The organism is Kitasatospora sp. NPDC058162, assembly GCF_042884005.1.
In the GTDB taxonomy this organism is placed as follows: domain Bacteria; phylum Actinomycetota; class Actinomycetes; order Streptomycetales; family Streptomycetaceae; genus Kitasatospora.
Map to the genome: position 1 here is coordinate 1 of NZ_JBHVUS010000031.1, position 56,685 is coordinate 56,685.

Annotated in this window: 52 protein-coding genes and 1 tRNA gene (1 of these 53 only partly in view); 19 read left to right on the forward strand and 34 right to left on the reverse strand. The window is 73.5% G+C overall.

The genetic code is table 11. The features are described 5' to 3' along the window. Positions 1-36: 36 nt before the first annotated feature. The 20 genes from ACFVXG_RS35480 to ACFVXG_RS35575 form a co-directional block, all read right to left on the reverse strand. Positions 37-110 (reverse strand) — tRNA-Met (locus tag ACFVXG_RS35480). Between the two features lie 73 nt (positions 111-183). Further along, positions 184-1,251, reverse strand: a complete 1,068-nt coding sequence (locus ACFVXG_RS35485) for a hypothetical protein (RefSeq protein WP_387933676.1) — start codon at positions 1,249-1,251, stop codon at positions 184-186. A 112-nt stretch (positions 1,252-1,363) separates the two neighbouring features. Continuing rightward, a complete protein-coding gene (locus tag ACFVXG_RS35490) occupies positions 1,364-1,552 on the reverse strand; it encodes a hypothetical protein (RefSeq protein WP_387933678.1) in 189 nt (62 codons plus the stop codon). A 71-nt stretch (positions 1,553-1,623) separates the two neighbouring features. Then, entirely contained in the window at positions 1,624-2,712 is a 1,089-nt protein-coding gene (gene hypE / locus ACFVXG_RS35495) for a hydrogenase expression/formation protein HypE (protein WP_387933826.1), read from the reverse strand. A 7-nt stretch (positions 2,713-2,719) separates the two neighbouring features. Continuing rightward, positions 2,720-3,862 (reverse strand): hydrogenase formation protein HypD, encoded by a 1,143-nt coding sequence (gene hypD, locus ACFVXG_RS35500; RefSeq protein ID WP_387933679.1) that lies wholly within the window; start codon positions 3,860-3,862, stop codon positions 2,720-2,722. Then, positions 3,859-4,194 carry a HypC/HybG/HupF family hydrogenase formation chaperone gene (locus ACFVXG_RS35505; RefSeq protein ID WP_387933681.1) on the reverse strand — a complete coding sequence of 112 codons (336 nt, stop codon included), beginning with the start codon at positions 4,192-4,194 and terminating at the stop codon, positions 3,859-3,861. Before ACFVXG_RS35505 ends, hypD begins: the two co-directional genes overlap by 4 nt. A 6-nt stretch (positions 4,195-4,200) precedes the next feature. Continuing rightward, on the reverse strand, positions 4,201-6,507 hold the full coding sequence (hypF, locus tag ACFVXG_RS35510; protein WP_387933683.1) for a carbamoyltransferase HypF: 2,307 nt from the start codon (positions 6,505-6,507) through the stop codon (positions 4,201-4,203). Continuing rightward, positions 6,504-7,259 carry a hydrogenase nickel incorporation protein HypB gene (hypB, locus tag ACFVXG_RS35515; RefSeq protein WP_387933685.1) on the reverse strand — a complete coding sequence of 252 codons (756 nt, stop codon included), beginning with the start codon at positions 7,257-7,259 and terminating at the stop codon, positions 6,504-6,506. Before hypB ends, hypF begins: the two co-directional genes overlap by 4 nt. A gap of 5 nt (positions 7,260-7,264) precedes the next feature. Continuing rightward, positions 7,265-7,645 carry a hydrogenase maturation nickel metallochaperone HypA gene (locus ACFVXG_RS35520; protein WP_387933686.1) on the reverse strand — a complete coding sequence of 127 codons (381 nt, stop codon included), beginning with the start codon at positions 7,643-7,645 and terminating at the stop codon, positions 7,265-7,267. A gap of 116 nt (positions 7,646-7,761) precedes the next feature. Then, positions 7,762-7,866 carry a DUF6893 family small protein gene (locus ACFVXG_RS35525; protein ID WP_387933688.1) on the reverse strand — a complete coding sequence of 35 codons (105 nt, stop codon included), beginning with the start codon at positions 7,864-7,866 and terminating at the stop codon, positions 7,762-7,764. Further along, positions 7,860-8,462 (reverse strand): hydrogenase maturation protease, encoded by a 603-nt coding sequence (locus ACFVXG_RS35530; RefSeq protein WP_387933689.1) that lies wholly within the window; start codon positions 8,460-8,462, stop codon positions 7,860-7,862. Before ACFVXG_RS35530 ends, ACFVXG_RS35525 begins: the two co-directional genes overlap by 7 nt. Continuing rightward, positions 8,459-9,844, reverse strand: a complete 1,386-nt coding sequence (locus ACFVXG_RS35535) for a hypothetical protein (protein ID WP_387933690.1) — start codon at positions 9,842-9,844, stop codon at positions 8,459-8,461. Before ACFVXG_RS35535 ends, ACFVXG_RS35530 begins: the two co-directional genes overlap by 4 nt. Beyond that, on the reverse strand, positions 9,841-10,485 hold the full coding sequence (locus ACFVXG_RS35540; protein WP_387933692.1) for a DUF6084 family protein: 645 nt from the start codon (positions 10,483-10,485) through the stop codon (positions 9,841-9,843). The genes ACFVXG_RS35535 and ACFVXG_RS35540 overlap by 4 nt, the downstream gene beginning before the upstream one ends. Then, entirely contained in the window at positions 10,482-11,129 is a 648-nt protein-coding gene (locus ACFVXG_RS35545; protein WP_387933693.1) for a DUF5947 family protein, read from the reverse strand. The genes ACFVXG_RS35540 and ACFVXG_RS35545 overlap by 4 nt, the downstream gene beginning before the upstream one ends. Then, entirely contained in the window at positions 11,126-11,593 is a 468-nt protein-coding gene (locus ACFVXG_RS35550; RefSeq protein WP_387933695.1) for a thioredoxin, read from the reverse strand. Before ACFVXG_RS35550 ends, ACFVXG_RS35545 begins: the two co-directional genes overlap by 4 nt. Continuing rightward, the gene (locus tag ACFVXG_RS35555) at positions 11,590-13,377 is read right to left on the reverse strand and encodes a nickel-dependent hydrogenase large subunit (protein WP_387933696.1); all 1,788 of its coding nucleotides are present in this window, start codon (positions 13,375-13,377) and stop codon (positions 11,590-11,592) included. Before ACFVXG_RS35555 ends, ACFVXG_RS35550 begins: the two co-directional genes overlap by 4 nt. A gap of 96 nt (positions 13,378-13,473) precedes the next feature. Further along, complete coding sequence (locus tag ACFVXG_RS35560; protein ID WP_387933698.1) at positions 13,474-14,541, reverse strand: hydrogenase expression protein HypE; 1,068 nt, start codon at positions 14,539-14,541, stop codon at positions 13,474-13,476. A gap of 133 nt (positions 14,542-14,674) precedes the next feature. Continuing rightward, positions 14,675-16,366: an enoyl-CoA hydratase-related protein gene (locus tag ACFVXG_RS35565; protein WP_387933699.1), complete on the reverse strand. Its 1,692-nt coding sequence runs from the start codon at positions 16,364-16,366 to the stop codon at positions 14,675-14,677. A gap of 93 nt (positions 16,367-16,459) precedes the next feature. Continuing rightward, positions 16,460-16,906, reverse strand: coding sequence for a hypothetical protein (locus ACFVXG_RS35570; protein WP_387933701.1), 447 nt, complete (start codon positions 16,904-16,906; stop codon positions 16,460-16,462). 6 nt (positions 16,907-16,912) lie between these two features. Next, positions 16,913-17,389 (reverse strand): cupredoxin domain-containing protein, encoded by a 477-nt coding sequence (locus ACFVXG_RS35575; protein WP_387933702.1) that lies wholly within the window; start codon positions 17,387-17,389, stop codon positions 16,913-16,915. A gap of 281 nt (positions 17,390-17,670) precedes the next feature. On the opposite strand from ACFVXG_RS35575, the gene ACFVXG_RS35580 reads away from it, so the two are divergent. The 3 genes from ACFVXG_RS35580 to ACFVXG_RS35590 all read left to right on the forward strand — a co-directional run bounded on the left by ACFVXG_RS35580 (position 17,671) and on the right by ACFVXG_RS35590 (position 19,523). After that, complete coding sequence (locus ACFVXG_RS35580) at positions 17,671-18,093, forward strand: SsgA family sporulation/cell division regulator (RefSeq protein WP_387933704.1); 423 nt, start codon at positions 17,671-17,673, stop codon at positions 18,091-18,093. Between the two features lie 88 nt (positions 18,094-18,181). Further along, positions 18,182-18,556, forward strand: a complete 375-nt coding sequence (locus ACFVXG_RS35585) for a cupin domain-containing protein (protein WP_387933705.1) — start codon at positions 18,182-18,184, stop codon at positions 18,554-18,556. A 190-nt stretch (positions 18,557-18,746) separates the two neighbouring features. Further along, positions 18,747-19,523 carry a maleylpyruvate isomerase family mycothiol-dependent enzyme gene (locus ACFVXG_RS35590; protein WP_387933707.1) on the forward strand — a complete coding sequence of 259 codons (777 nt, stop codon included), beginning with the start codon at positions 18,747-18,749 and terminating at the stop codon, positions 19,521-19,523. Positions 19,524-19,634: 111 nt separating this feature from the next. Here ACFVXG_RS35590 and ACFVXG_RS35595 read toward each other — a convergent pair whose 3' ends face one another. Further along, positions 19,635-20,831 carry a TIGR03364 family FAD-dependent oxidoreductase gene (locus ACFVXG_RS35595; RefSeq protein WP_387933709.1) on the reverse strand — a complete coding sequence of 399 codons (1,197 nt, stop codon included), beginning with the start codon at positions 20,829-20,831 and terminating at the stop codon, positions 19,635-19,637. A 162-nt stretch (positions 20,832-20,993) separates the two neighbouring features. Here ACFVXG_RS35595 and ACFVXG_RS35600 point away from each other — a divergent pair, with 162 nt between their 5' ends. The 3 genes from ACFVXG_RS35600 to ACFVXG_RS35610 all read left to right on the forward strand — a co-directional run bounded on the left by ACFVXG_RS35600 (position 20,994) and on the right by ACFVXG_RS35610 (position 25,175). After that, complete coding sequence (locus tag ACFVXG_RS35600) at positions 20,994-21,755, forward strand: GntR family transcriptional regulator (protein WP_387933711.1); 762 nt, start codon at positions 20,994-20,996, stop codon at positions 21,753-21,755. Positions 21,756-21,760: 5 nt separating this feature from the next. Continuing rightward, complete coding sequence (locus tag ACFVXG_RS35605; RefSeq protein ID WP_387933713.1) at positions 21,761-22,450, forward strand: phosphonatase-like hydrolase; 690 nt, start codon at positions 21,761-21,763, stop codon at positions 22,448-22,450. A 247-nt stretch (positions 22,451-22,697) separates the two neighbouring features. After that, entirely contained in the window at positions 22,698-25,175 is a 2,478-nt protein-coding gene (locus ACFVXG_RS35610) for a phosphocholine-specific phospholipase C (RefSeq protein ID WP_387933715.1), read from the forward strand. Between the two features lie 68 nt (positions 25,176-25,243). On the opposite strand, the gene ACFVXG_RS35615 is transcribed toward ACFVXG_RS35610, so the two are convergent. Next, positions 25,244-26,140 carry a helix-turn-helix transcriptional regulator gene (locus ACFVXG_RS35615; RefSeq protein WP_387933717.1) on the reverse strand — a complete coding sequence of 299 codons (897 nt, stop codon included), beginning with the start codon at positions 26,138-26,140 and terminating at the stop codon, positions 25,244-25,246. Positions 26,141-26,313: 173 nt separating this feature from the next. Here ACFVXG_RS35615 and ACFVXG_RS35620 point away from each other — a divergent pair, with 173 nt between their 5' ends. After that, positions 26,314-27,093, forward strand: a complete 780-nt coding sequence (locus tag ACFVXG_RS35620) for an NAD(P)H-dependent oxidoreductase (protein ID WP_387933719.1) — start codon at positions 26,314-26,316, stop codon at positions 27,091-27,093. Positions 27,094-27,151: 58 nt separating this feature from the next. Here ACFVXG_RS35620 and ACFVXG_RS35625 read toward each other — a convergent pair whose 3' ends face one another. The 6 genes from ACFVXG_RS35625 to ACFVXG_RS35650 form a co-directional block, all read right to left on the reverse strand. Beyond that, positions 27,152-27,745 (reverse strand): hypothetical protein, encoded by a 594-nt coding sequence (locus tag ACFVXG_RS35625; protein WP_387933721.1) that lies wholly within the window; start codon positions 27,743-27,745, stop codon positions 27,152-27,154. Next, positions 27,742-29,127 carry a DUF58 domain-containing protein gene (locus tag ACFVXG_RS35630; protein WP_387933723.1) on the reverse strand — a complete coding sequence of 462 codons (1,386 nt, stop codon included), beginning with the start codon at positions 29,125-29,127 and terminating at the stop codon, positions 27,742-27,744. The genes ACFVXG_RS35625 and ACFVXG_RS35630 overlap by 4 nt, the downstream gene beginning before the upstream one ends. Beyond that, positions 29,124-30,119, reverse strand: a complete 996-nt coding sequence (locus ACFVXG_RS35635; protein ID WP_387933725.1) for an AAA family ATPase — start codon at positions 30,117-30,119, stop codon at positions 29,124-29,126. Before ACFVXG_RS35635 ends, ACFVXG_RS35630 begins: the two co-directional genes overlap by 4 nt. 95 nt (positions 30,120-30,214) lie before the next feature. Further along, positions 30,215-30,751, reverse strand: coding sequence for a hypothetical protein (locus tag ACFVXG_RS35640; protein ID WP_387933727.1), 537 nt, complete (start codon positions 30,749-30,751; stop codon positions 30,215-30,217). Then, the gene (locus ACFVXG_RS35645; protein WP_387933728.1) at positions 30,748-31,728 is read right to left on the reverse strand and encodes a DUF4129 domain-containing protein; all 981 of its coding nucleotides are present in this window, start codon (positions 31,726-31,728) and stop codon (positions 30,748-30,750) included. Before ACFVXG_RS35645 ends, ACFVXG_RS35640 begins: the two co-directional genes overlap by 4 nt. Before the next feature lie 142 nt (positions 31,729-31,870). Beyond that, positions 31,871-32,824, reverse strand: a complete 954-nt coding sequence (locus ACFVXG_RS35650) for an alpha/beta hydrolase (protein ID WP_387933730.1) — start codon at positions 32,822-32,824, stop codon at positions 31,871-31,873. Between the two features lie 272 nt (positions 32,825-33,096). On the opposite strand from ACFVXG_RS35650, the gene ACFVXG_RS35655 reads away from it, so the two are divergent. The 8 genes from ACFVXG_RS35655 to ACFVXG_RS35690 all read left to right on the forward strand — a co-directional run bounded on the left by ACFVXG_RS35655 (position 33,097) and on the right by ACFVXG_RS35690 (position 45,013). Next, entirely contained in the window at positions 33,097-34,749 is a 1,653-nt protein-coding gene (locus ACFVXG_RS35655) for an IS200/IS605 family accessory protein TnpB-related protein (protein WP_387933731.1), read from the forward strand. A gap of 24 nt (positions 34,750-34,773) precedes the next feature. Beyond that, positions 34,774-35,403: an RNA 2',3'-cyclic phosphodiesterase gene (thpR, locus tag ACFVXG_RS35660; protein ID WP_387933733.1), complete on the forward strand. Its 630-nt coding sequence runs from the start codon at positions 34,774-34,776 to the stop codon at positions 35,401-35,403. Positions 35,404-35,466: 63 nt separating this feature from the next. Then, on the forward strand, positions 35,467-35,886 hold the full coding sequence (locus tag ACFVXG_RS35665) for a hypothetical protein (RefSeq protein ID WP_387933734.1): 420 nt from the start codon (positions 35,467-35,469) through the stop codon (positions 35,884-35,886). A 200-nt stretch (positions 35,887-36,086) separates the two neighbouring features. Then, positions 36,087-39,674, forward strand: a complete 3,588-nt coding sequence (gene dnaE, locus ACFVXG_RS35670) for a DNA polymerase III subunit alpha (RefSeq protein ID WP_387933736.1) — start codon at positions 36,087-36,089, stop codon at positions 39,672-39,674. Between the two features lie 259 nt (positions 39,675-39,933). Beyond that, on the forward strand, positions 39,934-40,719 hold the full coding sequence (locus ACFVXG_RS35675) for a class I SAM-dependent methyltransferase (protein WP_387933738.1): 786 nt from the start codon (positions 39,934-39,936) through the stop codon (positions 40,717-40,719). Positions 40,720-40,932: 213 nt separating this feature from the next. Further along, positions 40,933-42,462, forward strand: coding sequence for a Y4yA family PLP-dependent enzyme (locus ACFVXG_RS35680; protein WP_387933740.1), 1,530 nt, complete (start codon positions 40,933-40,935; stop codon positions 42,460-42,462). Continuing rightward, a complete protein-coding gene (locus tag ACFVXG_RS35685; RefSeq protein WP_387933741.1) occupies positions 42,459-43,802 on the forward strand; it encodes a pyridoxal-phosphate dependent enzyme in 1,344 nt (447 codons plus the stop codon). The genes ACFVXG_RS35680 and ACFVXG_RS35685 overlap by 4 nt, the downstream gene beginning before the upstream one ends. Before the next feature lie 11 nt (positions 43,803-43,813). Further along, a complete protein-coding gene (locus ACFVXG_RS35690) occupies positions 43,814-45,013 on the forward strand; it encodes an aminotransferase class V-fold PLP-dependent enzyme (protein ID WP_387933743.1) in 1,200 nt (399 codons plus the stop codon). Between the two features lie 47 nt (positions 45,014-45,060). On the opposite strand, the gene ACFVXG_RS35695 is transcribed toward ACFVXG_RS35690, so the two are convergent. Continuing rightward, positions 45,061-46,119 carry a hypothetical protein gene (locus ACFVXG_RS35695; RefSeq protein WP_387933745.1) on the reverse strand — a complete coding sequence of 353 codons (1,059 nt, stop codon included), beginning with the start codon at positions 46,117-46,119 and terminating at the stop codon, positions 45,061-45,063. A gap of 167 nt (positions 46,120-46,286) precedes the next feature. On the opposite strand from ACFVXG_RS35695, the gene ACFVXG_RS35700 reads away from it, so the two are divergent. The 3 genes from ACFVXG_RS35700 to ACFVXG_RS35710 all read left to right on the forward strand — a co-directional run bounded on the left by ACFVXG_RS35700 (position 46,287) and on the right by ACFVXG_RS35710 (position 47,950). Next, on the forward strand, positions 46,287-46,754 hold the full coding sequence (locus ACFVXG_RS35700; RefSeq protein ID WP_387933746.1) for a rhodanese-like domain-containing protein: 468 nt from the start codon (positions 46,287-46,289) through the stop codon (positions 46,752-46,754). Beyond that, complete coding sequence (locus ACFVXG_RS35705) at positions 46,748-47,263, forward strand: GNAT family N-acetyltransferase (protein ID WP_387933748.1); 516 nt, start codon at positions 46,748-46,750, stop codon at positions 47,261-47,263. The genes ACFVXG_RS35700 and ACFVXG_RS35705 overlap by 7 nt, the downstream gene beginning before the upstream one ends. Before the next feature lie 198 nt (positions 47,264-47,461). After that, on the forward strand, positions 47,462-47,950 hold the full coding sequence (locus ACFVXG_RS35710) for a hypothetical protein (RefSeq protein ID WP_387933750.1): 489 nt from the start codon (positions 47,462-47,464) through the stop codon (positions 47,948-47,950). 38 nt (positions 47,951-47,988) lie between these two features. On the opposite strand, the gene ACFVXG_RS35715 is transcribed toward ACFVXG_RS35710, so the two are convergent. The 3 genes from ACFVXG_RS35715 to ACFVXG_RS35725 form a co-directional block, all read right to left on the reverse strand. After that, positions 47,989-50,478, reverse strand: a complete 2,490-nt coding sequence (locus tag ACFVXG_RS35715) for a helicase-associated domain-containing protein (RefSeq protein ID WP_387933752.1) — start codon at positions 50,476-50,478, stop codon at positions 47,989-47,991. 65 nt (positions 50,479-50,543) lie between these two features. Next, entirely contained in the window at positions 50,544-50,744 is a 201-nt protein-coding gene (locus ACFVXG_RS35720) for a hypothetical protein (protein WP_387933754.1), read from the reverse strand. Positions 50,745-50,938: 194 nt separating this feature from the next. Further along, complete coding sequence (locus ACFVXG_RS35725) at positions 50,939-51,550, reverse strand: TetR/AcrR family transcriptional regulator (protein ID WP_387933756.1); 612 nt, start codon at positions 51,548-51,550, stop codon at positions 50,939-50,941. A 100-nt stretch (positions 51,551-51,650) separates the two neighbouring features. Between ACFVXG_RS35725 and ACFVXG_RS35730 the strand changes: the two genes are divergently transcribed. Beyond that, the gene (locus ACFVXG_RS35730; protein WP_387933827.1) at positions 51,651-52,544 is read left to right on the forward strand and encodes an NADP-dependent oxidoreductase; all 894 of its coding nucleotides are present in this window, start codon (positions 51,651-51,653) and stop codon (positions 52,542-52,544) included. Positions 52,545-52,668: 124 nt separating this feature from the next. On the opposite strand, the gene ACFVXG_RS35735 is transcribed toward ACFVXG_RS35730, so the two are convergent. After that, positions 52,669-55,419 carry an alkaline phosphatase family protein gene (locus ACFVXG_RS35735; protein ID WP_387933757.1) on the reverse strand — a complete coding sequence of 917 codons (2,751 nt, stop codon included), beginning with the start codon at positions 55,417-55,419 and terminating at the stop codon, positions 52,669-52,671. Between the two features lie 75 nt (positions 55,420-55,494). Beyond that, a protein-coding gene (locus tag ACFVXG_RS35740) for an ABC transporter permease (protein ID WP_387933759.1) crosses the window boundary here: on the reverse strand, positions 55,495-56,685 show its 3' portion. Its footprint extends 183 nt past the window's final position; 1,191 of the gene's 1,374 nt are visible here — the last part of the coding sequence; the start codon falls outside the window, past its right edge — the gene reads right to left on this strand; its stop codon occupies positions 55,495-55,497.

Sequence of the window (56,685 nt, forward strand, 5' to 3'; positions counted from 1 at the left end):
CGGCGCACCAAGTGCGCCGACCCCGGCTCCTGCTAGTAGCGGGGACAGGATTTGAACCTGCGACCTCTGGGTTATGAGCCCAGCGAGCTACCGAGCTGCTCCACCCCGCGTCGGTGAGATCACCATACGTGACAACCCGACCGAACGCGAAATCGATATCCCCGCAGGCCCCCGCGACCGGCGCTACGGCGTCCTGGCGGCGAGGGCTCCAGAGATGATCCTGAGCACCGGGGGGTACGTCACCGTGCCGGCCAAGCGGTCGAGCTCGTCGTGGGCGTCCTGGTCCCCGAGCTGGACGAGGGCGCGCGCAGCCCCGGCGGCCGTCTTGTGCGATCGCGGGCCGACGCGGGGGATGCGCACCAAGGACGCCTCCACCAGGTGCCCCAGCGCGGCGGCTGATTCCGGATGGGCGGGCGTCAGGGCCAGCAAGGCGGCGAGGCCGTGCAGCGCACGGAAGTTGAAGGGGTCGGCCTCGAACTCCGCGGTGCCCGGGCCGTGGTGGGACTTCACCGGCAGGCTGCGGGGCTCCCCGGTCAGCACGAGCCACCCGTTGATCGCCGACCGGACCCGCTCGGGCCCGAGTCGGGCGAGCATCCCCCGCCCAGCACGCTGCCATCCGACACCGGGGCGGGAGTGGGAGAGGGCCAGCGCGTGGCCGATCAACGCGTGCCAGGCCGGTCCGGTGACCGCCAGGTCCGCGAGCGCGCGATCGGCCCACGGTTCACCGGGGTTGAGCGGTGGCTCGGCGATCCCCGCGGCCACGTCGAGGATGTCACCCGGGCTTTCGGCGGCCAGCGCCGTCCGACGGACGGTCGCGATGACCGCGTCCGGCAGGGTCCGGCCCGCCGCCAGCTCCACCTCGGCCAGACAGCCCAGTCGCCAGCCCTCCCAGAGGGTCATCACCTCCGCCGCCAGGGCCAGCAGCGGCTTACGCCAAGCGGCCAGCTGCTCACAGGTCAGCCCGTCGGCCAGCCGCACGACCAGCGCGGCGAGCCCCCGGCATTCGCTCGGCGCGTGGACGGCCGTCTCCTCCAGCCCGTCCGTCATCCTGCACAGCAGCAGCACCCGGGTGGACACGGGCATCCGCCCCAGCACCTCGATCACCCGGCAGCCGGCGTCGAGGCTCCAATCGCCACCGAGGTCGACGTTCACGCGGTACAGGAGCCTGACCAGTTCCTCGATCACCCCGGCCTCGGCCGCCCGCCGCACCCCGGCCACCCGGGCGTCCCACTCGCTCCCCTGCGGCTCCAACTGCCCCTCCTCGACCCCCGGCCCGTCCCGATGCGGACGACCATAGACCAGGCCACCGACATACGAGCGCGCCCCGCCGCTACAGGGATCCGGCGGGGCGCGCTCGTCGGGCCTAGAGCACGCCGGGTTCGGGCTTCTCGAGCCAACCGGACGCGGTCACCATGTGCCCGGGCTTCACGGAGGACGCGTTGGCGTCACCGTGCCATCCGGACGCCGTTCCGTCGTCCGCGATCGCCACACCGGCGCCGACACCGACCAACACGGCCGCTGCCAGAGCGACTACCGCACGCTTGATCATCATGGTCCTCCCAGGACTCGAAGTGGTCAGTGCCCACAGCTGATCAGCCACCGGTAGACAGGCGATCAACACTGTCAGCAGATCCGCGGCAGCTGCTCGCCCAGCGGGAGGTCCACGACCCGGGTGCCGCCGAAGCCGGTGCGGGCGACGACCATGCCGGGGTGGTCCTCGACGCATTCGCCGATCACCACCGCCTCCGCGCCGAGCGGGTGGGCCCGCATGGCGGCGAGCACGGCGTCCGCCTCGGGGCGCGGGACGAAGGCGACCAGCTTGCCCTCGTTGGCGATGTACATCGGGTCCAGGCCCAGCACGGCGCAGGCGTTGGCCACCGGGTCCGGGACGGGCACGGCGCGTTCGCTCACCACCACGCCCACCCCGGCCGCCGCCGCGATCTCGTTGAGCGCCGCCGCCAGCCCGCCCCGGGTGGGGTCACGCAGCACGTGCAGGTCGGGGGTGACGGCGAGCATCGCCTCGACCAGGCCGCCGAGCGCCGCGCAGTCGCTGCGCACCTCGACCCCGAACTCCAGCCCCTCCCGGACGCTCATGATCGCCACCCCGTGCAGCCCGATCGGCCCGCTGACGATCACCACGTCGCCCGGGCGGGCCCGCTGCGGCCGGATGTCGACCCCGGCCGGGACGAGCCCGATGCCGGCGGTGTTCAGGTAGACGCCGTCGCCGTGCCCGGCCTCGACCACCTTGGTGTCGCCGGTGACCACCTCCACCCCGGCGGTGCGGGCGGCGGCGCCGAGGGCCCGGGCCACCCGGTCCACCACGGCCAGCTCCACGCCCTCCTCCAGGATGAAGCCGCAGGACAGGTAGGCCGCCCGGGCCCCGCTCATGGCCAGGTCGTTGACGGTGCCGTTGACGGCGAGGTCGCCGATGCAGCCGCCGGGGAAGAACAGCGGCCGCACCACGTAGGAGTCGGTGGAGAAGGCGAGCCGGGCGCCGCCCAGGTCGAGGACGGCGGAGTCGCCGAGGCCGGCCAGGGCCCGGCTGCCGTACGCGGGCGCGAAGATGTTCTCCACCAGTTCGGCGGACATCGCCCCGCCGCCGCCGTGCCCCATCACCACCCGGGGGTGGTCGCGCAGCGGCAGCGGGCAGCTCCAGCCCGCGAAATCCGGAGCGCCGGCCGGGTCGACCAAGTCGGCCTGTTCGGTGAGCAGTTCGGTGTCAGCCAACGGGGCTCGCCTCCTGGACGGGGCTCGGGGTGCTCGGCCCGATCGGCGTGCTCAGCCGCCGGTAGAGGTAGTACGCGGCGCAGGCGCCCTCGCTGGAGACCATGGTGGCGCCGAGCGGGGTGCGCGGGGTGCAGACGGTGCCGAAGGCCTCGCACTGGTGGGGCTTGAGCAGCCCCTGGAGCACCTCGCCGGCCCGGCACTGGGCGGGTTCGCTGGTCCGGATGCCCCCGACGTCGAAGCGGTGCTCGGCGTCGTGGTCGCGGTAGCGCGGGGCGAGCCGCCAGCCGCTCTGCGGGATGACGCCGATGCCGCGCCAGGCCCGGTCGGTGACCTCGAAGACGTCCTCCAGCATGGCGCGGGCCGCCGGGTTGCCCTCGGGGCGGACGGCCCGCGGGTAGGCGTTGTCGACGCTGTGCTCGCCGCGCTCCAACTGCCGTACGGTGCGCCGGATTCCCTCCAGGATGTCGAGCGGTTCGAAGCCGGTGACGACGATCGGGACGCGGTGGCGCTCGGCGAGCGCCGGGTACTCGGCGGTGCCCATCACGCTGCACACGTGCCCGGCGGCCAGGAAGGCCTGGACCCGGCAGTCCGGCGAGTCCATGATCGCCTCGATCGCCGGGGGCACCCGGACGTGCGAGACCAGCATGCTGAAGTTGCGCAGGCCCTGCTTGCGGGCCAGGTGGACGGCCATGGCGTTGGGCGGGGCGGTGGTCTCGAAGCCGATGCCGAAGAAGACGACCTCCCGGTCCGGGTTCTCCCGGGCGATCTTCAGCGCGTCCAGCGGCGAGTACACGACGCGGACGTCGCCGCCCTCGCCCCGGACCCGGAACAGGTCGCGGTCGGTGCCGGGCACCCGCAGCATGTCCCCGAAGGAGCAGAAGATCACCCCGGGCCGGGCGGCGATCGCCAGCGCCCGGTCGATCACCTCCAGCGGGGTGACACACACCGGGCAGCCCGGCCCGTGGATCAACTCGACCTCGTCCGGCAGGAGTTGGTCGATAGCGTGCCGGATGATGCTGTGCGTCTGGCCGCCGCACACCTCCATCAGCGCCCACGGCCGGGTGACCGTCGCCCTGATGTCGGCGAGCAGGCCCTCGGCCAGCTCGGGGTTGCGGAACTCCTCCAGGTACTTCACCGCCCCGCCTCCTCAGTCGCCACCGACGCCGACGCCGACGCCGACGCCGCCACAGAATCCGCCACGGACTCCCCCGCCGTCTCCCAGGGGTCGCCGAACTCCTCCTGCAGCAGCCCGAGTTCCTCGAACAGCTCCAGCGTCCTGCGCGCCGACTCCTCGTCCAGCCGCTGGAGCGCGAACCCCACGTGGACGATCGCGTACTCCCCCACGGCCAGGTCGGGCAGGTACTCCAGGCAGACGTCCTTGACCACCCCGCCGAAGTCCATCACCGCCATCCTGGTCCCGTCGCGTTCCTCGATCTCCGTCACCCTGCCGGGCACAGCCAGGCACATCCGCTCTCACTCCTCCCGGGCGGCCGACGACCGGCCGGCCACCATCAGCTGGCCGAGCGCCAGCCCTCCGTCGTTGGGCGGCACCCGGCGGTGCCGCAGCACGGTGAAGCCGTCCTCCCCGAGGCCGCGGCAACAGGCCGAGGAGAGCAGCGCGTTGGCGAAGACGCCGCCGCTGAGCGCCACCGTCGAGATCCCGTACTCCGCCCGGACGGCCGCGCAGACCCGCCGGACGGCCTCGGCCACCGCACTGTGGAAGCGCGCCGCGATCAGCCCGGTCGGCGCTCCCGCGGCAAGGTCCGCCAGCACTGCGGCGAGCACCGGCCCGGGTTCGAGGACCCAGCCGTCCGCCCGCTCCACCAGCCCGAAGGCGTAGCCCGTCGCCGGGCCGAACTCCACTGCGGCCGCCTCCAGTTCGATCGCCGCCTGGGCCTCGTACCCGGCCCGGTGGCAGACCCCGGCGAGCGAGGACACCGCGTCGAACAGCCGGCCCATGCTGGAGGTCGGCACGCAGTTCAGCCCGCGCTCCAACTGCCGCTCCAGCAGCCGGAGTTCCTCTTCCGGGCAGACCCGGACCGGTGGCAGCCCGGCCGCCCAGGGCAGCCCGGCGGCGCGCAGGTGGGCGAGCGCCGTCCGGTACGGGCGCTCGACGGCGGCGTCACCGCCGGGCAGCGGCACGTAGCCGAGGTGGGCGAGGCGGCGGAACCCGTCGTAGTCGGCCAGCAGCACCTCGCCGCCCCAGATCGCGCCGTCCTCGCCGTAGCCGGTGCCGTCGAAGGCGACGCCAAGCACCGGCCGACTGCCGTCCAGGCCGTGCTCGGCCAGCACGGCGGCGATGTGGGCGTGGTGGTGCTGCACCCGGTGCACCGGGCGGCCGGCGGCGGTGCGTTCGGCGTGCTGCAGCGAGCGGTAGCCGGGGTGCCGGTCGGCGACCAGCAGTTCGGGCCGCACCCCGCTGACCGTGCCGAGCTGTTCCACCGCGCGGTCGAAGGCGCGCAGGGTGGCCAGGTCGTCCATGTCGCCGATGTGGCCGGACAGCCAGGCGTAGCCGTCGCGGGCGAGCGCGAAGGTGTTCTTGAGGTCCCCGCCGACCGCCAGCACCGGCCGGACGGGCACCGGCAGCGGGAGCGGCAGCGGGGCGTACCCGCGCGAACGGCGCAGCGGGAGCTGCTCGCCGTCCACCACCCGCACCACCGAGTCCTCGCAGGGGACGTGGATCGGCCGGTCGTGGGTGAGCCAGCCGTCCACCAGCGGGGCGAGCGCGGCGAGCGCGTGCCGGTCGTCGGTGACGATCGGCTCGCCGGAGAGGTTGGCGCTGGTCATCACCAGCAGGTCGGGCCCGGGGGCGGCGAGCAGCAGGTGGTGCAGCGGGGTGTACGGGAGCATCACCCCGAGGTCGGGGCTGCCCGGGGCGACCGCCGGGAGCTGCGCCGCGAAGCCCCCGGGGCGGCGCAGCAGGACGATCGGCCGGACGGCGCCGGTGAGCAGTTCCCGTTCGACGGGCCCGAGCGGCACCAGCGCCTCGACGGTGGCGAGGTCGCGGGCCATCACGGCGAAGGGCTTGTCGCCGCGCCGCTTGCGCCGGCGCAGCAGGGCGACGGCCTCGGCGTCGCGCGCGTCGCAGGCGAGGTGGTAGCCGCCGATGCCCTTGACGGCGAGGACCGCCCCGTCGGCGAGCAGCCGCCGGGCCTCCACCAAGGCGTACTCGCCGCCGAGTTCGGCGCACCCGGGCACGGTCAGGGCGAGCCGCGGTCCGCAGGCGTGGCAGGCGACGGGCTGGGCGTGGAAGCGGCGGTCGGCGGGGTCGGTGTACTCCCGGGCGCAGTCGGCGCACATCGGGAAGCCGGCCATGGTGGTGTTGGCGCGGTCGTAGGGCAGGCCGGTGACGATGGTGTGCCGGGGGCCGCAGTTGGTGCAGCTGATGAACGGGTGCCGGTGGCGCCGGTCGGCGGGGTCGGTGAGTTCGGCCAGGCAGTCGGCGCAGACGGCGACGTCGGGCGGGATCAGGGTGGCGCGGGGCCCGTCGGTGCGGGAGGGGGTGATGGTGAAGCCGGTGGCGCCGGTGGCGGCGAGCGGTGCGTGCTCCACCGAGGCGACCTGGGCGAGCGGCGGCGCGTCGGCGGCGACCCGTCGGCAGAAGGCCTCCAGGGCGGCCGGGCTGCCCTCGACCTCCGCCAGCACGCCTTCCCCGGTGTTGGTGACGCTGCCCGCCAGCCCGAGTTCCCCGGCCAGCGCGAAGACGAAGGGCCGGAAGCCGACGCCCTGCACCAGGCCCCGGACGGCGACCCGCCGCCGTTCGCGGTCGAGCGCCGTCACGGCGTCCCCGGCACCGCGTGCGAGTGGCCTCCGTGCAAGTGCCCCCCGTGCGCATGCCCGGCCGCCATCACCGGCCGGTGCGGCGCCGCGCCCGCCAGCACGGCCAGCGCCCGCTCCAGCAGCGCCCCGACGCCGTCCCCGGTCCGGGCCGAGGTGGGCACCACCTCCACACCGGGGTTGACTCGCTGGACGTTGGCCAGGAACGCCGCCTCGTCGAACTCGGCCGCCGCGGCGAGGTCGGCCTTGGTCACCAGCACCAGGTTGGCCAGCCCGAACGCGGTCGGGTACTTGAGCGGCTTGTCCTCCCCCTCGGTGACGGAGGCGAGCACGACCCGCAGCGATTCGCCGAGGTCGTAGGAGGCCGGGCAGACCAGGTTGCCGACGTTCTCCACGAACAGCAGCCGGCAGTCCTGCGCCAGCCAGCCGTCCAGGTGCCCGGCGAGCATCCGCGCCTCCAGGTGGCAGAGCCCGTCGGTGAGCACCTGCTTCACGGGCGCGCCCGAACGGGCCAGCCGCAGCGCGTCGTTCTCGGTGGCGAGGTCGGCGGTGAGCGCCGCGACGGCGATCCCGCGCCGCCGAGCCAGGCCCAACTCGGCCTCCAGCAGGGCGGTTTTGCCGCTGCCGGGGCTGGAGAGCAGGTTGACGGCGACCGTCCCGCGGGCGGTCAGCGCGGCCCGCAGTTCGCGGGCGCTGTCGTCGTTGCGGGCGAGCACCGCCTGGCGCAGGTCGACCGTGTGGCCCGTCTGGCACATCGGTTTCAGCCTTTCTGTTCGACCGGGACGCCGGGGCCGGCGGCCCACTCGACGTCGAGGATCTGGAGCTCTCGCCCGGCGAGCAGCTCGACGCCCACGCCCGAGCGGCAGTCCGGGCAGCCGAGGTCCGGCGGCATGCCGACGGCCCATTCGACGGCGCAGGGCGCGCAGCGGGCCCGCGCCGCGACGGGCTCGGTGTCCAGCACCGCGCCCTCCACCAGCGTTCCGGCGCAGGCGAGTTCGAAGCAGAAGTCGAGGGCCTCGGGCACCACGCCCGCCAACTCGCCGACCTGCAGCCGCACCCGGGCCACCCCGGGGGCCCGGTGTTCGCGCGCGGCCGTGTCCACCTGCTCGACGACGGCGGCGGCGATCGACATCTCGTGCATGGGTCCCTTCCCGGGGCGGGCGGCAACGGGCCCCATTACAGGGGGCGGTGGCGGCCACGGCCCGAAGCCGCGCCGCCACCTGGTCCGGGGCTGCACCGTTCGCAGCAATCCGCGGGTCACATCCGGGAGATCTTCAGGTACCGCTTGAGGTCCGGCAGGCTCTGCCAGACCAGTGCACCGATCCCCGCCAGCAGGGCCGCACAGAACAGCTTCCTCAGCATGGTGTTGTCCTCCTCTCGGACTCCGCACTCAACGCATCAGCACTCGACACACCCGCACTCGACACACCCGCACTCGACGCACCCGGGCTCGACACCTCAGCACTCGACGCACCCGACCGCACGGCCTCCTCGACGGCCCCCAGGACCATCCGGACGGCCCCGTCCACGGCGGCGGCCACGGGCTCGCTCAGCCCGATGCCCTCCTCCAGCGACGCCGGTTCGCACCCGACCACCAGCACCCGGCCGGGCGGCTCGCCCCCGGTGCCGGCGGCGAGCGTGGCGAGCAGCCCGAGCACGGCGTCCGGGCCCATCCGGTGGCCGTCCAGGGCGGGCACCTCCAGCGGCTCGGCGGCCGCCTCGATGAGGTAGAGGGTGCCGGGCGGGCCGCCCCGGCAGGTGGCGTCCACCAGCACGGCGGTGCGGTAGCCGTCGAGCAGCCGGTAGGCGAGGTCCACCCCGCGCACCCCGACGTCGACCACCTCGACGCCGTCCGGCAGCGCGACGCCGCTCAGCCGCCGGACGGTCTCCACGCCGAAGCCGTCGTCGCCCAGGAAGATGTTGCCGACCCCGGCGACCAGCACCGGCGCGCCGGTCACGACTCCTCCAGCGGGGTGACCTCGTCGGGCTGGAAGTAGCGGAAGCGCCCTTGGGCCCGCCACAGGTCGGCGCCCGGGTCGTCCTCAACCGTGACGGCGAGGTGCACCGATCCGTCGACGTCGTGCAGCACCGCCTCGACGACGGCGGTCCGCCCGTCCAGGAAGAGGTCCTGGGCGTCGGTGCGCCGCCGTCCGGGCCGCAGCAGCACCCGGCTGCCCGCGCCGACCTGCCGGCCGTCGACCAGCACCTTGTCCCGCTCCGGGTCGACATCCGGGTCGCCGCCCGGATCCCACCAGGGCTGTTCGGAGTCCGTCCCGGCACCGGTGATCTCCCGCAGCCCACGGACGGCGCCGTGCAGGCGCTCCAGCACCTCGGGCGGCATCGACTCGGCGAGGTCGATCACCGCCCCGGCCCGGTCGTCGGTGCCCCGGGCCTCGCGCTTCTCGTCCTCGGTCAGGGCCGCGGTGCGCAGCGCCAGGATCTCGTCGATCTCGGTGGCGTCGTAGAGGGTGCCGAGGCTCTCCGGGGCGATCCGCGGGTGGTCCTCCAGGATGATCGGCGAGGACAGCATCACCTGGTACCCGCCGTCCGGTCCGGCCAGCACCGGCCAGGTGCGGTCGTTGCGGCACCGCTCGACGGCCGGGCGGGCCCACTCGGGCGGGTCGGTGACCGAGACGAACCGGCCGTGCTCCAGTCCGAGCAGCAGGTGGGCGGAGACCAGGGAGCGCGCCAGCGCCTCCTCGCGCCCGGCCTTGCGGCGCGGCGTCCAGTCGGAGACGTTCTCCACCTCGGCGGTCAGCCGCTGCGCCCGGTACGGGCCGGGCAGTTCCTCGATCCGCAACCGGACCAGCCCGTCCACCTGTTCGCGCCGCCGCACCAGCCGGCCGACGGCGCCGCCCTGCTCGTCGTGCACCAGCTCGGTGCCGCCGACGCCGGGCAGCCGGAACTCCCGCTGCACCCCGACTCCGGTCAACTCCTCGACGGGCACGAGCAGTTCGATCCGTTCCTCGACGCCCTCGTCCCATTCGACGAGCACCCGGTCGGCCAGCTCCAGGCGTTCCACCGACTCGAACCCGCCGCCGGCGGTGGCCTGTTCGACGGTGCGCCGCTGGACCCGCAGGAAGCGCAGCTCGACCGCGAGCCGGTCCTCCCGGCGCGCCTCCATGACGCACTCGGTGCGCTGGTGGGAGTGCTCGCCGCCCTGCCGGGTGTACTCGGGCGGCACCAGTACACCGAACTGCCAGCGCAGCCGGTTCTTGGCGGCCGAGGCGCGGTACGGGTAGAGCACGTAGCCCTCCAGCAGCACCGCGTCGGCGATCTGCCGGGCGGCCGCGAAGCCGCGCTCGATCCCCTCGGGGAGCTCGACCGTGAGCCCGGTCACCGGACCCCCTCCCCGACCGCCGCAGTCGCCAGCAGGTCGCGCACCGTGGCCTCCCAGGAGGGCAGCGCCCGCCGGGAGCGGTGGGCCAGCAGCTGGTCCATCACGTCCTCCGGCAGGCGCAGCCAGCCGCAGCCGGGGAAGTGCTGGTCGACCGCCTCCCGCCAGACCCGCACCGGCATCCGCACCCGGGCCTCCTTGTCCCAGGGCACCGGAGTGACCTGGAAGCCGCCGGGGCCGGCGAAGGCGGTGCCGGAGAAGAGCAGCAGCAGCGGCACCTCACCGCCGTCCAGGGCCCGGAAGTACCGGGCGCAGGCCACTTCCAGGTCGTAGCTGCACGGCACCACCAGGTCGGCCTCGGTCTCGCCGGTGAAGCCGGGCACCAGCAGCGGCACGCTGGCGAACTGGATCGGGTTGAGCGTGGTCGCCCAGCGCTCCCGACCGCCGAAGAGGTCGCCCAGCCGCTCGCCCTCGGCCTCGCCGTACGGCCGGCGGGCGGGTTCGATCCGCAGCTGGCACTGGAGGGCGAGGGCGTGCACCCGGGTGTCGGCGGGCGCGGTGATCCGCAGCCGGAACACCAGGGTGGGCCCGGCCGCGTACGGGTCGGAGCGCACCCCGGTGCAGGCGAAGGCGAGCGACGTCACGCCGTCACCGCCGCGGGCAGCGGGCGGGCCCGGTGGGCCAACTGCTCGAAGAAGGCGTCGAGTTCGGCGCGGGCCTCGGCGCCGCCGTCGAAGCCGTGCCAGCACCGCCGGAGCCGGCCGACCAGCTCGTAGCAGACGTCGATCGGCACCAGGTAGCAGGCGACGCGGCCTTCGGCGCGGCGCAGCAGCAGGGCCTCCACGTCCGGTTCCAGGGCGGCGGCCAGCCGGCTGGTGCCGAGGGCGCGCTGCCAGGCCTCCTCGTCCACCTCGCTCTCGGTGGCGCCGGCCGGGCCGGGGTAGAAGGCGAGCAGCCGGTCCAGTACGGCGTTGCGGAACAGGAACACGGTGCCGACCGGGACGCCGAGCACCGACCAGACCCGCTCGTCCAGTTCGCCGTCCGGGTCGACCAGGCAGCGGTCCGGCACGGTGCGGTAGCGGCCGCCGGCCGCGCCGTGCTGCTGGAACAGCAGGCCGCAGGCGGTGCAGGTGCAGGCCAGGGCGCGTTCCTCGACGTCCACCAGGTGGCGGTGGCCGGGCGGCAGGTCGTGGCCGCAGAGGCCGCACTGCTCGGGCCGCGGGGGCGCCGGCTCGCGCAGCCTGCGCAGCAGGGCGGTCCCGTCGCGGGAGACCCTCCGGGTGTTCATCGCGCCTCCGCGGGCTGGGGCGGGCGGGTGCCGATCTGGAGCAGCTGCGGGGCCCGCTCCAGCTCCAGGGCCGTCACCTCGGGCGCGTGGCAGGCCAGGGCGGCCTCCACCTCCGGTTCGCCGCAGCCGCAGCCGGAGGCGGTCCGGCGCAGCCGCAGGGTGCCGCTCTCCGGGGCGAAGCCGAGCACCTCGAGCCGCTCGGGCAGGTTGGCGAGGGCCCGGTCGATCCGGGCGGTGACGTCCTCGGGGTGGAGGTCGTGCAGGAGCAGCAGTCCGGCCACCGCCGGGTCGTCCAGCATCCGTTCCAGGGCGGGCGGTGGCAGCGCGGGGACCAGCCGGGCCAGGCCCTCGCCGTAGAACTCCATGAGCTCGCGGACGAGTTGCTCGCCGGCCTGCTCGGCGCCGCTGCCGGCCAGGGCGTCCAGGGCCTGCTGGATCCGCTGACCGGTCTGCTCGGCCGTCATGCGGTGAGCCCGCTCAGGCCGGTGGGCACGTGCATGGTCTTCAGGGTGCGGCCGTTGCCGACGTACATGTGCACGCCGCAGGGCAGACAGGGGTCGAAGCTGCGCACGGCGCGCATGATGTCGATGCCCTTGAAGTTCTCCGGGGAGTTCTCCTCGAAGATCGGCGTGTTCTGCACCGCGTCCTCGTACGGGCCGGGGGTGCCGTAGCTGTCGCGCACGCTGGCGTTCCACGGGGTGGGCGGGTACGGGTGGTAGTTGGCGATCTTGCCGTCGCGGATCACCATGTGGTGCGAGAGCACGCCGCGCACGGCCTCGGTGAAGCCGCAGCCGATCGACTCGTCCGGCACCTCGAAGCGCTCCCAGGTCTGGCTGCGCCCGGCGCGGACCTCGTCGAGGGCCTTCTCGGCGAAGTGCAGGGCGGCGGCGGCCGCGTAGGCCTGGAAGTAGGTGCGGGCCCGGTTGCGCTCGATGGCGTTGCTCCACTGCGGGATCTTCCACTCGAAGGTGACCTCGGGCTTGGTCATCGAGCGGGGCAGGTTGATCTGCACGCTGTGGCCGGTGGCCTTGATGTAGCCGATGTCGACCAGGCCGGACAGCGCGGTGGACCACAGCCGGGCGATCGGGCCGCCGCCGGTGTCGAGGGCGAGGTGGTCCTTGCCGTCGAACCAGCGCGGGGACATCACCCAGCTGTACTTGTCGTCGAAGTTGCGCTTCTGCGGCTGCGGGATGGTGTGCTGGTTCCACGGGTGCCGGGGGTCGACCGGGTTGCCCAGCGGGTCGTGGGTGACGAACATTTCCTTGCCCTGCCAGTCCTCGTAGTAGGAGCTGCCGAGCAGGATCCGGATGCCGAGGTTGATCTCGGTCAGGTCGTTGGTGACGAGCTTGCCGTCCACCACGACGCCGGGGGTGACGAACATCCGCCGGCCCCAGTCCGTCATGTTCCGGTACGTGAAGTCGCAGTGGTCCGGGTCGTTGAGGCTGCCCCAGCAGCCGAGCAGGACGCGGCGCCGGCCGACCTCCTCGTAGCCGGGCAGCGCCTGGTAGAAGAAGTCGAAGAGGTCGTCGTGCAGCGGCACGACCTTCTTCATGAACTCGACGTAGCGCATCAGCCGGGTCAGGTAGTCGGTGAACAGCTGCACGGTGGCCACGGTGCCGACGCCGCCCGGGTAGAGCGTGGAGGGGTGCACGTGGCGGCCCTCCATCAGGCAGAACATCTCCCGGGTGTAGCGGCTGACCTGGAGCGCCTCGCGGTAGAACTCGCCCTCGATCGGGTTGAGCGAGCGCATGATGTCGGCGATGGTCTTGTAGCCGTGGTCGCCGGCGTGCGGGGCCTCGGTGCGTTCGGCCAGCTCCAGGACGCCGGGGTTGGTCTCGCGGACCATCTTCTCGCAGTAGTCGACCCCGACCAGGTTCTCCTGGAAGATGTTGTGGTCGAACATGTACTCGGCCGCCTCGCCGAGGTTGATGATCCACTCCCCCAGGTGCGGGGGCTTCACGCCGTACGCCATGTTCTGGGCGTAGACCGAGCAGGTGGCGTGGTTGTCGCCGCAGATCCCGCAGATCCGACTGGTGATGAAATGGGCGTCGCGCGGGTCCTTGCCGCGCATGAAGACGCTGTAGCCGCGGAAGACCGACGAGGTGCTGTAGCACTCCGCGACCCGCTTCTGCTTGAAGTCGATCTTCGTGTGGATGCCCAGGCTGCCCACGATCCGGGTGATCGGGTCCCACGACATCTCGGTCAGGCCGCTGCCGTCGCCGGCCGCCCTGGTCATCGGTGTTGCCATCGTCTCTGGGTGTCCTTGTCTACGGGGTCTACGGTTCCACGGGCCGGGCGGAGGCCGACGGGGCCGCACACCGGGCTGGTGTGCGGCCCTCCCCTGTCACCAGGGCGGGCGGTAACCCGTGGTCAGGTGGCGTCCGGTGTGGCGCCACTTCGGTTCCTTGTCGACGGTCTTCAGGGTGATCGCGCGCAGTCGGCGGATCAGCGAGCCGTACGCGCTGCTGGCACCGGTGGAGACGCGGGAGCCGGGCGGCGGGTCCATGAAGGGCATGAACTTGTCGGGGAAGCCCGGCATGGTGCAGGCGATGCAGATGCCGCCCACGTTCGGGCAGCCGCCGACGCCGTTGATCCAGCCGCGCTTGGTGACGTTGCACTTGACGACCGGACCCCAGCAGCCGAGCCGCACCAGGCACTCGGGGGTGCCGTAGTCGGTGGCGAACTGGCCCTGCTCGTAGTACCCGCCGCGGTCGCAGCCCTCGTGCACGGTGGCGCCGAACAGCCAGGCGGGCCGCAGCTTGTCGTCCAGCGGGATCATCGGCGCCGAGCCGGCCAGCTGGTAGAGCAGGTAGGTGAGCGTCTCGGCGAAGTTGTCGGGCTGGATCGGGCAGCCCGGCACGCAGACGATCGGCAGCCCGGCCTTGGACTTCCAGTCCCAGCCGAGGTAGTCCGGCACGCCCATCGCGCCGGTCGGGTTGCCGGCCATCGCGTGGATGCCGCCGTAGGTGGCGCAGGTGCCGATCGCCACCACGGCGGTCGCCTTGGAGGCGAGCCGGTCCAGCCACTCACTGGTGGTGATGGGCTGGCCGGTGGCGGGGTCGTCGCCGAACCCGCACCAGTAACCCTCCTTCTTGATCTTCTCGTTGGGGATCGACCCCTCGACGACCAGCACGAAGGGTTCGAGCTCGCCGCGGTCGGCCTTGAAGAACCACTCGACGAAGTTGTCGGCGCCCTGGACCGGGCCGCACTCGAAGTCGATCAACGGCCAGTGCACCGCGATCTTCGGCAGGCCGGGCAGCGCGCCGGTGACGATCTCCTCGATGCTCGGCTGCATCGCGGCGGTCAGCGAGACGGAGTCCCCGTCGCAGCTGAGGCCGGCGTTGATCCAGAGAATGTGCACCACGTCGGTGTCGGTTGTTGCAGCTGTAGTCGCAGCTGTTGCAGCACCCATGAGGATGCCTCCTCGGGGATGGGAGCCGGACGGAAATGGCTCGGACCCAGTCATAGCAACGGTTCGGCCGGTCCGCCGGTCCACGGACCCGGCGGGGCCGCCGACGCGCGCAAGCCGGGCGCGGCCGTTCGGGTCACAGCCCGGCGCGGAGCCCGGTGGGCACCGGCTGCTTGCGCACGAACGCGGAACGCAGCGCGTGGTACGGCGATTCGGGTGTGAAGAACTGCCGGTGCATCACCGCGAGCTCCTCCTCCCGGTAGGCGTCCAGCGGCTTGGTCCGCTCGTCGGCCTCGCGGGCGGCCTTCTTCGCGGCGATCCGGCGCTGGACGGTCGGCGAGGCGCCGAGCAGCCCCGCCAGCCGGGCCGTGTGCGCGCCGAACTCCTCGGGCCCGGCGTCCAGCACCCGGTCGACCAGGCCGAGCCGCTCGGCGGCCGCCGCGGACACCGGGAGGGCCTGGCGGGTCAGCCGCTCGGCCTGCGCCGCGCCCACCCGGCGCGGCAGGGTGTACGTCCAGTACTCCGAGCCGTACAGCCCGATCAGCCGGTAGTGCGGGTTGAGCACCGAGCCGGCCCGGCACCACACCTCGTCGGCGGCCAGCGCCAGCATCACCCCGCCGGCCGCGGCGTTCCCGCCGACGGCGGCGACCACCAGCCGGTCGGTGGTGGTGAGCACCTCGCCGACCAGGTCGTCCATCGCGGTGATGTTCGCCCAGGAGGCGGCGGCCGGGTCCGGCGCGGCCTCGATCACGTTGAGGTGGATGCCGTTGGAGAAGAAGTCCCGGCCGCCGCCGAGCACCAGCACCGAGGTCGGGCGGCCGAGCGCGAAACGGTACGCGGCGAGCAGCCGGCGGCAGTGCTCGGCGGACATCGCCCCGCCCGGGAAGGAGAACCGCAGGAAGCCCACCGGGCCGTCCTCGCGGTAGTGCAGGTCCGACCAGCCGGGGTGCCCGCCGTCGTCCGGCATCAGCGGCGCCGGCCGCTCCGGCAGGGTCGGCAGCAGGGCGCCGAGCGCGGTCACCGCCGGGAGCTTGACGGTCGCGGGCCCGCCCGGCGCGCGGCGGCGGCTCAGTTCGGGGATCCACACCGCGCCGTCCGAGGTGGCCCGGCAGACGGCGCCGGCCCGGGTGGCGAGCAGCTCGCCCGGGCGGCCGCGCAGCCGCGGCTCGTGGTGGCCGCCGTGCAGGTACCACTCGGCGCCGCACAGCACGTCCAGCACCCCGGGGCGGGAGTCCGCGGCGCGGAGCCTGCGCAGCACCTCCTCGGTGGGGTCGGCCGCCCAGTCGATCCGGCGGCCCTCCTGGCGCAGCGCCGGCCGGGTGCGCACGGTCCCGTGCCAGCCGGGGCCGTGCTGCGGCTGCGGCGGGTACGTCCCGGAGGCGACCCGCTCCACGGCGAGCAGGGCGGCCGTCACGGCCGCGTCGGAGACCTCGTTGCGGTAGAGGTCGCTCTTGCCGCGCCCGGGCAGCCGGCAGGGCGCCCAGGCCCAGACCGGTCCGGCGTCCATCTCCGCCTCTGCCTGGAGCACCGTGACGCCCCATTCGGTGCGGCCCTCCTGGACCGCCCGGTCCAGCGAGGACGGGCCGCGGTCACCCGGCGGGCCGGGGTGGACCACCAGGCAGGTGAGCCGGGACCAGAGGGCGCGCGGGATCGCGCTGCGCAGCATCGGCGCGAGCACCAGGTCCGGCCGCAGCCGGTCCACCGCTGCCAGCAACTCCTCGTCGTCACCGGCCAGTTGGACGTCCACCTGGTGGCGCCGGTCGCGCAGTTCGGCGTGCAGCCGCTGGCTGAGGCTGTTGAACGCGCTGGCGAGGAGCAGGATCCGCATGTCCGCCTCCGACGGTGAGGGCCCGGGGAACCCGGCGATCATCGCCTCCGGTCCGCCCGGGCCCCGGCCCGTCGCCCCCGCCGCGCCGCCCGTTCACCCGGGCGGCGGGGTCCGGCGCCGAAGGCCGAGCAGCAGCAGGACGGTGAGCGCCGCCGTGGCGACGCCCTCGGCCCAGGCGGCCAGCGTCTTCTCGGTGAACCAGATCGGCTCGTACATGTTCGGCAGCGGCCCGAGGGCGCCCACGTCGACGTAGCGGTAGAGCAGCAGGGCGCCGAGGCCGGAGGCGGCGACCAGCCAGGCGAAGAGGACGGCGGACCGGCGGCGCCCGAGCAGCAGCAGGAGCGCGGCCAGGCTCGCGGCGGCGGCTTCGGCGCGGAACAGCGTCCCCTGGCTGATGCTGTCGCCGATCGGGTCGTACTGGTCGGCGAGCCGGGCGTGGACGGCCGCGTCGATGGCGAGCCCGGCGACGGCCAGCAGCCGCAGGAGCAGGTGGAGGGGCCGTCGCTCGAGGCGGGGGCGGGCGTGCGCGCGGGGGGCCACGGCGGGTCAGCCGACGGTCAGGGTGCCGTGCATGAACGGGTGGATGGTGCAGATGTACGGATGGTCGCCGGTCTGCTGCGGCGTGGTGAAGGTCGCGCTGGCGCCGGGCTGGATCGGCCCGGTGTCGAAGGACTTGTCGGAGGCGGTGAGGGTGTGGGCGACGGTGTCCTGGTTCATCACGGTGACCTGCTGGCCGGGGCCCACCGTCAGGGTCGCGGGCGAGAAGGCGAAGTTCTTGATCGTGACCTGGAGGGCGCCGGTGCTGCTCTGCGCGGGGCTCGCCACGGGGGTGGTGCTCTGCGCGGGACTGGTCTGCGCGGGGCTCGCCGCGGCGGCGCTGCTCTGCGCGGGGCTGGTCGCGACGTTCGACGGCGTGCTGGTCGAGGACGAGCTGGTCGACGGCGTGCCGGAGCTGGAGCAGGCCGCGAGGGCCGCGGAGAGCAGCAGCGCGGCGGCTGCCTGGAGGGGCCGGGGGCTGGTCACGGACGGGCTCCGTTCGGGAGGGGGGCGGCGGCGGGAGCACCGCGCTTCCCAGCCTGCTTCGGCACGGGCCCCCTGCGGCCAGGCAGAGGACGCCGGACAGCCCGCCGTTTCATCCGTGGGAGTGAATGCGAAGGCACTGGGCTGACGACCGACGGCCGGGCGATGCGGGGGAATCGTGGAGATTCCTCCCCCGCCCGCTGCCCCTCGGCGCACCGGGTAGTCGCCCCCGGGTACGCCGGGCCGCCCGGTCCGGCGCGTCGCGATCGCAGGAGGCCGAACCGATGCAACTGTCCACGGTCCGCCCGGTGCCCGTCACCTTCCCCGACGGCCCGCAGCCGGACGTCCCGGTCGACGCCGAACTCCGCTTCGACGCGAGCCTCCCGTACGCGGCCTGCCTGGCGTTCCCGCTGACCCCGTGCGGGTGCACCGGCGACGCCGCCCGGGTGTGCTGGTACTTCAGCCGCGAGCTGCTCGACGAGGGGCGGCTCGGCCCGGTCGGCAGCGGGGACGTCCAGATCCGCCCGGGGCCCGGGGGCGAGGTCCTGATCACCCTGCGGGGGCCGGTCGGCCGGGCCGTGCTCAGCACCCCGGAGCACCTCGTCACGGCCTTCCTCGCGGACACCTTCGCGCTGGTGCCCGCCGGTTCGGAGTCCGACCACCTGGACGTCGACGCGGCCCTCGCCCGGTTGCTCCCCGCCGACTGAGCCGGGCCCGGGTGATCCTCCGTAGAATCCACGGGCCGATCCACTCCCCCCGTTCCCCCGCCCACCCGCTCACTCGCAGGAGGCCGCGTTGACGCCCCACCCCGGACCAGGTGTGCTCACCCATCTGGACTCCCTGCTGCACCTGACCCCCGCCGACCGGAGCGGGGCGCTGTGGCGGCTGCAGGAGGAGGGCCGCCAGCTGGACGCCAACATCGTCCGGTTGCCGGCGAACGCGGAGGTCGCGGCGCACGTGGAGCCGGACCTCGACGTCCTGGTCCAAGTGCTCGGCGGCAGCGGCCACTTGGAGACGGACAACGGCCGACAGGCGCTCTCCCCGGGCTGCACGGCCTGGCTGCCGCACGGCGCGCGGCGGGCGGTCTCGGCGGGCGAGGACGGCCTGGTCTACCTCACCGTCCACCGCCGCCGCCCGGGCCTGAGCGTCCGCTCCGCACCGGTCGGGTAGCCGGGCCCGCCCACCGACTCGGTACGTCGGCAGCGGGCCCGGCGGCACCCCCAGAGTTACTTGACAGGCTCAACCTTTCAGGCTTAGCGTCATCGCGATTGTTTCAGCTGGTGAAAAATTGACAGCGGAAGCCATCTGGCGCAGTCCGACCCGGGGCGCCGCGACACCCGTAGCACTGGAGACAGCCCTCATGACCCCGCAGGACCACCGCGCCGCGGTCGCCGCCGAGACCGCCCGCTTCGTCGCCGCCGTCCAGCACGCCGACCCCGCCCTCCCGGTGCCCGGCTGCCCGGGCTGGACGCTCGCCGACCTCGTCCGGCACGCCGGCAGTGTGCAGCGCTGGTTCACCGTGCTGCTCCGCCAGCGGATCCAGGAGCCGCCGCGCAGCCGGGACGTCGACCTGCGGCTGCCCGAGCAGGCCGAGCAGTACCCCGCCTGGCTGGCCGAGGCCGCCGGGGAGGCCGCCGCGGTGTTCGCCGAGGGCGACCTCGACGAGCCGATGTGGGCCTGGGGCGCCGACCAACACGCCCGGTTCTGGGTGCGCCGGATGCTCTTCGAGACCCTCGTCCACCGGGTCGACGCCGAGACCGCGCTCGGCCTGAAGCCGGAGATCGACCCGGCCCTCGCGGCCGACGGCGTGGCCGAGTTCCTGACCAACCTGCCCTTCGCCGCTTTCTTCGCCCCTGGCACGGCCCAGCTGCGCGCCGAGGACCGGACCATCCGCTTCACCAGCACCGACGGCGAGGGCGACTGGCTGATCCGGCTGCGCCCCGACGGCTTCGGCCTGGACGCCTCCGAGGCCGACGGCTCCGGCGACTCGGGGGCGACCGCCGACGCCACCGTCCGGGCGGGCGCCGCCGAGCTGCTGCTGCTCCTGTACGGGCGCCTCGACCGCACCGCGGCCGGCATCGAGCTCGCCGGGGACGAGGAGCTGCTCGCGCACTGGTTCGCCCACTCGGCGTTCTGAGCCGCACCCGGCACTTGTCCGGACAAGCCACCGGCCGGGCCCGTACGGGTCCGGCCGGTTCTGTCGTTCCACCTCGCTGACCGGCTGGAACACCTGTCCTGACAAGTGGGTTCAGCTCGTCGCGGCGAGGGTCCCGTCGAAGGTGGCGGCCGCGAGGCCGAAGGAGAGGGTCATCCCGACGCCCGAGGTGACCGAGATCGCGCGCACGCCGGGGGCGAGGTCGCGCACCAGCAGCGGACCGCGCGGGCTGCTGGCGTAGACGCCCTGCCAGCGCTCCAGGATCCGCAGGCCCGGCACGCCCAGCACCCGGGCGACGGCGTCGATCAGCAGCTCGTAGGTGCGCTCGTCGACGAACGGCGGGGTGGTGGCGTCGTAGTGGTGCGAGTCGCCGACCAGCAGGGTGCCGTCCGGCAGCCGGGTGAACATCACATTGGCGCCGATCCCCAGCAGGTCCGCGCTGTGGCCGAGCACCTCCGCGCGCAGCGGGGCGGCGGACGGCTGGGTGGTGAAGGCCTCGTAGCGGAGCATCGAGGTGGCGGTCAGCACGGCGGCGTTGGTGCGGAAGCCGGCCGGGGCCTCGGCCCGGGCCATGCTCAGCCGGCAGCGCTGGACCTCGTGGTCCTCGGCGATGTCGGGGAACAGGTAGTCGACGTCGTGGCCGACGCAGACCAGGATCCGGTCGCCGTGCACCGGGCCGCGGGTGGTGTGCACGGTGCCGGACTCGACGCCGGTGACGGCGGTGCCCCACAGCACCCGACCCCGCGGGTGCTCGGCGACCCAGCGGGCCAGCGACGGCGCGGCCTCGCGCGGGTTGACCCGCAGGTCGGCCGGCAGCAGCGCGCCGCCGGCCACGTCCTCGGCCGCGCCGCTCGCCCGGCCGAGCGCCTCGGCCGTCTGCACCGCGGTGCGCAACCGGACGGCGTCGCCGCCGCGTTCGGCGCTCAGCTCCTCCAGGACGGCCGCCTCGGTCGCCGACCGGGCCACCACCAGGGCGCCGGCCTCCTCGGCCCAGAAGCCGGCCGCCTCGGCGGCGCGCAGCCAGCCGGACCGGGAGCGTCGGGCGAGGCCGAGCAGCTCGCCGTCCTGGGCGGTGATGCAGCAGTGGCCGAAGTTGCGGATCGAGGCGCCGACCGGCTGCCGGTCACGGTCGACGACCGTGACGGACAGTCCGTTGCTGAGCGCCTCGAAGGCGTGGGCCAGGCCGACGATGCCGGCGCCGACGATCACCACGTCGCTGCGGCCGGACGTACCGGCGGTGCGGGCGGGGGACGCGGCGGGGGTGGTTGCGGGTGCGGTGCTGCTGCTCATGGGCCCAGCTAAGGGGCTTCCGGGCACTGGAGTCAAGAGATGTATGTACAAGTAACCGCCTGTTCACCCACGCGACGATCATCGGGGACGAACAGATGAACAAGTGAAGCCGCAGGTGGGCCAGCCTTGAGAAGTTCCGGACCCTGGTGTCATAGTCAACTTGTGAAGACAAGTGAGGACCTCCCTCTCCACCAACGGCTCGGCGCCGAATTCCTGCGCCGCATCGAGTCCGGCGAGTGGCCCGAGGGCCAGCCGGTGCCCAGTGAGTCGCAGCTCTGCGCCGAGTTCGGCACCTCCCGCGGCCCGGTCCGCCAGGCCCTGGCCATGCTGCGCAGCGCGGGCAGCCTGGTCGGCGGGCGCGGCAAGCCGCCCGTCGCCCACCGCACCACGCCCTCCCAGCCCTTCGGCACGTTCCTGTCCTTCACCCAGTGGGCCCGCAGCATCGGCCGCGAGCCCGGGCAGAGCACCGTCGAGGTGGCCCGCCGCCGGGCGTCCCCGGAGGCTGCGGCCAGACTCGGCCTCGCCGAGGGCGAACCGGTCGTCGAACTGGTCCGGCTGCGGCTGCTGGACGGCGTCCCGGCCATGCTCGAACGCTCCACCTTCGTCCACGAGGTCGGCCGCATCCTGTTCGACTTCGACCCGGACTCCGGCTCCGTCTACCAGGAGCTGCTGCGCCGCGAGGTCGACCTGCACCACGCCCGGCACACCATCGACGCCGTCGCCGCCGGGCCGCGCGACGCCGAACTCCTCCTGGTCGCCGCCGGGGACCCGCTGCTGCGGGTGCGCCGGCTCACCACGTCCAGCCTGGGCGTGCCGCTGGAGGACGCCGACGACCGCTACCTGCCGGCCATGGCCACCTTCACCATCGAGAACACCGTCGAAGGCCGAACCGTGATCGGCCGCTACCGCACCGAAGAGGACTGACCCCGATGATCGAGCTCGCCGCCCTGGACATGGCCGGTACCACCATCAACGAGTCCGGCGCCGTCTACCGCGCGCTGCGCACCGCCGTCGAGCGCAACGGGGTGGCCGTCGCCGAGGCGGACCTCCAGACCTGGATGGGCACCGACAAGCGCGAGGCCATCGCCGCCCTGGTCCGCCTCGGCGGCGGCACCCCCACCCCGGAGCTGGTCGAGGAGAGCTACGCGGCCTTCGCCGAGTACCTGCGCGAGGCCTACCGCACCACCCCGCCGCAGGCGCTCCCGGGCGTCGAGGAGGCCCTGGCCGAGCTGCGCCGCCGCGGCATCAAGGTCGCGCTCACCACCGGGTTCAGCGACGACGTCGCCCACCCGCTGCTGGAGTCGCTCGGCTGGTCCGCCGGTGAGGGCGGCAACCTGGACGCCGTCGTCACCTCGGACGAGGTCCCGCGCGGGCGCCCGGCGCCGTACATGATCCACCGGGCGATGGAGAAGACCGGCGTGATCGACACCCGCCGGGTGCTGACCGCCGGGGACACCGTGGTGGACGTGGAGGCCGGCCGCAACGCCGGGGCCGGCGTGGTCATCGGGGTGCTGACCGGCGAGCTCGGCCGCGCCGACTTCGACGGGCACCCGCACACCCACGTGCTGGCGAGCGTCACCGAGATCCCCGACCTCCCCGAGACCCGGCCGAGCGCCTGACCCGCCTGACGCGCCTGAACCGCTTCCAGCGCCCTCCTCCACCCACGCCATCGCCGCGCCCCGGCGATGGCGTAGGCGTTCTTCCGCGCCAGTGGCCCGGGGCTCAACCGCCCTTCCGGCAGGCCATGTCCGCGCCATCACCCGGACCGGAGCCGTTCACTGCCCGGGCCTGGCCCCGGCCCGCCCGCACTCCTCAGACTTGTCCAGCCAAGTCGGGAAGCACTTGTCCAGACAAGAGGAGCCCCTCGTGACCCCTGTGTCCCGCCGGAAGTTCATGGGATTCGCCGCCGCGGCCGCCGGAGCGACCGCCGCACTCACCGCCCTCCCCGAATCGCTGCAGCAGGCGATCGCCGCACCCGCCGCCACCGGCACCCTCAACGACGTCCAGCACGTCGTGATCTTCATGCAGGAGAACCGCGCCTTCGACCACTACTACGGCACGCTGAACGGCGTCCGGGGCTTCGGCGACCGCAACGCGATCACCCTGCCCAGCGGCAAGTCCGCCTTCCACCAGCCGTACTCGAACTCCGACGGCTACATCCTGCCGTTCCGCATGGACACCAGCACCACCAGCGCGACCTGCGCCGACGCCCCGGCGATGAGCTACCCGGTCGACACCGCGATCTGGCATGGCGGCAAGTACGACGCCTGGAACACCGCCCGCACCCCCGGCCTCGGCATGGGCTACTTCAACCGCGCCGACCTGCCCTTCTACTACGCGCTCGCGGACGCCTTCACCATCTGCGACCACTACTTCTGCTCGACCCTGACCCAGACCAACCCCAACCGGCTGCACCTGTTCACCGGCTCCAACGGCCTCTCGGTCGGCAAGTCCGCCGTCCTCGACAACACCGAGCCCGCGGCCGGCTTCGGCTGGACCACCTACGCCGAGCGGCTCGAGGCCGCCGGGATCAGCTGGAAGGTCTACCAGCAGACGGACAACTTCGACGACAACGCCCTCGCCTGGTTCACCAACTTCAAGAACGCCAAGCCGGGTTCACCGCTGCACGACAAGGGCATGGCCACCGTCCCCGACCTGGTCACCGCCTTCCGGAACGACGTCAACGCCAGCACCCTGCCGCAGGTCTCCTGGATCATCGCGCCCGCCTCGCTCTCCGAGCACGCCAACTACAAGCCCGCCTACGGCGAGGACCTCACCGCCCGGCTGCTCCAGGTGCTGGCCGCGAACCAGGCGGTCTGGTCGCAGACCGCCTTCATCCTCAACTACGACGAGAACGGCGGGTTCTTCGACCACGTCCCGCCGCCGGTCCCGCCCGCCACCACCACCCAGGGCAAGAGCTCGGTCTCCACCGCGGGCGAGGTCTCCGGCGGCCAGGCGATCGGGATGGGGCCGCGCGTACCGCTGATCGTGGTCTCGCCCTGGACCCGCGGCGGCTACGTCAACTCCCAGGTTTTCGACCACACTTCGGTGATCCGCTTCCTGGAGCAGCGCTTCGGCGTCCAGGAACCCAACATCAGCGCCTGGCGCCGCGCCGTCAGCGGCGACCTGACCTCCGTCTTCGGCTTCACCGGCCAGGACAGCAGCTGGCCCGCCCTGCCGGACACCAGCGGCTACGTCTCCGGCGCGGACAACCAGTGCGGGACCCTCCCGGCGCCGGCCGTCCCGGGCACCCAGGCGATGCCCGCCCAGGAGCCCGGGACCCGCCCGGCCCGCGCCCTGCCCTGGCAGCCGAACGCCGTCGGCCGCACCGACTGCGCGGGTGGCAGCTTCTGGATCGACATGACCAACACCGGTACGGCGGGCGTCAGTTACTACGTCTACCCGAACGCCTACCGCACGGACGGCCCCTGGCTCTACACCGTCGGCGCCGGCGCCACCGTCTCCGACAACTGGGTGGCCGGCACCCCGACCGGCGCCTACGACCTCTCGCTGTACGGCCCCAACGGCTTCCACCGCCGCTTCGCGGGCAACCGCACCACCGCCTGCGCGAGCGGCGCCGCCCTGGTCGAGGTCGCCTCCGGCTACGACACCGCCGGCAACAAGCTCAACCTGTCCTTCACCAACACCGGCGGCACCGCGGCCACCGTGACCGTCACCGACAACACCTACGGCACCGGCGGCCCCTGGACGTACACCGTCCCGGCCGGGACCACCGCCACCGCCCCGGTGAACGCCTCCTTCGCCACCAGGAACGGCTGGTACGACCTGACCGTCACCGCCACCACCTCCGACGGCTTCCTGCGCCGACTGGCCGGCCACATCGAGACCGGCGCGGACAGCACCACCGACCCCGGCCCCGGCGGCAACCCCACCCCGCCGCCCGGCGCGGGCCTGGTCAACGGCACCTTCGAGGCCGGCACCCCGGCCGGCTGGACCGTCACCGGCACCGCGGGCGTCACCACCACCGCCACCCACAGCGGGGCGTACGCCGCCATGGTCGGTGCCACCACCCCGACCAACGGCGACTCCTCGATGTCCCAGACCTTCACGGCCCCGAGCGGCACCAGCCGGCTGTCGTTCTGGTACCGGATGACCACCAACGACACCGTCAGCTACGACTGGGCCACCGCGACCCTCACCGACAACACCACCGGAACCACCACCACCGTCCTGCCCAAGACCTGTACCGACATGACCGCCTGGGCCCAGGTCACGGCCGCCGTCACCCCCGGGCACAGCTACACCCTGACCCTGGCCAACCACGACGACGGCTACGCGGGCGACCCGACCTACACCCTCTACGACGACGTCACCCTCGCCTGACCCACCCCTCCCGGGCGCCGGGCCGCTCCCAGGCCCGGCGCCCGGCCACGGTTCCTTCGCAGCGCCGATCAGGGAGTTCCGGTGCGCCCGGCGGACGGGCTCCTTCCCCCGGACCACGGGAGCTCCGGACGGATTCCCCCTCCGGAGCCACCGGTTGGCGTGGAATCGCTCAGGCCCGCGAGCAGGCGCAGGCCGTCCTCGGCGGGGCTGCCGGGGGCCGCGGAGAGCACCAGCAGCTCGATTCCCGACTCGTCCGGCAGCGCGAAGTTCTCCTGGTGCAGTTCCAGCAGCCCGACCAGGGGGTGCCGGTACACCTTGCGTCCGTGGGTGCGGGCCCGTACGTCCGCGCGGGCCCAGAGGCGCCGGAAGCGTTCGCTGCCCATCGCCAACTCGCCGATGAGGGAGGCCAGTCGGGGGTCCTCGGGGTACTTCCCGGCGGCCAGCCGCAGGTGGCCGACCACGTCCAGGGTGCAGGTCTCCCAGTCCGCGTAGAGACCGTTCCCGCCGTCCTCCAAGAAGAGGTGCCGGGCGGTGTTCAGACCCGGCAGCGGCCGGCCGAACAGGAGCCCGGCGAGGCGGTTGCCGGCGAGCACGTCCAGGCGGTGGTCCATGATCAGCGCGGGTGCGCCGCCGACCAGGTCGAGGACGCGCAGCAGCTCCGGCCGGACCCGGCCGCCCGGTGTCCTCGCGCGGCGGCCGCGCTGCCGGGAGAGCCGGTACAGGTGCCCGCGTTCGGTCTCGTCGAGGTCGAGGACGCGGGCGAGCGCGTCGAGGACCTGCTCGGAGGGCTGGGTCGCGCGGCCCTGCTCCAGGCGCACGTAGTAGTCGACGCTGACGCCGGACAGGTGCGCGACCTCCTCGCGGCGCAGCCCCTCGACCCGCCGGCGGCTGTCGGTGGGGATGCCCACGGCCGCGGGGTCGACCCGGGAGCGCCGGGTCCGCAGGAAGCCCGCAAGATCGTCCATGCCCCCCAGTATGGCCGCGGCCGCACCCGCGAGGGTGGCCCTGCCAGTACCAGGAAGTGCGGTCCGACGGAAGCGGAGCCCCTGAACGCCGGGCGCCAAGGCGGCCAGGATCGAAGGCGACGGCAGGAGATCGGAAACCTCCGATCCGCCGGAGCCATGAGTACGGAGCCCCCATGAAGACGCTGATCGTCCACGCCCACCCGGAGCCGAAGTCGCTCAACAGCTCGTTGAAGGACCTCGCGGTGTCCACCCTGGAGGGCGCCGGGCACGAGGTACGGGTGAGCGACCTGTACGCGATGAACTGGAAGGCGGCGGTGGACGCGGCAGACTACGGCCCGCAGGCCTCGGACCCGCTCAGGGTCGCCCTGGACTCGGGCCGCGCCTTCCAGAGCGGGACGCTCACCCCGGACGTCCGCGCCGAGCAGGAGAAGCTGCTGTGGGCCGACACGATCGTCTTCCAGTTCCCGCTGTGGTGGTACTCGATGCCCGCGATCCTCAAGGGCTGGGTGGACCGGGTGTTCACCTACCGCTTCGCGTACGGCGTGGGCGAGCACAGCGACACCAAGTACGGCGAGCGCTTCGGCGAGGGCACCCTCGCGGGCCGGCGGGCCCTGCTGTCGGTGACCGTCGGCGGCCCTGAGTCGCACTACGGCGCCCGCGGGATCAACGGCCCCATCGACGACCTGCTGTTCCCGATCCACCACGGCATCCTCTACTACCCGGGCATCGAGGTGCTGCCGCCGTTCGTGCTGTACGGCACCGACCGGATCACCGACGAGGAGTACCCGGCCGTCGCCAGGGCCTGGGAGCAGCGCCTGCTCACCCTGGAGTCGACCGAGCCGATCGCCTTCCGGCGGCAGAACTTCGGCGACTACGAGATCCCCTCGCTGCACTTGAAGGAGGGACTGGAGCCCGCCGGCCGCACCGGGTTCGGCCTGCACGTGCGCGGCTGACCGCGGGTCGGGGGACGGCGCCTCCGACGGGGCCTCAGACGGCGCCTCAGCCGGCGCCTCAGCCGGCGGCCGGACCGTCGGCGTCCTCCGGTGGGCGCTCCGCCGCCGGGCGCAGGGCGAGGCCCACGCCGACGGCTGCCGCGGCCAGGCCCAGGACGGCGAGCGGACGGGACCACTCGCCCGCCGCGGTCGGGGCGAAGGACAGCGGCAGGACCAGCAGCGAGGCGGTGAGGGCGGCGGCCGCGTGGGCGGGGCGGACGGTCGGGCGGTGCGGGCCGAACGCGTCGAGCAGCAGGAGGTAGCCCGCCAGCAGGACCGTCACGGCGAGCACCCGCCACCAGGAGGGCTCGCCGAGGGCGGCGAGCGGGACGGCTCCGGCGGCGAGCAGGGTGGTGCGGGTGGCGGACAGCCGCGCGGACCACCGCGTCGGGGTCGGGCCGTCCGGTGCGGGGACGGCGGCCCACAGCGCGACGGCGGCAACGGGCAGGAGGCAGCCGGGTCCCAGCCGGTCGGTGAGCGTACCGGGCCCGGTGCCCGCGGCGGCGAGGGCGAGGACGGTGCCGGTGAGGCGCAGCGCGGCCTGTTCGAGGCGCGCAGACCGGCCGGAGCCGCGGGGCGCGGGGTGCGTCGAGGTGGTCGAGGGCGGGGTCATCGGCCGGCTCCCGTCACGCGGCGGCGCAGCAGCGGCCCGAGGGCCAGGTCGAGGGTCTCGCCGGGGGTGTGGCCGACCACCGGGATGCCCCGGCCGCGCAGGGTGGCGCGCATCGCCTCGCGTTCGGCGCGCCACAGGCGCAGCGCGAGGGCGTCGGTCTCGTCGTCGGGGCGGGCCGTCGGCTCGCCGGCCGGGATCTCCACGACGACGAGGGGGTTGCCGCGTTCGCGGATCCCGCCGAGGACGTCGAGGATGCGCTGGTCGGCGAGCGGCGTGAAGGCGTAGACGAGGGCGTGTCCGGGCAGGGCGGCGAGCGGCAGGGGCGGCAGGGCGCCGCGCGGGGGGCGGTCCTGACGGGCCTCCAGGACGCTCTCCACGATGCGGTAGAACTGCCGGTCCCCGGTGGCGGCGGTGAGCAGGCGCAGGCGTCCGCCGACCGCGACGAGGCCGATCCGGTCGTGGCGGCGCAGGTAGGCGCGGGTCAGGCCGGTGGCGGCGCGCAGGGTCTCGTCCAGGCTGCGCCGCCCGGTGGCGGTGTCGACGTAGTCGGCGAGGGTGTCGAGCAGGAGGACCGCGTCGACGGCGCGCTCGGCGGCGAACTGGTTGATCTGGACGGCGTCGCGGCGGGTCGTGGACGGCCAGTGGATCCGGCGTTGCCGTTCGCCGGGCACGTGCGGGCGGACGCCGACGACCTCGACGCCGGTGCCCTCCTGGGCGGTGGCGTGCTCGCCGATGCGTTCGGGCAGGCGGACCGGGACCGGGGTGAGGCGGGCCGCGTCGGGGACGGGGAAGACGTCGACCGTGCCGAGGTCGGTGCGGACGGTGCGGCGGGTCAGGCCCCGGGCGTCGGGCACGTCGAGGTCGACGACGCCCAGGTGGCGGCGGCCCCAGCTGTCGGCGCGCAGGACGAGGTCGACGCCGTCCGGGGTGAGGGCCAGGGCGTCCAGGGCGAGGCCGGGGCCGAGCGAGACGGTGGGCTCGGGCGGGCCGATCCGGCCGTCGTGCTCCACGATGACGTGCACGGTCACCGGCTCGCCCTCGAAGCAGCGGCGCGGTCGGACGGTGCTCCAGGCGGACAGCCGAGTGGGGCGGCCCGGTCCGGGAGCGGCGAGCACGAGCAGGACGGCCGCGAAGGCGGCCGGGGCGAGCAGCCAGGCGTGGCCGGTGACCAGGGCGGTGACGGCGGCGACGGTGGCCACCGTGAGGAGGCGCAGGGTCTGCTCGCCGGGCCGCCAGTGCGGGGACGGCGGGCTGTCCGGCAGGCCGGCGGCGCCGGCCCGGGCGCTGCGGGCGACGGCCAGCTCCCGGGCGCGGCGGGCGAGGCGGTCGGTGTCGGCGGTTGTCGGGTCGACGGTCTCCTCGGCGGCCGGGGCCGGGTTCACGGTGCCACCGCGCGGGGCAGCGTCTGCGGTGCCGGGACGGCGGCGACCAGCCGCGCCACCACCTCGTCCGCCTCGATCTGGCGCACCCACAACTCCGGCTTGAGCGTGACGCGGTGGGCCAGGGCGGGCCCGGCGAGCGTCTTGACGTCCTCGGGGGTGAGGTAGTCGCGGCCCTCCACCATGGCCTGGGCGCGGGCCAGTTGGATCAGCGCCAGGCCGCCGCGGGGCGAGGCGCCGACCTGGATCTGCTGGTCGTTGCGGGTGGCGTCGACGAGGGCGATGACGTAGTCGACCAGGTCGTCGTCGACCTCGACCCGTTCCACCGCGGCCCGCATGGCGAGCAGCTCCGCCGGACCGACCACCGTCTCCAGGACCGGCTCGGGGGCCGCCCGGTCGATCCTGGCGCGCAGCATCGCCGCCTCCGTGGCGGTGGGGAGGTAGCCCATCCGCACGCGCAGCAGGAAGCGGTCGAGCTGGGCCTCGGGCAGGGCGTAGGTGCCCTCGTACTCGATCGGGTTGGCGGTGGCGATGACCAGGAACGGGTCCGGCAGGCGGCGGGTGGCGCCGTCGACGGAGACCTGGCCCTCGGCCATCGCCTCCAGCAGGGCGGCCTGGGTCTTGGGCGGGGTGCGGTTGATCTCGTCGGCCAGCAGCAGCTGGGTGAACAGCGGGCCGGGCCGGAACACCATCTCGCCCGTGATGCGCTCGTAGAAGGGGGCGCCGGTGACGTCGGAGGGCAGCAGGTCGGGGGTGAACTGGATCCGGCGGAAGTCGAGGCCCAGGGTGGTCGCGAAGGAGCGGGCCAGCAGGGTCTTCCCGAGCCCGGGCAGGTCCTCGATCAGGACGTGCCCGCCGGCGAGGGCGCCGAGCATGACCAGGCGCAGCGCCTCGGGCTTGCCGACGACGGCCCGCTCGATCTCCGCGAGCACCGCACGGGCCCGCTCTCCGGCCTGCTGCGGGGTCAGGTCGGGGCTGGTGGAAAGGTCGGACATGGCGCTCCTGCGGAAACGATTCGGTCGCTGAGTACGGGGGTCGGGGTCGCTGAGGGGGTCGCTGCGGGGGTCGGGCGAGGGAAGGTGCCGGGAGGTCACAGGGAGTCGAGCCGGTCGACGAGCTCGTGCAGCACCTCCGGCGGGAACACCTCGGCCGGCCTGGGCGCCAGCGGATCGATCCACGGCCACAGCCGCGGCCCGAGGAGTTCGGCCGCCCGGTCGCGGTCCGCCGGCAGGTTCAGGCCGTGGACCTCCGCGAGCCGTACCGCGTACAGCCGTTGGAGCCGGGCGCACAGTGGCCCGGCGTCGCCCTGGGGGTCGAGGCCCTGGCGGACCGTCCAGCGCCAGTCGCCGAGGCCCTGCTCGTAGACGTCCGTCCCCCGGGGCTGACGGAGCAGGGTGAAGGGCCGGGCCTCCGCGCCGGCCACCCGGCGGGCGAGGAGCAGACCGGTGAGGGCCAGCAGGACGACGCCGGCCCCCGCTCCGGGCCAGCCGCCGACCAGGGCGCACAGGATCTCGGCGAGGACTGCGGGCCCGGCCAGCTCGATCAGGCTGTGGCGCACCGAGCCGGGGCGGGCGAGTTCGCGGGCCTTCCCGTCCGGGCCGGTCTTCCGGTCCGTTCCACCGCTCATCGGTCTCCTCCCCCGGTGTGCGCCGCCTCGGTGGCGGCCGGGGCTCCGCTGTCGGCCGCGGGTTCGGTGTCCGCGAGCCGGGCGGCGATGGCGTCCAGGGCCGTACGGGCCCGGCGCACCTGGCCGTCGTCCATCGGGTGGGTCGAGAACCGGGCCTCGCGGAACAGCGCGGTCAGTTCCGTCGCCGCGGCGGCGTCGATCCGCTCGTCGGACAGCGCGCGCCGCAGCAGTTCGGTCGGGCTCTCCGAGGCGTGCCGGGGCAGGCCGGAGGCGGCCAGCGAGCCTTCCATCGCCGCGTAGCAGGCGATCACCGCCGCCCGGGCGTCCGTCCCCCCGAGCGCTCGGCGTCCGGAGGCGACGGCCTCGGCGAGAGCGTCCTCGGGGCTCACGGACGCGGCCACGCCGGGCAGCACCGCCGGTGCCCGCCGGTCCCGCCGTCGGCGCAGCCGGAACAGCACGACGGCCCCGAGCACGAGCGCCGCCGCGGCCGCCAGGACGAGCAGCACGAGCAGCACGACGGTCAGCACACCGACTTCCGGGCCGACCTGCGGCCCGGCCGACGGGGTCTGCGGCTCGGCCTGCGGAATGACGGTGGGCGCCGGCGGACCGGGCAGTGCGGTCGGCCCGGACGAGGCCCGGACTTGGAGGACCACCAGCAGGATCGGCACCGCGACGGCGGCCAGCGGCAGCAGCAGCACGGCCGCCTCCCGCAGCCGCTCGGCCCGGGGCGTCGGCCCGTCGAGGTGGCGGACCTCCTCGCGCAGGCGCACCGCGAACCGGCCGACCAATCCGGCCCAGCCCAGCCCGAGCAGCACCGCGAACCCGAGGCCGCCCACCGGACCGCTCGCCGCCGTCCCCAGCAGCCCGCCAGCGGGCCGCAGCGCCGCGGTGGCCGTCAGCAGCCCTCCGCCGACCAGCAGCGCCCCCGCCGGCCGACCCCAGCGCCCGCGCGTACCCGACGGCCGCCCACCGCTCATTCGAACCCCCCGGTCCCCCGCGCCCGACGGCGCGCGGGATGCAGCGTCGCACACCGACCGTCACAGTGTCATCTGCCGTCACAACCGCCCCCGACAAGCCCCCGGCCCGCCCCCGTCGGCGTGCCCGAGCGGCCGGACCTCCTCACGCAGGGGTCAGCGCGTGCCCCACCACCGCCATCGCCTCGGGCAGCACCCTCCGCCAGAAGCCGTCCGTGTGCTCCCCGTCGGGGAACCATGCCGTCCGCGCCCGCGCCTGCCGTGCGACCTGGCGGGCGGCGGGGCAGAACGGGTCCTCCTGGCCGCACCACACACCGAGGGTGCCGACCTGCAGCTGGTCCAGGCCCAGCGTCGGCTCGTGGGCCCGCCAGTCCGCCTCGTCGGCGTACCCGCCGGTGGTTCGGGCGTCCGCCCAGGTACCGAAGACGGCCGGGCTGAGCAGCGCCACGGCGTCCAGGTTGCGGCCGGCCCGGGTGCGTCCGAGGGCGTACTGCAGGGCGCCCGAGCCGCCCATGGAGATGCCCAACACCGCGCGTGGCGTGGGCAGTTGGCGGGCGTGCAACCAGCCGGGGAGCTCCTCGCGGAGCATCGCCTGCGGGTCGTCGCCGCCGGGCTGCTGGTGCCAGTAGGTGGCGTCCCCGCCGTCCACGGCGACCAGCGCGAACGGCGGCACGCCGTTCCGGACCGCGGCCGCCAGGAACTGTGGCATCCCCAGCGCCACCATGCCGTGGGCGTCGTTCCCGCGCCCGTGCAGCACGACGCAGACCGGCAGGTTGGTGCTCGCCTCGGCGCCGGGCGGGAGCATGGTCACCATCGTGACCTCCCGCCCCCGGGCCGCCGAGCGCACCTGCTCGACGTGCACCGCTCCCGGCGCCACGTCCGGCACCGTGCCGTCGGTCCCGGTCATCCCCAGCACCTTCTTCAGCTCGACCCCACCGGGCAGCCAGCCGGCGATCATCCCGCCCCCGGCCGCGGCCCCGAGCAGGGCGCCGCCGCCCACGACGCCCGCCCCGAGCCGCAGCAGGCGCCGCCGTGACAGGGCGCGCTCGGCGGGGTCCGCCGTGGGAGGTTCGGCGGAGCTGCCGAGGTGTGTGGTCATGTCTGTTCCCCGTTCGATTTCGTGCAGACGGGCCGTCGGCCCGCTCCCCCCGGTCGACCTCGCCCGGGCAAATGATCACCGTAGGGGACGAGGCACCGGGCCGCCCGGTTCCGCCCGCGGCCGCGCCCGGGCGCCGGGATGGTGAACTGCTGGGGGTTGAGGTCGTTTTGGTGTTCATGGGTGTGTATGAGTGGGTTTCCGATCTTGACCTGCTGGGTGGGTGAGGCCACTGTCAGTGGTGTGTGTCAGGGTGGTGGGCACTGGCGGGAGAGGTGGATGAGGTGACTGAGTCGAAGAGGCAACTCCGCTCGATCGACGCACCGTTCGTTGCCTTCGGCCCGTCGGGAGTGACTGTCCGAGACCGCCTCAAGGGTCTTGTCCCGCAGGATGAGAAGGTGCTGCGGCTGGTCGGGGAGCATCTGGGTTCGCTGGCATCCGGCGACCTCAAGGTGCGGTGCGCTGACGGCCTGGATCACTCCACGGACACGTGGGCGACGCGTAAGCGGGACCTGACCGCGGTGTCGTCGTCCCGATGGGCCGGATCGATCACGAAGGCGACGCATGATCAGTGGGCGTTGTCCCGGCGCGGTCAGGCCGCACACCTGGACTCCCTGGGCGCGGGCATCCGGATGCTGCGGCACCGTCTGTCGTTGCCGGTCGGGGAGAGGGGCACCGAGCGAGCGCCCAGTGGCTACCGCTCCAGGCAGGAGTGGTTCGTCAAGTCCCGCCGTCTGGCGGCCCTTGAGGAGCAGTGTGCGCAGGTCGCGGCCGATCGTGAGGCGGGTCGTGTGCGGGTGGTGCGGGGTGGGCGGAAGTTACTGAACACCCGGCACCACCTGACGGCGGCGGACCTGACCGAAGCCCGGTGGCGGGAACTCTGGGAGGCGTCCCGCTGGTTCCTCGCGGCTGACGGGGAGTCCGGGAAGCGGTTCGGGAACGAGACGATCCGGGTCACCCCGCAGGGCGAGGTGTCGCTCAAACTGCCCGCCCCGCTGGCGGACCTGGCGAACGCCAGGAGCGGCCGGTACGTCCTGGCCGCGAAGGTGTCCTTCCCGCACCGGGGCACCGAATGGGCCGACCGCATCGAGGACAACCGAGCGGTGGCGTACCGCATCCACCTGGATGTGGACCGGGGACGCTGGTACCTGGACGCCTCCTGGACCCGCCCCGTCGTGCGGACCATGCCGCTGCAGGCGGCACGGGCGGCCGGGATGGTCGGAGTGGACACCAACGCCGACCACTTCGCCGCCTGGCAGCTCGACCCGCACGGCAACCCGGTCGGAGACCCCCAGCGGTTCCCCTACGACCTTTCCGGCACCGCCACGCACCGCGACGCACAGGTCCGCCACGCCATCACCCGGCTCCTCCACTGGGCCCAGCGGTGCGGTGTCACCGCGATCGGCCTGGAGAACCTGGACTTCACGCAGGAGAAGACCCGCGAGAAGCACGGCCGCAGGAAGAAGTTCCGGCAGCTCATCTCCGGCATCCCCACCGGCAGACTCCGCGCCCGTCTCGTCGCCATGGCCGCCGAGCTCGACATGGTCATCGTCGCGGTCGATCCCGCGTACACCTCCCAATGGGGTGCGCAGCACTGGCAGAAGCCCCTCACGACACCCACCCGTAAGACCACCCGACACGACAGCGCCGCTGTCGCGATCGGCAGGCGCGCCCTCGGACACCCGATCCGGCGACGGACGGCACCGCCCCACGACGACCGGAGCGATCGTCGCGGGCATCGGACCGCCCAGGCCCCACCGGGCGTCCAGGGGCGTGAGGAAACCCGCCGCCCCGCCACGGACCGTGCACACGATGCACGCCGCCGAACGGGGACCACGAGAACGCGGGCGACCAGCCGGGCATCCAACACCGTTCGGGATGCACGCAGTGATCAGACCTGGGTCCAAGACTCACTCCTGATCACTTGATGGGAACGGTGCTAGAAATCCCCCGTGGACGATCACCCAGAACCCCCCACCCGGCGCGTCTTCGTGGCCCTGGCCCCGCCCGACGAGGCCAAGGACGAACTGGCCCGGGCCCTGCGGCCCGCCTACGCCGGGTACCCGCGGCTGCGGTGGAACCGGATCGAGGACTGGCACATCACCCTGGCGTTCCTCGGCGAACAGCCGTCCACGGTCGTACCGCTGCTGCAGTCGCTGCTGGCCGCTCCGGTCGCCTCGCGTCCCGCCCTGCGGCTGAGCCTGCGGGGCGGCGGCCACTTCGACGAGCGGCTGTTGTGGAGCGGGATCGACGGCGACCTGGAGGCACTGCACCAGCTCACCGCCGACGTCCGGGACCTGGTCCGGTCCTGCGGGATCCCGTTCAGGGACCGACCGCTGCACCCCCACCTGACGCTGGCCCGCTCGCGCCGCGACGACCCCGACAGCGTGCCGCAGGCCGCGGCCGGGCTCACCGGGTTCACGGGCCGGCCGTGGCGGACCGAACGCCTCCACCTCGTCGCCAGCAACATCGGCCGCGGCCCGGGGCCGATCCGCTACCGCGACATCGCCGCGTGGCGCTTCGGCACCACCGCCGAGGCCGAGGGCCACAGCGAGGGCAACGGCGAGCCCGGCGAGCCGTAGACCCCCCGGTAGGGTGGAACGGCACGTCGGAGGGCCGTGATCGGCCGGGGAGGGTCCTGGACCATGGGGAAGAAGAGCGAGCTGGACGACCTGCGGGCGCGGCTGGCGACGCTGGAGGCGGAGGTCGACCGCCTGCGCGGCCAGGCCGTGGCGACGCGGACGACAGCGGCACCGGCTGCGGCACTGGCACCGACACCGGCGGCGACCGGCCGCGGCCGCGCGGAGGTCCGTACCGCCGGCCCGGCGCCGGAGGCGGTCCGCGAGGAGCAGACCGGGCAGCCCCAGTCGATCACCGGCATCGCCGATGCCCTCGGCATCATGGTCTCCGGACGGGTCCCCGGACGGGTCCCCGGCCGGGCCGAGGAGCCGACCCAGGTCCTGCGGGCGCGCGCCGAGGCCCCGGAGAGCCGGACCCTCCCGCTCCCCGCACACGGCCAGTTCCTGGAGAGCCTCCTGGAGGGCCGGCCGGCCCTCCAGAAGTAGCCGCGCCACGGCCACGCCGTCAGCCACAACCGCGCGGTCGGACCCGGTCAAGGCCGGTCGATCACCGTCAAGGCGGCGAACAGGAGCCGGGAGGATCGCGTCAAGGCCGTCCCCGCCACCCCCGGCGTTCCGCACCGCGCGGGCCGAGGCGCTAACGTGGACGGCTTCCGTACCCGCGGTCCACCGAGGAGCAAAGCGCCGTGTCCGACAGCTTCGCGCACCTGCACGTCCACACCGAGTACTCGATGCTGGACGGGGCGGCGAAGAACGGGAAGCTGTTCGCCGAGGCGGAGAGACAGGGCATGCCCGCCATCGCGATGAGCGACCACGGCAACATGTTCGGCGCCTACGAGTTCTTCCACGCCGCCGCCAAGACCGGGGTGAAGCCGATCATCGGCATCGAGGCGTACGTCGCCCCGGCCTCCCGCTTCCTGAAGAAGCAGGTGTTCTGGTCGCCCGGCGGCCAGCGCCCCTCCGGCGCCGACGGCGAGGGCGGCAAGGACGTCTCCGGTGGCGGCCGCTACACCCACATGACCATGTGGGCGCAGAACGCCACCGGCCTGCGGAACCTCTTCAAGCTCTCCTCGCTCGCGTCGATGGAGGGCTACTACATGAAGCCCCGGATGGACCGCGAGCTGATCGCCGCCAACGCCACCGGGATCATCGCCACCACCGGCTGCCCCTCCGGCGAGGTGCAGACCCGGCTGCGGCTCGGGCAGTACGACGAGGCGGTCAAGGCGGCCGGGGCGTACCAGGACATCTTCGGCAAGGAGAACTACTTCCTGGAGCTGATGGACCACGGCCTGTCCATCGAGAAGGACGTCCGCGACGACCTCCTGCGCCTGGCCAAGGACCTGAACATCCCGCTGCTGGCCACCAACGACTCGCACTACGTGACCGCCGACCAGGCGGACGCCCACGACAGCCTGCTCTGCGTCGGCGTGGGCAAGAACAAGGACGACCCGAACCGGTTCAAGTTCCAGGGCACCGGCTACTACGTGAAGACCGCCGAGGAGATGCGCGAGCTCTTCCGCGAGCTGCCGGAGGCCTGCGACAACACCCTCGCGATCGCCGAGCGGATCGAGTCGTACGACGAGGTCTTCACCTACGTCGACCGGATGCCCCAGTTCGACGTCCCCAAGGGCGAGACCCAGGCCTCCTTCCTGCGCAAGAAGATCGAGGTCGGGCTCCAGCACCGGTACGGCGACAGCCCCAGCCAGGAGGTGCTGGACCGGATCGAGCTGGAGATGGGCGTCATCACCCCGATGGGGTTCGACGCCTACTTCCTCGTGGTCGCCGACATCTGCCAGTACGGCCGGGACAACGGCATCCCGGTCGGCCCGGGCCGTGGCTCGGCGGCCGGCTCGATGGTCGCCTACCTCACCGGCATCACCCAGCTGGACCCGCTGGAGCACGACCTGCTGTTCGAGCGCTTCCTCAACCCCGAGCGCATCAACCCCCCGGACGTCGACATCGACTTCGACGACCGCCAGCGCGACCAGATGGTCCGCTACGTCACCGAGAAGTACGGCGCCGCGTACACGGCCCAGGTGAACACCTTCGGCACCATCAAGGCCAAGGCGGCCGTGAAGGACGCCAACCGCATCCTCGGCTACCCGTTCGCGATGGGCGACCGGATCACCAAGGCGATGCCGCCGGACGTCATGGGCAAGGGCGTGCCGTTGGCCGACCTGTTCGACGAGAAGCACTCCCGGTACAACGAGGGCACCGAGATCCGGGCGCTGTACCAGAACGAGCCCGACGTCAAGAAGATCATCGACACCGGGCGCGGCATCGAGGGCCTGATCCGCGGCACCGGCGTGCACGCCGCGGCCGTCATCCTCTCCTCGACCCCGCTGCTGGAACTGATCCCGCTGCACATGCGGGACAAGGACGGCGTGATCATCACCGGCTTCGACTACCCGTCGTGCGAAGCCATGGGCCTGATCAAGATGGACTTCCTGGGTCTGCGGAACCTGGGCATCATCGACCACTGCATCAAGATCGTGAAGGCCAACCGAGGCATCGACGTCGACATCGAGAAGATCCCGATCGACGACCCCACCACGTACCAACTGCTGGCCCGCGGCGACACCCTGGGCGTGTTCCAGCTCGACGGCGGCCCCATGCGCGCCCTGCTCAAGCTGATGAAGCCCACCGAGTTCGCCGACATCTCCGCCGTCTCCGCGCTGTACCGGCCCGGCCCGATGGGCATGAACTCCCACACCAACTACGCGCTGCGCAAGAACGCCCAGCAGGAGATCATCCCGATCCACCCCGAGCTGGAGGAACCGCTCAAGGACGTCCTCGGCCCCACCTACGGCCTGATCGTCTACCAGGAGCAGGTCCAGCGAGCCGCCCAGGTGCTGGCCGGCTACTCGCTCGGACAGGCAGACCTGCTGCGCCGCGCGATGGGCAAGAAGAAGAAGGAGGTGCTGGAGAAGGAGTTCGTCCCCTTCCACGCGGGCTGCAAGGAGCGCGGCTACTCCGACGAGGCGATCCAGGCGGTGTGGGACGTCCTGGTCCCGTTCGCCGGCTACGCGTTCAACAAATCACACTCCGCCGCGTACGGCCTGGTCTCGTACCAGACCGCCTACCTCAAGGCCAACTACCCGGCCGAGTACATGGCGGCGCTGCTCACCTCCGTCGCCGACGACAAGGACAAGATGGCCGTCTACCTGGCCGAGTGCCGGCAGATGGGCATCAAGATCCTCTCCCCCGACGTCAACGAGTCGGTCGTCGACTTCACCGCCGTCGGCAGCGACGTCCGCTTCGGCCTCAAGGCCGTGCGCAACGTCGGCGTGCCGGTGATCGAGTCCCTGGTCGGCACCCGTGACGAAAAGGGCAAGTACACCTCCTTCGCCGACTTCCTGGACAAGGTCGAGCTGGTGGTCTGCAACAAGCGCACCATCGACTCCCTGATCAAGGCCGGCGCCTTCGACTCGCTCGGCCACAGCCGGCTCTCGCTCAGCAGCGTGCACGAGAGCGCCATCGACGCCGTCACCGGGGTGAAGAAGCAGCAGGCCATCGGCCAGGACGACCTGTTCGGCGCCCTCGACACCGGCGACGGCGCGCCCGCCATCGGGCTGGACTTCCAGCTCACCGACAACGAGTGGCCTCGCCGTCAACTCCTCGCCCTGGAACGCGAGATGCTCGGCCTGTACGTCTCCAGCCACCCGCTGGACGGCGCCGAGCACATCCTCTCCCAGAACCGCGACGTCTCGATCGCCGAACTCCTCGGCTCCGGCCGCTCCGAGGGCGAGGTCCGGCTCTCCGGCCTGATCACCGGCGTGGACCGGCGGATCAACAAGGCGGGCAACGCCTGGGCGATCATCACCCTGTCCGACCGCGACGGCTCGGTCGAAGTGCTGTTCTTCCCCGCGACCTACAACCTGATGGCCGAGCAGATGATCGAGGACAACGTCATCTCGGTCCGCGGCCGCCTCAACGAGCGCGACGGCTCGCTGAGCATCTTCGGCCAGGAGATCGCCACCCTGGACGTCTCCTCCGCCGAGCTGGGCACCAAGCCGCCGGTCCAGATCACCGTCCCGGCCTCCCGGATCACCCCCGAGGTGGTCGCCGAGCTCAAGCTCGCCCTCCAGGCGCACCCCGGCGACGTCCCGATCCGGCTGCTCACCACCAACTGGGACAAGAACACCCTGTACGAGCTGGGCTTCCGGGTGAACCCCGACAACGGGCTCGCCTCGGACGTCAAGACCCTGCTGGGCAACCGCGCCTGGGCGGGCGCGGCCGTCCGCGCGGTCGCCGATCAGTCCATGGGCAGGTAGACCGGAAGGTAGGCCGACAGGCCGGCCGCCGGGAGGACCGGGCCGGGGGCGGGGGGCTGCGGCGCCCCGCCCCCGGCCTTTCCGCGTGCTCCGCGTGCTCCGCGTGCTCCACGCCCACGCCGCCGGCCGCGCTCGGCCTGCCGCACTCGGCACAGATGAAAACGGATATCATTATGGTGCAGGCAGCGGATCACACCGGCCGGTTCCGTTGCCAATCCATATGGACATGACACACATTGGCAGCGAACGGGGAACGCGCATGCGCACGGACACAGCGGGAGTCGGAATGCCGGTGGACGCGACCCTGGCCGGGGCCTGGGTGGAGCGCTGGGAGCGCCAGCAGGAGCGCTACGCGGTGGAGCGCGAGGAGCGGTTCACCGTGATCGTCGATGTGGTGGAACAGGTCGTCGGCCCCCGCGGCAGACCGCTGATCGCGGACCTCGGCAGCGGCCCCGGCTCGCTGTCCGCCCGGGTCGCGGAGCGGCTGCCGCACGCCGAGGTCATCGCCGTCGACATCGACCCGCTGCTGCTCGCGCTCGGCCGGGCCGGACACCCCCGGGTGACCCGCTGGGTGGAGACCCTGATCGGCCGCCCGGGCTGGATCGAGGACCTCGGACTCGACCGCCCGCTGGACGCCGTGCTCTCCTCCACCGCGCTGCATTACCCGCCCCCGGAGGCGCTGCTCGGGATCTACCGCGACCTCGCCCGGGCGCTGCGGCCCGGCGGCGTCCTGGTCAACGGCGACCACCTCGTCCCCCAGGAGCCGTCCCTCGCGGAGCTCGCGCTGGCGATCGGCCGGCGCCGCTCCCAGCGCCGGGGCGTGGGCACCGCCGAGGACTGGTCGCAGTGGTGGGAGGCCGCCCGCGGGATCCCCGAGTTCGCCGAGCTGCTGGCCGCGCGCGAGCGCCAACTGCCGCCCAGCGAAGGCGGCGACAACGGCCTGTCCGCCACCCAGCACGCCGAACTGCTGCGGGTGGCGGGCTTCCGCCAGGCCGGGTCGGTGTGGCAGTACGGCGCCAGCTCCGTCCTGGTGGCCCTGCGCTGAGCCGGACCGCCCGCCACCCGAGATCCAACTCCCTTTTGTCACAAGCGGATTGGTTTCTTTCGCATTGGCACAGACTTTGCGATGGCGTGACAGAAAGTGCTGTTGATTCAAACTGAAAACAGTTACCGTTTCCCTCGGTCGTCGACCGGCCGGGGCAGCCCGTCGACGGCCGCGTGCCCCAACGCCCGGACCTCCGACGGGAAGCAGAACGCCATGCGGCCCTCACCGCTGTACCTGGAACCACGGCTGGAGCCCCGGCTCCGATCCCTCCTGGAGACAACCGACTTCCTGCACACCCTGGTCGACGCGCTCGGGTCACCGCTCAACCTGCTGCTGCCCGACCAGATCGCCGACAACCTGGCCCGCTTCCGGGCCGTCTACCGCAAGCACCACCTCACCGGGCGGATCTACTACGCCCACAAGGCCAACCGCTCCAGCGCCCTCGTCCGGCGGCTCGCCGCCGACGCCGGGCCGGACGCCGGGCCTGGCGCCGGAACCGCCGCCGGGCTGGAGGCCGGGCTGGACGCCGCCTCCCTCGGCGAACTCCAGCACGCCCTCGGCGCCGGGCTCACCCCCGAGCGGATCATGGCCACCGGCCCCAAGAACCGCGAGTTCCTCTGGCTGGCCGCCCGCACCGGCGCCACCGTCCACCTGGACTCCCGGGCCGAACTCGACGACCTGGCCGACCTGGTGCGCAAACACGCCCTCCCCCGGGTGCCCGTCATGCCGCGGCTCTCCGGCTTCCGCTCGCCGGGCGTCACCGTCCTCACCCGGCCGAGCCGCTTCGGCTCCCCGGTCGGCGAGCTCGACGACCTCCTCGACGCCCTCGAACGCCACCGCGACGCCGTCGAACTCACCGGCGTCGCCTACCACTTGGACACCACCGGCGTGACCGAGAAGGCCGTCGCCCTGGAGGCCTGCATCCGGGTCATGGACGACTGCCACCGCCGCGGCCTGCGCCCCCGCACCATCGACATCGGCGGCGGCTTCGGCGTCAACTACCTGGCCGACGCGGCCCAGTGGGAGCAGTACACCACCGCACTGACCGAAGCCGTGCTGGGCCGGCGCCCCGCGCTCACCTGGCAGGGGCACGGCTACGGGCTGCGCAACGAGTCCGGCACCCTGCGCGGCGCGCTGGGCCTGTACCCGGCGCACCGCGCGATCGCCGCCGAGGCGTACCTGGACGAGCTGCTCTCCCAGCGGGCGCCCACCCTCGGCCGGCCGCTCGCCACCCTGCTGCTGGAGAACATGTACGACCTGGCCGTCGAACCCGGCCGGGCCCTGGTCGACCAGTGCGGGGCCACCCTCGCCCGCGTCCTGGAGGTGCGGCGGGGGCCGGAGGGCGAGCGGATGGTGCGGCTGGAGATGAACGCCCGGGACGCCGGCCTGGAGGACCACGGGGTGCTGATGGACCCGGTGCTGATACCCCGGTCCGCCGCCCCCGCGGCGCCGGACGAGCCGGTGGGCGTCTACCTGCTCGGCAACCTCTGCCTGGAGGCGGACCTGATCACCCGCCGGCTGGTCCACCTGCCCCGGCTCCCCGCCCCCGGTGACCTGCTGGCCTTCGCGAACACCGCGGGCTACCTGATGGACTTCAACGCCGGCGGGCCCATCCGGCAGCCCGTCGCGCGCAAGGTCGCCGCCTACCGGCAGGACGGCGCCTGGCACTGGCGCCTCGACGAGCAGTACTGGCCCCTCGACACCACGGGGGCCGCGACACACCAGGGGGACGGACCGGCATGAGGTACGACAGCATCACCGACGCGATCGGCGACACCCCGCTGGTCCGGATCGACCCGGCGGTGACCGGCCTGCGCAACATCGACCTGTACGCCAAGCTGGAACTGCTCAACCCCTTCGGCTCGGTCAAGGACCGCGCCGCCTGGAACATGACCCGCGAGGCGCTCCCGGCCGCCGTCGAACGCGGCGACACCGTCGTGGAACTGTCCAGCGGCAACACCGCCAAGGCGCTCGCACTGATCGCCGGGATGCACGGACTGCCGTTCAAGAGCGTCACCAACCGGATGAAGGTCCCGGAGATCAAGGACCTCCTGCTGCTGCTCGGCGCGGAGATCGAGGAACTGCCCGGCCGGGCCGAGTGCCTCGACCCCACCGACACCGACGACCCGCTCACCCGCATCCACCGGATGCTCTCCGAGGCGGAGTCTGGTTACCTCCACACCGACCAGTACTTCAGCCCGCTCAACCTCGACGCCCACCTCACCGGCACCGGGCCGGAGATCGTCCGCGACCTCGACGGCCGCGCCCCGGACGTCTTCATCGCCTGCGTCGGCACCGCCGGGTCCTCCACCGGCGTGGCGACCGTGCTGCGCGCCCACAACCCGGCGGTCGAGGTGGTCGGACTGGTCGCCCACAAGTCCGACTTCATCCCCGGCATCCGCACCATCGACGAGGTGCACGAGGTCGGCCTGTTCGACCCCGGCACCTACGACACCATCGAGTCGGTGACCTCCGACCAGGCCATCGACGGCATGCTCACCCTGGTGCGCCGCTGCGGCCTGCTGGCCGGACCGACCGGCGGCGGCGCCTACTACGGCGCGCTGCGCCACCTCCGGGCGCTGGACGCCGAGTTGGCGGATTCCGAGTCGGCGGGTTCCGGGGAGCGCCGGACGGCCGTCTTCATCGTCTGCGACCGGGTCGAGAGCTACCTCGGCTACCTCCGCGACCGCCGCCCGGAACTCTTCGACCGGCCCGCGCGGCCGAACTCGGTGGGCACCCTGACCGAGGCCGAACTCGCCGCCGTCCGGGCCGTCGACGTGGACGCCGCCCGCAAGTGGATCGCCGAGGACCACCCGCTGGTGATCGACCTGCGCGGCCCGTTCGCCTACGCCGCGCTGCACATCGAGGGCTCGATCAACATCGTCGACGAGCTGTTCGACGAACTCCTGCACGGCGGACTGCCGTTCGGCACCCGGCAGCCCGTCCTGCTGGCCTGTCCGGTCGGCGAGAAGTCGGTGCGGTACGCGGCGCTGCTCACCCGGATGGGACACCGGGACGTCCGCAGCCTGGCGGGCGGCATCATCGGCTGGCGCGACGCGGGCGCGCCGCTGGTCCGGGACTGAACGGGGCCGCCATGAGCACACTCGACGAACTCGGCGAACTGGACGGCTGGCACCGGGAGTTGCGGGAGCAGTTCCCGATCATCACCGGCGCCCCCGAACAGGCCTACCTGGACAGCGCGGCCACCGCGCAGAAGCCGCGGACGGTGCTCGACACCGTCCACCGCTACCTGACCACCGCCAACGCCAATGCCGGGCGCGGCACTTACACCTGGGCCAACGCCACCACCGCACTGGTCGAACGCACCCGCACCCGGGTCGCCGCCTTCCTCGGCGACAAGGCGCCCGGAGACCCCTCCGGCGTCCACTTCACCAGCGGCACCACCGAGGGTCTGCGCACGGTGGCCCGGGACTGGCTGCCCCGGCACCTGCGCGACGGCGACGAGATCATCGTGCCCTTCGCCGACCACCAGGCGAACGCCCTGCCCTGGCTGGAGGCCCAGCAGTCGCTCGCCGAGCGCGGGGTACGCATCCGGGTGCGCGAACTCCCGTACGACCACGCCTCGCACGACTACGACCACCGGGCACTGCCCCAACTCGTCACCGAGCGGACCGCGTTCGTGGCCGCCACCCACGTCCACCACGTGTACGGCGCCGACATGAACGTGCACCGGATCCGGGCCGCCGTCGGCCCCGACGTCCCGATCTGCCTGGACGCGGCGCAGAGCGTCGGCCACCTGCCGGTGGACGTCGGCCGCCTCGACGTCGACTTCGTGGTCTTCTCCGGCCACAAGGCGCTCGCCCTGCCCGGCACCGGCGCGGTGTGGGCCCGCAACACCCGCGGCCCGGAGTTCCACCCCGGCGGCTGGAGCGGCACCCCCAACACCTGCGGGATCGCCAGCCTGGAGGCCGCCCTGGACTGGCTCGACGCCGCCGGAACCGACCGCATCCAACGCTGGACCACCGCCCTGGCCGCCCGCCTCACCGACGGCCTGCGCGGCCACGACGCCTACCGCGTCCTCGGCTGCCAGCAGAGCCTGGCCGCCGACTCCCCGGTGCAGCGGCGCGAAGGCATCGTCACCTTCCGGCACGGCGGGATCCCCTCCAACGACCTCGGCTTCATCCTCGCCAGCCACGGCCTGATGGTCCGCGCCGACGGCCACTGCCAGGGCCGCGCCGGCGAGACCGACTCCTCGGTCCGGGTCAGCCTGCACGCCTACAACTCCTCCGCGGAGATCGACCGGCTGCTCACCGTCCTGGCCGGCCTGCGGTAGCCCGGGGCCCGCCGCGACCGCCTGTGGCGGTGGCGGCGGCGGGCGGGTCAGCGCCGCCAGCGGTGGTAGGCGTTCCACTCCTGGGTGAACCAGGTGCCGTCGCCGGCCGGCACCACGGTGTCGACCTCGGCCATCGGGTACTCGACGCGCCCGTGCAGGGTGCCGGTGGCGGGGTCGGCGAGCCAGTGGCTGTACTCCCGCCAGTCCTGCTCGCCGAACATGTACACCGCGGCCTCGTCGTACGGGTTGTGGAGCGTCACCAGCGCCGTGCCGTCGTCCACGAACCCGCCCCAGGTGGAGATGTACGGGGCGTTGTGCACCGAGCAGTCGCCGGTGCCGGGGGCCGGGAAGTCGCTCAGGGGGAGCGAGGCGGTGCGCTGGAGCGTGAGCGCGTCGCGCCAGCTGACCTCCCGTCCCCTGCCGTCGACGGTCATGCAGCGGGCGTCCCCGGCGTCCTGGTCCAGGAACTCGCAGTCGTCCGGGAGCTCGGGGAAGTGGTCCGGCGGCAGTCGGCGGCCCAGGACGATGGCGCCGGACTCCTCCCGTGCCTCGTAACGCGTGACCGCCGTACGCTCTCCGGACACGGTCACGCCGGCGATCCCGCCGTTCCCGTCCTGGAACAGGCTGACGGAGCGCGCGTAGCCGCCGCACGGGAGCACGCTGCGGGCCAGCACGGTGCCCTCGGCGTCCAGGGTGAGGAACAGAGTGCGGTCGGGCAGTCCGGAGGGCAGCCGCAGCCAGATCCGAAGCTGCCGGCCGGCGCCACCCGCCGCGAAGTCGACGTACCCCCAGCGATCCACCCGCCAGGTGCCGTACGGCTGCTGCCACAGCCTTCGGCCGTCCCGGGCGACGGCGACGTATCCCTCCGAGGTGCCGAAGACGGCGAGGGACAGGTCGGGGGCCACCCACGTCCGCAACCACCACTCGGGCGACGGGGCCGGGAACTCGGCCGCCGGTTCCGCCTGTTCCCGCAGGTCGTAGAAGCGCAGAGACTCGGCGTCGTGGACCTCCAGACGAGGGACCGGAGCGGTGGTGTCGATAGACGTCCGGGCGGTGCTCGAACTCGGGATCGGGTAGCTGGCCACCAATCGAGGCGTGATCGTCATACCGGCATCCTCTCGCAGTGGACACCTGGCGGGATCTTGGTGATCCCAGGCGTTCACGCCACTCGTGGGGGCGGGCCCCGGGGCCGAAGAATGGAGTCATCGCCGAACGGGGAAGCCCGGAACGGCCCACCGAACCCCGCCCGACCAGCAGGAACAGAGGTCCTCCGATGTCCGCCAGCGCCGTCCTGAACGTCCCCGCCGCCACCCCCGCCGAGGCCGCCGCCCACTACGCCGCCCGCCTCGCCTTCGAGGCGGACGTCTCCGACGTCCGCGCCGACCTGATCTCCGGCGCCCCCGGTGTGGTGGTGGTCGACACCCGCAGCGAGGTCGCCTGGAACCAGGGCCACATCCCCGGCGCCATCCACCTCCCCACCGCGCGGATCGCCGAGCTCGCACCGCAGTTGATCGACCCGGCCACCCAGACCGTGGTCACCTACTGCTGGGGCCCCGGCTGCAACGGCGCCACCCGCGCGGCCCTGGCCTTCGCCCGCCTCGGCTACCCGGTCAAGGAGATGCTCGGCGGCTTCGAGTACTGGGTCCGCGAGGGCTTCGCCTTCGACACCGCCACCGGCACCGAGAGCCGCCCCATCGACGACCTGACCGCCCCGCGCTCGGGCATCTCCTGCGCATGCTGACCACCACCGCCCGGCCGGGCGGCACGATCCGCCCGGCCACCGCCGCCGACCTCCCGGCGCTCGCCCGCCTGTGCGCCGACCACGCCGCCTACGAGCGCGCCGGAGCCGACGCCGTACCCGCCGACCTCGCCGCCCGACTGGAGCCCGTGCTGTTCGCCGCGCATCCGAGGGCGTGGTGCCTCGTGGTCGACCACGACGGCGAACTGACCGGCTACGCCAGCTACTCCCGCGAGTTCTCCACCTGGCAGGCCACCGACTACGTCCACCTGGACTGCCTCTTCGTCACCGAAGCCCACCGGGGCGGGGGCTGGGGCCGCGCCCTGCTCGACGCCGTGACGGACGCGGCAGCCGCCCTGGGCGCCGCCGAGGTGCAGTGGCAGACGCCTGACTGGAACACCGACGCCATCCGCTTCTACCACCGCGCGGGCGCCCAGGCCCGCCCCAAGGTCAGGTTCTCCCTCGCGACCACCCGCCCGACGGATCAACGGCCCGGCCCGCACCGGACGTAGAACAGTGAACCTCTGTTCACGAAGCGGAGGAATCACGGCAATTCGACCGTGTCCGACCGAAGCCGTTTTCCCGAAATGACCCGATGGTCGATCGTCCGATCCCGGTGGGCGGGCCTGGCGGCGGTTCAACTCCGCTGTGCGACGGCGGTGCCGGGGGCTCCGGCGGGGTTTCGGAGGGGGGCCGGTTTCCAGGTGTCAGTGGCGGTCACTAAGGTCGCGGTCCCGCTGTCGGTGTTCCCGGCGCGGGTGCAGGGCTACACGCGGGTGTCCGCCGAGGCGCGGGCGAGCTGCACCAGCACGGACACCGTGGCGGCGACCCTCGCCGGGTTGATCACCCAGAGCCAGGGCTGCCTCGGCGTCGAGCTGGCGCTGTACAAGGACGCCGACGGCAACCAGTACAACCTGGGGCTGCTCACCCTGAAGGACCAGGGCGACCTCGCGCACGTGATGACCGTCCTGGGCAGCCACCCTGAATCCCGCCAGGTCGCCATCCACCTCGCGCCCAAGGACTCCGGCCTGCGCCCCCTGCCCCTCGACAGCCCCTTCGTGCAGGGCTTCTCGGCCTACGGCCACAGCATGCTCGTCGGCTCGGCCCAGTGGTCCGACGGCCGCGGCTCGGACCTCGACCAGCTCTCGAAGCTGCTCGCCCGGCTGACCAACGCCGTCATCACCAACGTCCCCGCCTGACCGGGGGTCGCTCGCCGCGACCACGATCGGGTCGCCGGTCAGCCGGGCATCACGCCGTGGATGCGGGAGAGGGTGAACACCCGCTGGTCGTCCCGCAGGTGGCACCAGGCGTTCAGGTAGGGGCCGTCCAGGGCGAGGCGGCTGAGGGTGCGGACGCTCGTGTTGCCCGAGGTCGCGACGTACTCGATCGTGACGGCCTGCCGCTCGTCGACGGCATGGGCGAGCTGGCGGACGTCGGTGGAGGTCAGGTTGCGGGCGTACCCGGCGATCGTCTCCTCGGTGCCGCCGGTGCGGGGGCGGCCGTCGCGCGGGTCGGGTTCCGTGCTGTGCTGCGGGGCGTCGCGCAGCCGGGCGGCGAGGGCGCGCAGGTCGACGGGCCCTCCCGCGGCCGCGGTGCGGGGAGGTTCCTTCCGCCGGGTGCGGGACCTGCCGCCGCTTGGGCGCGGGGACGGAACCGGGCCCGCCGTGCGGGGCCGCGGCGCCCGTTCGATCCGTACGGTCCCGTCGGGTTCCTCGGCGACGGGGGCGTAGCCCGCGGCGCGCAGGGCCGCGAGGGTCTGGTCCGGCGGGGTGCGGCTGATCAGCACCGTCGGTGCCAGCAGGCGCAGGCCGAGGGGGGCGAGCGCGCGGTGGGCGGCGAGTTCGGCCAGGAGGGCGGGTTCCTGGCCGTGGATCACACAGGCCGCGGCCGCGACGCGCACCCGGCCGTGGCTGCGCGCGGTGTCGTGGATCAGGTACGTGAGCGGCTGGGGCAGCGGTTCGACGGCGACGGCGGCCAGGTCGGCCGTGAGGGCGTCGGGGGTGAGGCCCGCGTCGAGGGCGCGGCGGACGCTGCCCGGGCTGAACCGCCAGACGGACGCCGCACCGGCGCTCTCCCGGTCCGCAGCGCAGTCCAGCAGCGTGTGGAGGTGCGCCGACGGCGTCCCGGCGATCACGGCCGTGAGGTCGCTGCCGAAGCGGGCGGTCCCGCCGGCGGCGGGCAGCAGCCGTCGGCACGCGTCGCTCAGCGCGTCGGCGTCGGCAGCGGCGGAGTCGGCGGCGGCGAGCAGGGCGGTCCCGAGCGGGGAGACGGCCCCGAGGGCGAGGACGCCGAGCAGTTCCGCCTCCCGGATCAGGGTCGCGAACGGCCCGACGTCCTGCGGGAGTTCGTCGGCGAGCGGGCGGAGCCACCGGAGCAGTTCCCCCAGCTCCGCCCGGTCCGCCGCGCCTGCACCGGCCGGGAGCCGGGCGGCGGCGGTGAGCAGCCCGTGCCGGGCCTGGACGCAGCCCGCACGCGGAGCAGCCGCGACGAGCGCGGGCAGGGCCTTCCCGTCCTCGTCGCGGCGTGCGCCGGGGGTCAGCGGGAGCGCCCACCAGGCCCGGAGCAGCACGGCGAGCCGCTCGGCCGGTTCCCGCGCGGCCCAGGTGTCGTAGGACGCGGTCGCCGCGACCCGGTCGCCGTCCGGGGCCAGCAGCCCGGCGGCGCTGGCCGCCTCCAGGGCGAGGCGCACCGGAAGCTCGTCGCAGTGCGCCGCCCGGCCGATCCGGGCGAGCTCGCGGGCGCCGACCCCGCCGGCCTTGCGCCGGGCCGGCGGAGCGGACGCGCACACCGCCAGGACGGACGCGGCGTGGGCGGCGAACACCATCGCGGCGGCCGCGGCCTCCCGTTCGACCTCCGGCACGGTCGCGGGCACCGGCCGCACCACGGGCGGGACGGGTGTGAACGGGGCGTGCCGGTCGCGGCCGCGCAGGGCCAGGGCCACCTCCGCGGGCATCCGGGCCGGACCGTAGCGGAGGCGCTCACGGATCAGCAGTCCCCGTTCCACCGCCCACTGTTCGCCGGGCGCGGCGTTCACCTGCGGAGCGCCGAACATGATGAGGGCCACTCGCTCCGGAACCGCATGGGCCCGCCGCTCGAGCAGCTCGCGGGCCGCCGCGGGCGCCTTGGCGACCAACGCGGCGACCCGGGCGGGATCTCCGTGGTGGGCGAGCAGCGCGGCCAGCCGCTGCTCCTTCCGGTTGCCGGCCGGCTTGATCCCGGCCTTGGCCAGCACGCGGGCCAGGTCGTCGGAGTTCAAGCCCGCGAGCAGGCGCGCGAGCGGTGCGTCGAGCCCCAGCGGCGCGGACCACGCCTCTCGCAGTGGCGGCGGCAGGTGCAGCCGGCCGTCGTCACCCGGCCACACCAGCGCGCGATCCGCCAACTCCTCGAGGACGGAGGCCAATTCACGGGCACGTTCACCGTCCGTCGCGTCCAGCAGGCCTGCCAGCTCTGCCGGCTCCACCCGCTCGCACTGCTCGTCCTGCGAGACGCCACTCAGCGCGGCGAGGGCCTCTGCCACCTGGAGGCACGGCAGCGTCAGCCGCGACAGCGCCGACGCCACCGACGCCGGGCGCAGCAGACGGTCGGCCAGTTCACCGACCGACCGCAGTTCCGGCGCCGCCGCGGCGTCCGGGCGCGCCGCCAGGACCCGTTCCAACGCGGCCGCGTCGAGGCCGCCCAGCCAAGTGGCCAGCGTCGGCCCGCTCTTCGTACCGATGGGACACCTCACCGCTCAGGAGGACGGCCGTACCGGCCGGGGGCACCAGGATGGCCTACTGACAGAAGCGCATGGTGTCAGTGGGTGGCCTCGACGGCGATGCCGACGAGTTGGAGGATGGCGCGGCCCCAGGACGTGGCGGCGATCAGGACGCCGAACACGACCGCGGTGAAGACGGTGAACGCCTCGTCGCTGCGGCGCCGGGCCTCGGTACGTCGGCGGAGCCGGACGACGATGAAGATCGCGAGGAACGCGGTCGCGCTGATCGTGTACTGCACTGCCCATCCCTGACCCTGAGTGAGGTCCCGGTTACCCGGAGCCTGCCGCCGTTCGGGTGAGCATGCCAGAGCGCCCACCGATCCGGGGCGACTTTGCGGAAATCAGGCGGACGCGAACGGTCCCCGGTGCGTCGGCCGACGGTGGCGGTGACGAGCCCTCACGGCTGTACCACGAACCGGGGCCTGATGGTTCGTCAGGCGGGGAGGGCGGCCCAGGCGGCATCGATCAGGTCGAAGACCTCGTCCACCGCAGCCGCCGGGTCGGCCGCGTCGCGGGCCAGGGAGAAGGCGTCGACGGTGAAGCGGGCGATCGCGCGGCAGGCGGTCGGGGTGCGGGGCGGGCCGGGGAGGGTGGTGATGGCCGTCGCGAGGGACTCCGCGTGGCGCAGCCGCATCGACTCCTCGTAGGCGCGCAGGGCGGGCGAGGAGTCGATCAGGCGCCAGATCTGGACGGCGCCGTCTGCGGTGCAGTGCCGGACCATGGCGTGGATCTCGCGGCGCAGCGCGGGGATCAGCGGTTCCTCGGGGGTCCGCTCGGTGACGGCGCGGACGAGGCGCTGTTCGAAGTCCTCGTCCTGTTCGAAGACCAGGGCCTCCTTGGCGGCGAAGTGGGAGAAGACCGTGGTGACGGCGACGTCGGCCTCGGCGGCCACCTCGCGGATGCCCACCGCGTCGTAGCCGCGGTCGAGGAAGAGCCGCAGGGCGGTGTCGGCGATCTTCCGGCGGGTCGCGGCCTTCTTGCGCTCGCGGCGCCCGATCGGCTCGGTCGGCCCGATCGGCTCGGCGGGCGCGGTCTGCTCGGTCATGCCGTGATGCTATCAGCCACGAAAACGGAACAGCTTCAAAACACTAACCGTTAGTGTTACGGTCGGCCGCATGACAACCAGGAAGACCATCAGGAAGACCATGAAGAAGGTGGGCTTCGCCGCGTTCGGCGGCCCCGAGGTCCTGCGTCTCGTGGACGCCGAGGTGCCCCGCCCGGGCCCCGGCCGGATACGGATCGCGGTACGGGCGGCGGGGGTGAACCCCGTGGACTGGCGGCTCCGGGAGGGCCAGGTGCTGGGGGCCCATCCGGTCCGACTGCCCGCCGGGGTCGGGCTGGACGCGGCCGGGGTGGTGGACGAGGTCGGCGCCGGGGTCGAGGGCATCGAGGTCGGTGACCGGGTGTTCGGCGAGGGCCTCGACACCTACGCCGAGTTCGCCGTGCTGTCCGCCTGGGCCCGGATGCCCGAGGGGCTGACCTTCGAGGAGGCGGCGGGCTACCCGTCCGTGGTGGAGACCGCGCTGCGGGTGCTCCGTGAGGTCGGGGTGCGCCCCGGGCAGACGCTGCTGGTCAGCGGCGCGTCCGGGGGCGTCGGTTCGGCGGTGCTGCAGATCGCGCGCGACCGCGGCATCACGGTGATCGGCACGGCCGGGGCCGCGAACCAGGACTACCTGCGCGGCCTGGGCGCGCTCGCCACCACGTACGGCGAGGGCTGGGTGGAGCGGGTGCGCCGGCTCGGCCGGGTCGACGCCGCGCTGGACCTGGCGGGTTCCGGGGTGATCCGCGAGCTCGTCGAACTGACCGGGGATCCGCGGAAGGTGGTCTCCATCGCCGATCTCGCCGCGCCCGGGCTCGGGGTCCGGTTCTCCGGCGTGGCCGGGAGCGTCCCGGCGGCGCTCGCCGAGGCCGCCGACCTGATCGCCCGGGGGCGGCTGCACATCCCGGTCGACACCTCGTACCCGCTCGCCGAGGCCGCGGCCGCGCACGCCGACAGCCGGGCGGGGCACACCCGCGGACGCCGGGTGATCGTGGTCTGAGGTCGGCGGTCGGCGGGCGGCAGGCGGCGGGCGGCGGGCGGCGGGCGGCGGGCGGCGGGCGGCGGGGGTAAGGACGGCCCCGGACCGGCCCGAGCAGTGCCGGTCCGGGGCCGCTCACCGGGTGTCAGCCGTCGTTCTCCGCGGAGGGGATGTAGGCGCCGGGGACGTCGTTCGGGGCGTGGATCGCGTCCTCGCCCGGGTACGGGGCCTTCCAGTTGTGCGTCTGGTACCAGGTCAGGTGGTTCATCTGGGCCGGGTTGGCGCGGTCCGGCGCGGCGTTCGGGCCGGTCAGGTGCTGCTTGGCCTTCCAGTCCTCCCACTGGGCCGCGACGCCCTGCTCGGCCGCGGGCGGGGCGACGGTCACCGGCGCCGCCGCCGCGCTGCGGTCCTGGGCACCGGGCACGTCGACGCCGCAGGAGGGCGGCGTCTTCAGGCCGTCGGTCAGCGAGGTGCGGTTGGGCACCGCGTCGAACGGGGTGAAGTCCGGCTTGTCGGTGAAGGCCGTGGCCATCGGGCTGGCCGCGCTGTCCTTCTGGTTCATCGGGTGGATCCCGAGGATCTGCTCGATGGTGCGGACCATGGTGATCTGCGAGTAGTAGCGGCTGTCGACGGCGCCGTGCTGCGCCCAGGGGCTGATGACCTGGATCGGGGCGCGGTGGCCGTCGACGTGGTCGAGGCCGGCCTGGGAGTCGTCCTCGACCACGAAGATCGCGGTGTCCTTCCAGTACTCGCTGTGCGAGATCTCCTGGACGATCTTGCCCACCGCGAGGTCGTTGTCGGCGACCTGTGCGGCCGGGCTGGCCGGACCGCCGGTGTGGTCGCTGGACAGCCACAGCATGTTGAGGGCCGCCGGGCCGTTCTGCTCGAAGTCCTGCTTCCAGACCTGGTAGCGGTACTGGTCCGGCACGTCCAGGTCGAACTTCGGGAAGCCGGGCACCGACACGTCGTTGAGCGAGGGGATCGGCGAGGAGGAGTTGAGCGGGTAGGCGGTGTCGTCGCCGGTCGCGTCCATGTTCTTCGCGTCGCAGTACAGGTTCTGCCAGTTCGCGCCGTCGGGCTTGGTGAGGAACTGGTGGAACTCGCCGAAGTCGCGCACGTCCTGGCCGGCCGCCTGGGCGCCGGTCCACAGGAAGCCCGAGCGCTGGTGGCCCAGGGCGTCGTCCTCGGTGTCGTAACTGCGCTCGTACTCGCCGGCCGAGGACTCGGTGTACTCCGGGTTGTCCGCCTGCATCAGCCAGTTGTGGCCCTCGGCGGAGTTGGTGCCGATGTCGTAGGTGTTGTCGTACAGCCCGAACTGCTTGGCCAGCGCCTGCTGGTTGGGCGTCACGTTCGCGCCGAACTGGGCCAGCTTGGGGTCGCCGTTGCCCTTGCCGATGTCGCCGAAGACCTGGTCGTAGGTCCGGTTCTCCTTGACGATCAGGAAGACGTGCTTGATCGTCGACGGGTCGCCGATCCGGCCCGGCACCGGTACGGGCTTCGCCTTGTGCCGGTCGGCCGTCTGGACCGCGCCCTTGGTCCAGCCGTTCTGCTGGAAGACCTTGTCCGTCTGGGAGCGGATCTCCTTGTCGGCGGGCAGGGTGAACCGGGTCAGGCTGGAGGTGGTGTCGTGGGTGTTGTGGGCGCCGGTGGAGTTGGGGCGCCGGGCGTCGATGCCGCGGGTGTTGGAGACGACCACCGTGGAGCCGACGGTGGTGATCTCCGCCGGGAAGTAGTCGGTGGGCAGCAGGCCGACGTAGCTCACCGGCTCCTGGGCGCCGGTGAAGCGGTAGACGGCGACGGCGTTGGCCCGGCCGAGGGTGACCAGCAGGCGCCCGTCGTCGGTGAGCGTCATCGCGGTGGGCTCGTAGCCCACCGAGGCCTCCGGCCAGGGCTTGGTGGAGATGCGCTGCACCACCTTGCCGCGGGCCGGGTCGATCACGGACACCTGGTCGGAGGAGGTGTCCGCGACGAAGACCGTCCCGTTCTTGGCGTACACGGCCGTCGGGTGCAGGCCGACGTCGATGGAGCCGACGGCGCCGGACGCGTCCGCGAGGTCGATCACGCTGACGGTGCCCGTGGTGGCGGCGCCGGTGTCCGGGTCGGCCGGCACCTGGGTGCCGTAGGAGTTGAGCGTGTCGTCGTCGGGGGTGGCGGCGCGGCCGCCCTCGTTGCTGACGTACAGCTTCTGCCCGACCTGCACGATGCCGCGCGGCGCGGTGCCGGTCGTCCAGCTCCGGCCGAGCGCGCCGGTGGCCGCGTTGATCTCGACCACCCGGTTCTGCCCGTTGACGGCCGCGTACACCGTCGAGCCGTCGGCCGAGAACGCCAGGCCCGAGGCGAGCGCGTGCTTGGCCCCGTCGGCCGGGATGGCGACCGTCACCGGGTTCGCCAGGGAGCCGTCCGGGTTCACGGTGAACCTGGTGTAGCCGTCGAGCTGGCCGAGCCACAGCTGCTTGCCGTCCGGCGAGTAGACCGGGGCCTCCTGGCCGACCGAGCCGTCGGTCAGGTGCAGGTCGGCGGTCTTGGCCTTGCCGGCCCGCTGCTGCACCTTGCCGGACTTGAGGTCGACGATGACGAGCGAGGCGTCGCCGTCGGCCAGCGAGGCCGCCAGGTGGGTGCCGTCCGGGCTGACCCGGGAGCCCATCAGCTTGCCGTTGTCGATGACCAGCCGGTTGCCGTAGGGGGCGATGTACTGGTCGCTGGAGATCACCTGGCCGCCGGCGGTGACCTGGCCGACCTGGTCGGTGCCGAACTGGTGGGTGGTCGCGAAAGCCGTGCCCGTGGCCACGGCCACCGCGGTGATGCACGCGGTGGCCAGGGTGGCCCGGCGGCCGGCCCGGCGGCCGAGGAGCACCAGGTGCTCCGTCCGGTCGCGTCGACGACGCGTTACCTGCATGGCGTCAGCCCTTCGTTGGGAGGTGGGTGTGCTGGGTGCGTTCGGTGTGCGGGGTCCTGAGTCGGGCGGGGCCGGTCAGTCCGTCGAGGAGTCGAGCAGGTCGATCTGGCCGTCGAACTGCCACAGCGGGTTCGGCGCGTCCCCGGTCCCGGTGTGGACCAGGAAGTAGCCGTTGACCTCCTTCGGCCCGTCACCGTCGGCCATCACCCGCCCGTCCGAGGCGACGTCCAGCTGGTAGACCGCCGTGCCGGGCGCCTCCGTGCCGGGCAGGTGCCAGGTGACCACGCAGCGCCAGTCGTTGCCCGGGCCCTCCGGGTCGACCTGGCCGTCGCCGCGGTTGCACTCCGCGCTGACCCGCAGGTCGGCCTCGGTGACGGCGGGGCGGTACAGCTGCTCGGTCTGCAGCCGGTAGAGGTGGGCGAACACGGTGGAGACCGAGCGCTGCACCTTCGCCTGGCTGATCCCCGACCCGGTCGAGGGCGCGGCCACCGCGACCACCCCGGTGGTCAGCGCGAGCAGTCCGGCCAGCGGCAGCACCCCGTAGGTGAGCGCGCGGCGCTTCTCGCCGTCCTCGTTGCCGTTGGTGAAGTCCCGCCGGACGAACAGCCGGTAGGCCGCGCCGGTCGCCACCACGACCCACACCAGGCTCACCGCGACCGCGATCAGCAGCTCCTGGAGCCGGATCGGATCGACGAACAGCCCGTTCCAGGAGACGAAGGCGTAGCCGGGCAGGGCCAGGCGCAGCGGCACCGGCAGCGGCAGCGTCTGCGCGAGCTGCATGGCGACCGCGGACAGCGCGGGGACGAGCAGGCCCATCGGGGAGCGGCCCAGGATGACCGAGCCGAGCAGGCCGAGCGACGCCAGCGCCATCGTCGGCGCCAGGGCTGCGGTCCAGGCCAGCAGGACGCTCACGGCCGCGTCCGACGGGGCCAGCAGGTGCCCGTCGACGCCGACCAGCGGCTGGTTCCCGACCGCCGCGAGCCCGCCCACCGTACCGGAGGCCAGCAGTCCGGCCACCAGCAGGACGATCACGGTGGCGCTCGCCAGGGTCTTGGCGAGGAAGATCCGGCGCGGCGAGCGGACCGCCACCAGCAGGTGCCGCCAGGTGCCGAGCCGGTCCTCGGCGGCGAACACGTCACCCGCGACCACGGAGGTCAGCAGCGGCAGCGCCCAGGAGCCGGCGAAGCCCAGCACCACCAGCGGGCCGGCCCAGGCGGTGGCGTGCATCCAGCGGCCGAACAGGGTGTCGGAGGGCAGCGTCCCCTG

Coding starts and splice junctions, on each gene's coding strand:
- ACFVXG_RS35675 (WP_387933738.1), top strand. CDS start 39,934: ATGCGCACGGACACAGCGGGAGTCGGAATGCCGGTGGACGCGACCCTG.
- ACFVXG_RS35680 (WP_387933740.1), top strand. CDS start 40,933: ATGCGGCCCTCACCGCTGTACCTGGAACCACGGCTGGAGCCCCGGCTC.
- ACFVXG_RS35650 (WP_387933730.1), bottom strand. CDS start 32,824: ATGACCACACACCTCGGCAGCTCCGCCGAACCTCCCACGGCGGACCCC.
- ACFVXG_RS35560 (WP_387933698.1), bottom strand. CDS start 14,541: ATGGGTGCTGCAACAGCTGCGACTACAGCTGCAACAACCGACACCGAC.
- ACFVXG_RS35735 (WP_387933757.1), bottom strand. CDS start 55,419: ATGCAGGTAACGCGTCGTCGACGCGACCGGACGGAGCACCTGGTGCTC.
- ACFVXG_RS35565 (WP_387933699.1), bottom strand. CDS start 16,366: ATGCGGATCCTGCTCCTCGCCAGCGCGTTCAACAGCCTCAGCCAGCGG.
- ACFVXG_RS35665 (WP_387933734.1), top strand. CDS start 35,467: ATGGGGAAGAAGAGCGAGCTGGACGACCTGCGGGCGCGGCTGGCGACG.
- ACFVXG_RS35625 (WP_387933721.1), bottom strand. CDS start 27,745: ATGACCCCGCCCTCGACCACCTCGACGCACCCCGCGCCCCGCGGCTCC.
- ACFVXG_RS35605 (WP_387933713.1), top strand. CDS start 21,761: ATGATCGAGCTCGCCGCCCTGGACATGGCCGGTACCACCATCAACGAG.
- ACFVXG_RS35685 (WP_387933741.1), top strand. CDS start 42,459: ATGAGGTACGACAGCATCACCGACGCGATCGGCGACACCCCGCTGGTC.
- ACFVXG_RS35555 (WP_387933696.1), bottom strand. CDS start 13,377: ATGGCAACACCGATGACCAGGGCGGCCGGCGACGGCAGCGGCCTGACC.
- ACFVXG_RS35705 (WP_387933748.1), top strand. CDS start 46,748: ATGCTGACCACCACCGCCCGGCCGGGCGGCACGATCCGCCCGGCCACC.
- ACFVXG_RS35635 (WP_387933725.1), bottom strand. CDS start 30,119: ATGTCCGACCTTTCCACCAGCCCCGACCTGACCCCGCAGCAGGCCGGA.
- ACFVXG_RS35690 (WP_387933743.1), top strand. CDS start 43,814: ATGAGCACACTCGACGAACTCGGCGAACTGGACGGCTGGCACCGGGAG.
- ACFVXG_RS35645 (WP_387933728.1), bottom strand. CDS start 31,728: ATGAGCGGTGGGCGGCCGTCGGGTACGCGCGGGCGCTGGGGTCGGCCG.
- ACFVXG_RS35545 (WP_387933693.1), bottom strand. CDS start 11,129: ATGAACACCCGGAGGGTCTCCCGCGACGGGACCGCCCTGCTGCGCAGG.
- ACFVXG_RS35580 (WP_387933704.1), top strand. CDS start 17,671: ATGCAACTGTCCACGGTCCGCCCGGTGCCCGTCACCTTCCCCGACGGC.
- ACFVXG_RS35700 (WP_387933746.1), top strand. CDS start 46,287: ATGTCCGCCAGCGCCGTCCTGAACGTCCCCGCCGCCACCCCCGCCGAG.
- ACFVXG_RS35595 (WP_387933709.1), bottom strand. CDS start 20,831: ATGAGCAGCAGCACCGCACCCGCAACCACCCCCGCCGCGTCCCCCGCC.
- ACFVXG_RS35620 (WP_387933719.1), top strand. CDS start 26,314: ATGAAGACGCTGATCGTCCACGCCCACCCGGAGCCGAAGTCGCTCAAC.
- ACFVXG_RS35525 (WP_387933688.1), bottom strand. CDS start 7,866: ATGCTGAGGAAGCTGTTCTGTGCGGCCCTGCTGGCGGGGATCGGTGCA.
- ACFVXG_RS35490 (WP_387933678.1), bottom strand. CDS start 1,552: ATGATGATCAAGCGTGCGGTAGTCGCTCTGGCAGCGGCCGTGTTGGTC.
- ACFVXG_RS35730 (WP_387933827.1), top strand. CDS start 51,651: ATGAAGAAGGTGGGCTTCGCCGCGTTCGGCGGCCCCGAGGTCCTGCGT.
- ACFVXG_RS35590 (WP_387933707.1), top strand. CDS start 18,747: ATGACCCCGCAGGACCACCGCGCCGCGGTCGCCGCCGAGACCGCCCGC.
- ACFVXG_RS35505 (WP_387933681.1), bottom strand. CDS start 4,194: ATGTGCCTGGCTGTGCCCGGCAGGGTGACGGAGATCGAGGAACGCGAC.
- ACFVXG_RS35640 (WP_387933727.1), bottom strand. CDS start 30,751: ATGAGCGGTGGAACGGACCGGAAGACCGGCCCGGACGGGAAGGCCCGC.
- ACFVXG_RS35695 (WP_387933745.1), bottom strand. CDS start 46,119: ATGACGATCACGCCTCGATTGGTGGCCAGCTACCCGATCCCGAGTTCG.
- ACFVXG_RS35725 (WP_387933756.1), bottom strand. CDS start 51,550: ATGACCGAGCAGACCGCGCCCGCCGAGCCGATCGGGCCGACCGAGCCG.
- ACFVXG_RS35615 (WP_387933717.1), bottom strand. CDS start 26,140: ATGGACGATCTTGCGGGCTTCCTGCGGACCCGGCGCTCCCGGGTCGAC.
- ACFVXG_RS35550 (WP_387933695.1), bottom strand. CDS start 11,593: ATGACGGCCGAGCAGACCGGTCAGCGGATCCAGCAGGCCCTGGACGCC.
- ACFVXG_RS35520 (WP_387933686.1), bottom strand. CDS start 7,645: ATGCACGAGATGTCGATCGCCGCCGCCGTCGTCGAGCAGGTGGACACG.
- hypB (WP_387933685.1), bottom strand. CDS start 7,259: ATGTGCCAGACGGGCCACACGGTCGACCTGCGCCAGGCGGTGCTCGCC.